We start from the raw sequence: 57,671 nt of genomic DNA, 5'->3' as shown, positions 1-57,671 counted from the left end.
TACCGTACCTCTAACCTTAGACATAGTTATACTTTTAATATCCTTGTAAACATCTATTGGTAAGACTTCATCTCCAGTAACCCCTAAAAGCATTAAGCCTAAACCATCATTCCCTTCTGGCAATTTACCATGATACTTAGGACGCTGTTTTCCTTTATAAATCTGATTAATTTTAGCTTCAACTTCTGCTTCAATGCCATTCTCTTTGATATATATTTCACACTGCTGATCTATGGCTGCATTCATGTAAAAAGCTAATAGCATGGGGGCAGGACCATTTATTGTCATGCTTACTGATGTTTTTGAGTCTGCCAAATTAAAACCAGAGTATAGCTTTTTAGCATCGTCTAAACAACAAATGCTAACACCTGCATTTCCTATCTTACCGTAAATATCTGGTCTAGAATTGGGGTCATTGCCATACAATGTTACACTATCAAAAGCGGTTGATAACCGTTTTGCTGGCATTTCATAACTCAAATAATGAAAACGTCTGTTAGTTCGTTCTGGACCACCTTCACCAGCAAACATTCTAGCAGGATCTTCACCTTCCCTTTTAAATGGATACAACCCTGAAGTAAAAGGAAACTCTCCTGGAACATTTTCTTGTAAGTTCCATCGTAAAATATCGCCCCACGCTTCATATTTTGGTAACGCTACTTTTGGAATTTTCAAATGTGATAAAGACTCTGAATGTGTTTGTATTTTAATCTCTTTACCTCGAACGTTAAAAGCATAAATAGGTTTTTTGTATCTGTTAACCTTTTCTTGCCAAGTAATGATTAGCTCCCAATGCTTTGGCGCTAAATCTATTTTTAACTTATCAAATTCTTTAAAAAGCAACTGTAGCAATTGCCATGGAGACTCTTTATTATCTTTCTCTTGGAAATTCTTAACTTGCTTCAAGATTTCATCCTGCTGTAGCCCAGACGAATTTAAATAAGAAATCTCGTTTCCTTTAGGTATATCAGCAACATTACAAATAGTTTTATAAATTCCATAAAGTTTTTGAGCAAGTTCTACCTGTTCATTTACTGTATCATCATAGTTCCTAATAGTTTCAGCTATTTCAGAAAGATAGCGCGTTCTTTGAGGAGGAATAATATAAACCTTTTTATCTTGTTCGTTTATTGCTTCAAAAGAAGATTTAAAATCTACACCAACTTTTTCAACTAAATTCTTAATTACCGCTTTGTAAAGTGTATTCATCCCAGAATCATTGAACTGAGAGGCAATGGTTCCATAAACTGGCAAGTTCTCTTGCGAAACATCCCAAAGGTTTTGGTTTCGCATATATTGTTTTCTAACATCACGTAGAGCATCAGTTGCGCCTCTCTTATCAAATTTGTTTACAGCTACCAAATCAGCAAAATCCAACATATCAATTTTTTCTAATTGCGAAGCGGCTCCAAACTCTGGAGTCATAACATACATTGAAAGATTGCTATGTTCTACAATTTCTGAACCCGATTGTCCAATTCCTGAGGTTTCTAAAATAATCAAGTCAAAATTGGCCACCTTTAAAATAGCAATGGCTTCATCAATATGTTTTGAAAGCGATAAATTAGATTGACGAGTTGCCAAACTTCTCATATATACTCTTGAGGTATTGATAGCATTCATTCTAATTCTATCTCCCAAAAGCGCACCTCCTGTTTTTCGTTTTGAAGGATCTACGGAAATAATACCAACTGTTTTGTCTGGAAAATCAGTTAAAAATCGTCTTACCAGTTCATCAACGAGAGACGACTTTCCTGCGCCTCCAGTTCCTGTAATTCCTAAAACAGGAACTCTTGATAGGGTTGCTTTCTTAGCTATCTCGTTTAATGTGTCCTTAGCTATCTCTGGAAAATTTTCAGCCGATGAAATCAATCGTGCTATGGCGCTGTGATTTTGAGATTGAATTTCTTTTACTTCATTCTTATTTAAAGCATTTCCAATGGGAAAATCAGACAGCTTAACCAAATCATTAATCATGCCTTGCAATCCCATATCCCGTCCATCATCAGGTGAGTAAATTCTGGAAATACCATAATCCATTAACGCTTTTATTTCATGTGGGAGAATAACACCACCACCGCCACCAAAAATCTTAATATGACCAGCACCTCTTTCATTAAGCAAATCATATACATATTTAAAATACTCATTATGACCACCTTGGTAAGAGGTTAAACAAATGGCATTAACATCTTCCTGAATAGCAGTATTAACAACTTCTTCAACGCTTCTATCATGGCCTAAATGAATTACTTCAACACCAGTAGCCTGAATAATCCTTCGCATAATATTGATAGAAGCATCATGACCATCAAATAACGCAGCGGCAGTAACTACTCTAATATGATGTTTTGGTTTATAAGGCTTTATTTGATTCATTTATAAAAAAATATCAATTCACTATATGCAATTTACGAAATATTCAAAAAAAACTAAGGATTATCAATTATTTTCAAAATTTAAAGATAAGATTAGCATAACTACTTTTTTAAGCTAATTTTACCACCTGAAATAAGTAAAACCCTATGAATAAGATTACTATTTTAATTAATTGTAATGATCAACCAAACATCATTGCCTCTGTAACTAATTTTATTGCCCACCAAAACGGTAATATTGTATATATAGACCAACACGTTGATAGAGAGCAAAATATTTTTTTTATGCGCTTGGAAAGCGAATTTTCATCTAAAACCTTTTCAACCGAAGCGTTTAAAGAAGCTTTTAAGGATGTACTTGCAGCAAAATTTGAGATGAAATGGCGCATTTATTCTTCGGAAAAAAAGCCAAAAATGGCCTTATTTATTTCAAAGTATGATCACTGTTTATATGATTTACTGGGACGTTATAATTCTGGAGAGCTTAATTTAGAAATCCCTTTCATTATAAGCAATCACAATAACCTAAAACCAATAGCAGATAATTTCAATATTCCATTTTACCACATCCCAGTTACCAAAGACTCTAAAAGCAAAGCAGAGGAAGAACAATTAAAACTACTTGAAGAACACAACATAGATTTTGTTGTTTTGGCTAGGTATATGCAAATAATATCCCCAAAACTAATAGATAAATACCCTAACAAAATCATAAATATACACCACTCGTTCTTACCTGCTTTTGTGGGTGCAAAACCCTATCATTCAGCATACAAACGTGGGGTGAAAATTATAGGTGCTACCAGTCATTATGTTACGGAAGAATTAGATGCCGGCCCCATTATAGAGCAGGATGTAACACGAGTAACACATGCGCATTCCATTCCTGATCTTATTGCTAAAGGACGTGATCTTGAAAAAATAGTTTTAGCCAACGCCGTAAAACTTCACGCAGATAGAAAAGTAATGGTTTATAATAATAAGACCGTAATTTTTTCTTAATCTTAAGTCATTTACCACCAGAACTTTAACGCACAATTCACAAGGATTTACACTTGTTTATACTTTTGTTCTCATTTTTTTAATATTCAGAAATGTGACTTAATTCACTTATAGTGTCTTAAAAGAAGTAATTAACTTAATTTTAATTTTATGAAAACAAATTTATTTTTATGTCTAGCTTTTATATTAGGCATAGGGTATTCTCAAGCCCAAAATTTACCTGAAAATCCAGAACCTGGAAAGTGCTATGTTAAATGTATTACAAAAGACGAGTTTAAAGATGTAACCGAAACTATAGAAGTATATCCTGCATACACTAAACTTGAAGTTGTACCTGCAACTTACAAGACTGTTGAAGAGCGTGTGTTAATTAAAGAAGCTACCAAAGAATTAATTTATGTTCCTGCTGTTTACGAAACGGTTGAGGTTTCTTATATTAAGAAAGAAAAACGAAATGATTTAACTGTAAACCCAGCTACTTTTGAGGCAGATTCTAAAACTTTCGAAGTTTATCCCAAAACTTCTGGTTGGGAATACAAAGAAACCACTTGCGGTTCTCCAAATAAAGATGATTGTGTTGTAGCATGTTTCGTTGAATATCCAGCGCAATATAAAGATGTAAGCTTTACTACTTTAGCTAATGATGCATCTACTAACAATGTTCCTGTTGCAGAAATTACTACTACTTATACAAAGCAAGTTATAAAAACACCTGCCCGTATGGAAGAAAGAGAAATACCTGCTAAATATTCAACAATTAAAAGACAAGTTGTAGATACGCCTGCATTTACTAAAAGTGCTACTGTGCCTGCTAAAACAAAAACAGTAACAAGAACTGTTTTAGCTAAAAAAGGAGGTATTACTACTTGGGAAGAAGTAGATTGTGGTTTATTAGATGCCAATGTATTACCTATATTTTACGAATTGGCTAGTGCCCGCATAACGGCTGCATCTAAGAAGATTATAGACGAAACTTTATTACCATTATTAAAAAGCAAACCAGTTAGCATAGAGTTAATGTCTCATACAGACTCTAGAGGAAATGATGATTACAATATGTCTTTATCTCAACAACGTGCAAACTCTGTTGTTAACTACTTAGTTTCTAAAGGAATATCTAGAAGTAGATTATCTGCTAAAGGCTACGGAGAAACAAGATTGGTTAATCGTTGTTCTAATGGTGTAGAATGTTCTGAAGCTGAGCATCAAAAAAACAGACGTACTGAATTCAGAGTTCTAAGTAACTAATTAATAGCTGATTCAGTATATTTAAGGCACCTCAGGGTGCCTTTTTTGTTATTATGTACTCTGGGAAACTCGCAATTTGTTTATCTACTTTTATACCATAAGTGTCACTAAGGTTAGAAACCATTAAATCAAAATACTTATAATGTATTTGCCAATCGTGTAATTCTGTGCTTGAGCTTTTATCATCTAAAACAATAGGGGTTTCCAAAATACTAGATAGCTTATAAAACATATCAGCTAAAGAAACATTATCAGCTTCAATCTCTGTGTTTCCAATAAGATATTTTTTATTATTCTCTCCCCAATCTATTTGAGATTTATCCCAAAGTGTAGCATTTCTAAAGTTTAAAAATATAACATCACCATTGCCCAAACTCTTTTCTTCTTTTAATTTTAAGGCCATTAAAATAGTATTATTCATATTTAAATAAGCATTAGAACCATACTTAAAATACATTCTATAATGCTTATTTAAATCTGAAGTAATCTTAATTTGATTTTTATAAACCTTATTAGAATAAGACAAAATATTTTGCAAGCTTCCTTTTAATTCCATAAAACCCTCAGAATGAATCACCTCTAAACTCTCAACATCCTCTTTGCTTTCTAGCTCTGCAAATTCAAAATCTTTAATTGGGCTATAAGCTTCTTCAATTTTTAATGAGTCACTATTTTCAATAACAAACATTTTGTTAAAACTAGCTCTTTTACTATTCTGTCTTAAATATTTATCAATATGATAATCTTTGATCTCTGCGGGATGTCCCTCCCAAAGCATTTTTCCACTAGCATTGTATAAAATTCCATAGGGCAAACTTCTAATATTATTCTTATGAAACGTTTCTCCATCAAAATCTATAGCAACAGCGAGTTTCATGTTATGCTTTTTTGCAAATTTCTTTACAAGTTCTGGATTCTCTTCACTTAAAGAAACTATGTAAAAATCTTTAGGGTATTTTTTCTGTAAAGTTTCTAAATATTTTGACACATGAATGCATGGTCCACACCAAGTAGCCCAAAAATCTACAAAATAAAGTTTATTATACTCTTCCTTAGCAATGCTTGACTTATTGATAAAGCTAGAAACCTTTATTTGTCCTGCCGAAATTTTAAAGCCAAATATTAATATTAAAAATATTTTAATTCTCAACGTATTCTCATTTTATACAAGTATAACAAATATTATGCTAAAAAATTATATACAGTAAAAAACCATAAAAAACTTGAAATATAGTGACTTTATTCAACACCAAGGGTCGTAACATTAAAGACTAAAACAATTTAAAGAAATCATGAGGGATTGTTTAATTTAAAACTGAAGAAAAGACATCTTTCTCTCAAGGTGTCTTTTTTATTTTCATATATTTAAAACAAAAATTATGTCCCGAAAATTATTAACCTTATTACTTATCTTCAATCTTACTGCGTGTGCAGAATTACAACAAGTTATTAATGAATTACCCCAAAGCGGCGGTATTAGCAATACTGAAGTTGCCTCTGGATTAAGACAAGCACTAAACTTTGGAATAGACAAACAGGTGAGTAAACTTACTCAAAAGGATGGTTTTTTCAAAAATGAACTAGTTAAAATTTTATTACCAGAAGAACTACAAAAAGTTGACAAAACCTTACGAGATATTGGGTTAAGTAAATTAGCCGATGAAGGCTTGAAAGTGTTAAATAGAGCAGCCGAAGATGCCGTAAAAGAAGCCACTCCTATTTTTGTTGATGCGGTTAAAGACATTACTTTTGCAGACGCTAAAAACATTTTATTAGGTGATGATAATGCTGCCACCAACTACTTAAATAATAAAACTGAAACAGCTTTATATGCTAAATTCAATCCTGTAATTAAAAGCTCATTTAGTAAAGTTGGGGCCGATGATATTTGGAAAAACTTAATTACTAAATACAACAGTTTACCTCTTACAAATGATGTAAACCCAGACTTAACGGACTATGTTACCAAAGAAGCTTTAAAAGGTGTTTATACTATGATAGCTATTGAAGAAAAAGACATTAGAACTAAACTTTCTTCTAGAACAACAGATTTATTAAAAAAGGTTTTTGCGTTACAGGACTAACAGCTATCAATTCAACAAAATATTAAAAGGACGCTTTTTATATTAAAATAAAAAATGTATATTTAATTACTTGTTATTCACAACAAATGAGCAGGTCAGATTTCATTAGGGGTCGTAAAAAGGCACTTGACAAACGTTACAAAGAACTTGTTGAGCAGGCTTATAATTTGAGGCAAACCGATTTTGCCTTAAGCGATTTTTCAGAATACAAAGCCCTAGAGGTTTTAGATGAGATTAACCGCTTAAATTATCTTTCCAGAGATATCGCTCCTTCTTCTTAAGCCTTATTAATTATTTAACGTTTTTCTTACATCCAAACCACGAAATTTTTCGTACTTTATAGTATAATAAAAACGTTATGAACAATCAATTCTGTAAAGTGGGAAAAATAAAACCCAACCTAAGTAAAGCTTTAAGTTTAAAAGACATTGAAAGAAGAATCAATAATTTTGTTGATGACCTTAGTAAGGTTGAATACTCTAAAGATTTAAAAACAAGTATCTAACCTAAAATAACTTTCATTTCTTGCTGAAGTTCTGCTGCTTTTTTAGCTGCAGCAAGGGCAAAGTTGTGCTCATTTGAAGCATAAATAATACCTCTTGAAGAATTTATAAGTAATCCAACAGAATCATTCATTCCATATTTACAAACGTCCTGAAGATTCCCTCCTTGTGCTCCAACCCCTGGAACCAATAAAAAGCTATCGGGAATTATTTGACGAATTTCAGCTAAGTATTCAGCCTTAGTAGCACCAACAACATACATCAAGTTTTCAGCATGAGCCCACGTTTTGGAAGTCTCTAGAACCTGTTTATATAACTCTTGGTTTTCAACCTTTTTTGTTTGAAAATCAAACGCCCCTTGATTAGAAGTTAAGGCCAAAAGTATCGTGTGTTTGTTTTCAAAAGCTAGAAAAGGCTCTACCGAATCTTTCCCCATATAAGGGGCCACCGTAACAGAATCGAAAGCTAAATCTTCAAAAAACGCTTTAGCGTACATGGTACTTGTATTACCAATATCTCCTCGTTTTGCATCTGCAATAGTGAAGATTTCAGGATAATTTTCATTTAAGTAATTAATAGTCTTTTCTAAAGCCTGCCAACCTTTAATACCGTAAGCTTCATAAAATGCTGTATTGGGTTTGTATGCTACGCACAAATGATGCGTTGCGTCAATAATAGCTTTATTAAATGCAAAAATAGGGTCATCTTCTTTTAAAAGATGCTCAGGAATTTTATTTAAATCTACATCCAATCCAATACATAAAAAGGATTGTTTTCTCTTGATTTCTTTAACTAATTGGTCTTGGGTCATTGGTTTTGGGTTATGGGTTTTTGGGTTATGGGTTTTTGGGTTATGGGTTATGGGTTTTGGGTTATGGGTTTTGGGGTTTTAGGTATTGACAACTTTTTTTGAATAATTAATTAAAGACTTTATTCTCTTTTGAAGCACATTAATTTCTCCAATAAGTTCTTGTGGATATGTAAGATATGATAATTCGGAACAAATTATAATATGAGTTTCTAACTCAAAAGCAGATCCTAGGCTTATTTGTAAAAACCTAACAAAGTCTTTTTGAGAGTCTTTAGCACAACCTTCAGCTATATTGGCTGGTATTGAAACAACACACCTAGAAATTTGAGATTTCAACCCAAACTTTTCAGTTTCGGGTAAATGGTCTATTAATACATAAACTTTTTTAACAAGAGCAACAGAATCTTTCCAAACATCTAACTCTCTAAAATTCCTCATTTACTATTTCTTTTTACCCTTCTACCCTTTTATCAAAACCTAACACCTACAGGTTTTCACCAGCCTTTAACTTTTCAGTATTTTCGGCAAGCATAAGTTCATCAATTATTTTTTGAATATCCCCGTTTACAATATTCTGTAAATCATAAAGTGTTAAACCAATACGGTGATCTGTTACACGCCCTTGCGGATAGTTATAGGTTCTAATTTTGGCACTTCTATCACCAGATGATACCATACTACCGCGTTTTGCAGCATCTTCTTCCATCTTTTTAGCTAATTCTAAATCGTAAAGTCTAGAACGTAAAACCCTAAACGCCTTTTCTTTGTTTTTATGCTGCGATTTTTGGTCTTGACATTGGGCTACCAATCCCGTTGGAATATGGGTTAAACGTACCGCAGAATAGGTTGTATTCACAGACTGCCCACCCGGACCCGAAGAACAAAAGTAATCTATACGAACATCTTTAGGGTCTATTTCTACATCAAACTCCTCTGCTTCTGGAAAAACCATTACGGTTGCTGCACTTGTGTGCACACGCCCTTGTGTTTCGGTTTGCGGCACGCGTTGTACACGGTGTACACCGGCTTCAAATTTTAGGGTTCCGTAAACATCTTCACCCGTTACTTCAAACTGAATTTCTTTAAACCCACCATTGGTACCCTCACTAAAATCTACTGTGCTTACATTCCAGCCTTTGCTTTCACAATATTTAGTGTACATTCTAAATAAATCGCCAGCAAAAATACTGGCTTCATCTCCACCAGTGCCTGCCCGTAACTCTACCACAGCATTTTTAGCATCCTCAGGGTCTTTAGGGATAAGTAACACCCTAATTTCCTCCTCTAGTTTTGGAATACCTTCTTTAGCTTCCTCATATTGCATTTTGGCCATGTCAACCATTTCAGGATCACTACCATCTGCAATAATCTCTTCAGCCTCGGCCAAATTATTTGTTAATTCAATGTAAGCATCGCGCTTATCCATTAAAATCCTTAAGTCTTTATATTCTCTATTAAGATCAACATAACGCTTTTGGTCTGAGATGATATCTGGTTGTATTATCAAATCACTTACCTCATCAAAACGCTGCTTTATTATTTGTAGTTTCTCTAACATCTACCTCTTTTAATTGGTGACCAAAAATACGATAAATTATGAATTTATAATAGTTGATATTATGGTATAAAAAATATAGCCTTTACGTTCTAAAAGCAACTATAAAATAAGTGTGTAAAAAAGGATACCCACTTGATTTTGTAAAAATTTTCAACTACCTTCGTTTACCAGCTGATAAACTCAATTAAAACTGATTTTATCTTTTAGATGATAGCACATTCGCCAAAGGCGAACTTTAATCTGCGCTGCTTCGCAGACAATGCATCTTAAAGCATGTGCTATCATCTGCAGGGTTAAACCAAATTACTACTAAAACCTATCCTAAAAATATCGCCTTCTGCGGGCTTCGAGCCAAAACGTGCGACATCGTCGGTTAAAAGTAATTTGATCCTGCTTCTCNTACACAAAACCGATGATAGCACATTCGCCAAAGGCGAACTTTAATCTGCGCTGCTTCGCAGACAATGCATCTTAAAGCATGTGCTATCATCTGCAGGGTTAAACCAAATTACTACTAAAACCTATCCTAAAAATATCGCCTTCTGCGGGCTTCGAGCCAAAACGTGCGACATCGTCGGTTAAAAGTAATTTGATCCTGCTTCTCGAATTCCCAAGCCAATAAATTCTACAATTTACGCTTCGCTTTCGCGAAGCTAATTGACAATCAATAATTAGAGAGTATATGGAAGTCCTTTTCTCTAATTATTGCTCAAGAATTTATTATCTTTTCATTCTCTAAGCAGAACTACGTTTAACCCTGCAGGTAAACGAAAACCGAAAATTTAATAAAAAAAGGAAGTCAAACGACTTCCTTTTTTACATTAGGTTATTGATTGCTAACCACACTTAGAAGAACCACAGTCCTTACAAGTTAAACAACCCTCTTGGTAGATTAAATTATCTGAATTACAATTGGCACAGGTTTGACCTTTAGCTTTAGTACCATCGGCCACATAACGCTTTAGCGCTCTACCTACACCATTTTTCCATGTATTAATAGACTCTGTATCTAACTGCAAACTATTAATTAAATCAACAATTTTATCAATTGGCATACCATGACGCAGGGTACTTGAAATTAGTTTTGCGTAATTCCAATATTCTGGATTGAATTTATATGATAACCCTTCAATCGTAATTTTATACCCTCGTTTGTCCTTAAACTGAAAATCGTACCTTGAGGTACCATCTTCATTTCTATTCTTAATAATCAACCCATTGTTTACCCATCTTGGAATTAAAATCCCATCTTCATCATCAATTAAACCTGTAAATATCTCATAAGGTTTATCATCTATGAGACCAATAAAAGCAATCCACTTATCCTTGTTATTTTGAAATCTAACCACATCTGCTTCCAGTATTTGAGGCCGCTTAATTGGGAACGGTGTTAACGTATTACTTGTTTCTTCTTCTTTTTTATCGTCGTTAGATATGAGCACTCCAGAGCGGGATCCATCCCTGTACACCGTTACTCCTTTACAACCCACTTCCCATGCTTTTAGATACAATTCACCAACCAATTCCTCAGACACATCATTTGGCAAATTGATAGTAACGCTTATAGAATGATCTACCCATTTTTGAATAGCGCCTTGCATACTTACTTTACTCAACCAATCAACATCATTTGAAGTTGCCTTGTAGTAAGGTGATTTTTTAACCAAATCATCTAATGCTTCTTGAGAGAAATTTTGAGTGGTATCAATACCATTCACTTCCATCCACTGCTTAAATTTATGATGAAAAACAACGTATTCTTCCCAAGAATCACCCACTTCATCAACAAAATCTACACGCACATCTTTGTCTCCCGGATTTACTTTTCTTCTGCGTTTGTAAACTGGTAAAAATACTGGCTCAATCCCAGAAGTAGTTTGCGTCATTAAGCTGGTAGTTCCTGTGGGCGCTATGGTAAGTAGGGCAATATTACGACGACCATACTCCAACATTTCATAATACAACTGGCTATCAGCCTCTTTTAATCTGTTTATAAACGGATTTTCCTTTTCTCTATCTGCATCAAAAATGGTAAACGCCCCGCGTTCTTTTGCTAAATGCACTGATGCTCTGTAAGCCTCAATTGCAATGGTTTTATGTACTTCTAATGAAAATGCATTACCTGCTTCACTACCGTATTGAATACCTAACGCTGCTAGCATGTCTCCTTCTGCAGTAATTCCAATACCTGTTCTTCTTCCTTCCTCTGCTTTTCTTTTAATATTGGCCCATAAATTACGCTCTACAGCTTTTACTTCATCTAATTCGGGGTCAGAATCTATTTTTTGAAGAATTACATCAATCTTTTCAAGTTCTAAATCAATAATATCATCCATGATTCTTTGTGCGTAAGCTACATGTTTTTTGAATAAATCAAAATTAAAATTTGCTTTTTCCGTAAACGGATTTTCAACATAAGAGAATAAATTAATGGCTAATAACCTACACGAATCATAAGGACACAACGGAATCTCTCCACATGGATTTGTGGAAACTGTTTTATAACCTAAATCAGCATAACAATCTGGCACAGACTCATTAATGATGGTATCCCAAAACAAGATTCCTGGCTCTGCAGATTTCCATGCATTATGAACAATTTTATTCCACAAATCTTTTGCTTGAATGGTTTTTAAAGTTTTTGGGTTACTGCTAAAAACAGGATATTTCTGAGTATAATCAGTTTCATTTTTAACGGCTTTCATAAACGCATCATCAATACGAACAGAAACATTGGCACCTGTAACCTTGCCTTGTTCTAACTTGGCGTTTATAAAGTCTTCGGAATCTGGATGATTAATAGAAACAGACAACATTAACGCCCCTCTTCTTCCATCTTGGGCTACTTCTCGAGTAGAGTTTGAATAACGCTCCATAAAAGGTACTATTCCTGTTGAAGTTAAGGCTGAATTTTTAACCCCAGAACCTTTAGGTCTAATATGTGATAAATCATGGCCAACACCTCCTCTTCTTTTCATGAGTTGCACCTGCTCCTGATCAATTTTCATGATACCCCCGTAAGAATCTGAATCTCCAGAATTTCCTATTACAAAACAATTTGAAAGTGATGCAATTTGGTACGGATTTCCAATACCTGCCATTGGACTTCCTTGTGGTACGATATATTTGAAATTTTTGATTAAATCAAAAACCGCCTCTTCACTCAAAGGATTCGCATATTTTTTCTCTACCCTAGCAATTTCTTTTGCTATTCTAATATGCATATCATTAGGTGTAAGCTCATAAATATGACCTTCAGAATCTTTTAAGGCATATTTATTTAACCACACACGTGCAGCTAAATCATCATTTTTAAAATACTCTAGAGAGGCATTAAAAGCTTGGTCTTGGGTGTAAGTTTTTGGTAAGGCTTTGGTTAAATTGTCTTTCATGAGGTTAGTTACAGTTTAATTCATAATGGATTAATAAATTTAAACCGTGAATATACTTAAACTAATCAACTTGTAACATGACAAAAATCATAAAGTTGACACAAAAAACAAGTTAAAAAACTGATTTACAATTAACTAAAAATTTATCAACATCAAAAAGTTAACAAATTTTCAAAAATTTATTAGAAGTTATTTTAAAAATCTACTGCAAATCCAACCCCTAAAAATTGCTTCCACTGCACTTTGGCTCCAGCTTCATCAAACTCGCCATCCACATCAGTTTCTTTCTGGGTTTTAACATCATCATCATATCTAATATGAGAACCAAATCTGGCACGAACATAGTTATTTACCTTAAAATCAAAATCGAGCCTCCAATCTAAATCTATATTACCAAAATTATTAATATAATCAGTATACAGACTTATATTATTTACCATATTGATATTTTCTGCCACCTCCATCTCATAACTGTTTGTTACCAAAATACCCAACTCCCTTCTCACACGTTTGCCAGGAATTAATATATCTCCTTGATCATCCAGTACCGCGGCATCAACACCAAAAGCTCCAGAATTAGCTAAATCTTGGTCCAAGACAAATGTGGCTTTTAATGTTACCGGTGAAAAATAGACAGACACTTTATCAATATGTCTTCCATATTCCATACCTCCTCCAAAAAACAAATAACCAGGCGCCATAAACCTTGAAATCGGGTCATCTGTATTTGGATATTTAAAACCATTAGCAAATTGTGTTCTAAAATTTAATCGTGCCGAATAAAACCAATTAGATAAACTATCTGGCCGGTAGCCCATGTTAGAATTTATTTCAATTAAATCGTCAGTCTTCCTTAACTCCTTAGACTGTTGCTTATTCAATCCATATCGCATAACCAAGTTATTGCGCCAAGTGAAATATTTATCTGAATAGTTCCTAGAAGACTCTAAGCCAACAAGCCCCGAAATGGAATTAACACCACCAGCATTCCAGTTAACAAATGCTACCTCACTGAGATCTATAGAAGCTTTGTTTTTTACTTTCCATTGAGGTCCATCGTATTTTTTTGGTTTTTCTTTTAAATAAAGTGAATCTGGTTGCGCATTAGAAAAAAGAAACGAGAAGCAAACTAGGGCCAATAGAATGTATCGCATGATATATGTTAGGTTATTTTTAAACAATCACTTATCAACAATCATACCGCTTTTGATAAGTAAAAAAAATCTAATAGCTAAACTCCCCAAACTCACTTTTTATTGTGAGTCTCTTTTGTTTAGAAGCCTCTACTTTACCAATAATTTGAGCTTCAACATTAAACGATTTTGAAATTTTAATGATATCGTTTGCAATTTCTGGGCTCACATACAGTTCCATTCTGTGTCCACAATTAAAAACTTGATACATCTCTTTCCAATCGGTTTTTGATTGTTCTTGAATTAACTTGAAAAGTGGAGGAATTGGAAATAAATTATCTTTAACTATATGACTTTCATCTATAAAATGAAGTATTTTGGTTTGTGCCCCTCCAGAACAATGCACCATACCATGAACAGTGTTGCTGTTATAAACAGATAAAATTTGTTTTATAATTGGTGCATAGGTTCGTGTTGGCGACAACACTAATTTACCCGCATTAATAGGAGCACCTTCAACAGCATCTGTTAATTTTACATTACCCGAATACACTAATTCTGAAGGAACTGCTGCATCAAAACTTTCTGGAAATTTTTTAGCCAGATAGTTATTAAACACATCATGACGTGCTGAAGTCAATCCGTTACTGCCCATGCCACCATTATATTCCTTTTCATAAGTTGCTTGACCAAAAGATGCCAAACCTACAATAACGTCGCCTGGTTTAATGTTAGCATTATCAATAACATCGCTACGTTTCATTCTAGCGGTAACCGTAGAATCTACAATAATGGTTCTCACCAAATCACCTACATCGGCTGTTTCACCACCGGTAGAGTGAATGGTAACACCGTGCGCTTTTAAATCGTCAAGAAGTTCTTCAGTTCCATTTATGATGGCTGAAATTACCTCACCTGGAATTACATTTTTATTTCTACCAATGGTAGATGACAACATAATATTATCAATTGCTCCCACACACAATAAATCATCAATATTCATGATGAGTGCATCTTGAGCAATGCCTTTCCAAACAGACACATCACCTGTTTCTTTCCAATACATATAAGCTAAAGACGACTTTGTACCAGCTCCATCGGCATGCATAATCAAACAATAATCATCATCATTTGTTAAATAATCAGGCACTATTTTACAGAATGCCTTTGGAAACAACCCTTTATCAATATTCTTAATAGCATTGTGAACATCTTCTTTTGATGCCGAAACACCACGTTGTGCATAACGTTTTGAAACTTCTTGACTCATAATATTATAATGTGCTGCAAAGGTAGTTTTTTGAATTAAAAAATCCCGCCTTTTTAAAGGCTGGATTTAACATATTATAAACATCAACGCGTAAACAATAATTCCCTATACTTTGTTAGTGGCCAAATTTCATCATCAACCAAAAGTTCAAGTTTATCACAATTATAACGTATATCACTAAACAAAGGTTTAACGTTATTACTGTAAGCTTTTGCCCGCTCCTCTATATCTTCTAATTTATTGGCTTTTCTACGCTCATCAATCATCTTGGTAACGTTAGCGTTAATACTCTCAATATGTTTTGATATTTCTTCTATCAAACTAATTTGCTCTTTTGAAACCGATTTAAAACTAGAGCCAAAAATCTCCTTTAACCCCTTCACATTTTCAACTAAAATATTTTGATATTTAACCGCTGTTGGTACAATATGATTTCGAGCTATATCTCCCAATACACGACCTTCAATTTGAATATGCTTAATATAGGCTTCTACAGCTACTTCATATCTTGCACGTGTTTCAACTTCGCCCATAACTTCCATCTCTTCAAAAAGTTTTAAACTCTGTTTAGAAATTCTTGCCTTTAATGCCTCTGGAGTAGTTTTGTTGTTACTTAAACCACGTTTTGCCGCTTCCTTTTCCCAAGTTTCATCATAACCATTGCCTTCAAATAAAATGGGTTTACAAGATTTTATGTATTCACGCAACACATTAAAAACAGCTTCGTCTTTTTTCAATCCTTTACCATCAATTAGCTTATCAACTTCTAATTTAAACTCTTTTAGTTGTCTAGCTACAATGGTATTTAAAACCGTCATAGGGTCAGCACAATTGGCTGTAGACCCTACCGCTCTAAATTCAAACTTGTTACCTGTAAATGCAAATGGAGATGTTCTGTTTCTGTCAGTATTATCTAAAAGAACATCAGGTATTTTACCTACTACATTTAGTTTAAGTTCTGTTTTTTCCTGTGGAGACAACTTACCTTTTGTTACACCTTCTAATTCTTCTAAAACTTTGGTTAACTGCTCTCCTATAAAAATTGACATAATTGCAGGAGGCGCCTCATTAGCACCCAACCTATGTTCATTACTAGCCGAAGCTACCGAAGCCCTTAATAGCGTTTCATGCGTATAAACTGCTTTAATAGTATTTATAAAAAAGGTTAAAAACTGAAGACTGCTCATTGGGGTTTTCCCAGGAGACAAGAGGTTAACACCCGTGTCTGTAGACAATGACCAATTGTTGTGCTTACCAGAACCATTCATACCAGCAAAAGGCTTTTCATGCAACAACACTTTAAAGTTGTGACGTGAAGCAACTCTCCCCATAATATCCATTAACAATGAGTTATGGTCTACCGCCAAATTAGCTTCTTCAAAAATAGGTGCTAGTTCAAACTGATTAGGTGCTACTTCATTATGTCTTGTTTTTGCAGGGATACCCAAAAGCATACATTCATTTTCCAAATCTCTCATGAAATTATATGCCCTAGTAGGAATAGAACCAAAATAATGGTCATCAAGTTGCTGCCCTTTTGCAGAAGAATGTCCTAATAAAGTTCTCCCCGTTAAGGTAATGTCTGGTCTGCTGGCAGCAAGTGTTTTATCTATTAAAAAATATTCCTGTTCCCAACCTAAGGACGATGACACTTTTTTTACATTTTTATCAAAATATTTACATACATCGGTAGCGGCAGCATCAACCGCATGAAGCGCTCTTAACAATGGTGTTTTATAATCTAAAGCCTCTCCTGTATAAGCCACAAAAATAGTAGGAATACATAAGGTAGAACCATATATAAATGCAGGAGAAGTAGGGTCCCAAGCGGTGTAACCACGTGCTTCAAAAGTATTTCTAATACCCCCACTAGGGAAGCTAGACGCGTCTGGCTCTTGCTGCACTAACTGTCCTCCATCAAATTTTTCAATGGTGAACCCTTCACTAACAGTTTCAAAAAAAGCATCGTGCTTTTCTGCAGTTGCTCCTGTTAATGGCTGAAACCAGTGTGTATAATGTGTAACACCCTTAGAAAGCGCCCAATCTTTCATAGATACGGCTACTTGATCTGCAATAGCTCTTCCTATTTTGTCCCCATGTTCTATAGCGCTTTTCACACTTACAAAGGCGTCTTTTGTTAAATACTGACGCATGGTAATTTCATTGAAGACATTTTCCCCAAAAATCTCAGATCGCTTTTTGGTTTCCTCAAAAATTATTGGTTTGTGGGCTAGCGATTCTTTTACAGCATGAAAACGTAATGTAGGCATTGACTTATTAATTTGATTTGTTAATGGTTACAAAATTAATTATAGTGATTTAACCACAAAACAACACGTTAACAATTTTTCAATAATTATATAAAAAACTATACTTTTTTTAAAATATACCCTAAAAAAATGGGGGATAAACAAAAATAACATAGCTAAATATTAAAAGACCCCTCAAAAATTTAAAGTATTTACATAAAAATATATATTTGTGCTGATTAGAAAATAAGATTTAAATTAAAATATCCATTATGGCAAAAATTAAATTAGAGTACATTTGGTTAGATGGCTACAAGCCAACTCAGAATATGAGAAGTAAAACCAAAGTAGAAGAGCACGAAAACTTTCAAGGAACTTTAGAAGAATTAGAAAACTGGTCTTTTGATGGATCGTCTACAAGACAAGCATCTGGTGGAGCTTCTGATTGTATCTTAAAGCCTGTAGCTATATACCCAGATCCAGAGCGTAAAAACGGATACTTAGTAATGAGTGAAGTTTTAAATGCAGATGGAACACCTCATGAATCTAATGGTAGAGCTACTATTGATGATGATGATAATGACTTCTGGTTTGGTTTTGAGCAAGAGTACTTCATAATGGATGCCCATACTCAATTACCGTTAGGATTTCCTATTGGTGGTTACCCAGCTCCTCAAGGGTTATATTATTGTTCTGTAGGTGGTAGAAACACTCACGGTAGAGATTTAGTTGAAGAGCATGCTGATTTATGTATTGCTGCAGGATTAAACTTTGAAGGTATTAACCAAGAAGTTGCTTGTGGACAATGGGAATTTCAGTTATTTGCTAAAGGTGCAAAAAAAGCTGGTGATGAAATTTGGGTAGCTAGATACTTACTAGACAGATTAACTGAAAAATATGGCTACTATATTGAATATCATCCAAAACCATTAGGAAAAGAAATGGATTGGAATGGTTCTGGTATGCACGCAAACTTCTCTAATACAACGTTGAGAACTTGTGGAGATAAGGCAACTTACGAAGCGATTTGTGAAGCTTTCCGTCCAGTAGTAGATGAACATATTGCTGTTTATGGAGAGTTTAACGATCAACGTTTAACAGGTCTGCACGAAACTGCTGCGATTACTGATTTCTCTTATGGAGTTTCAGACCGTGGGGCTTCAATCCGTATTCCAATTATCACGGTTGAGAAAGGCTGGAAAGGTTGGTTAGAAGATAGAAGACCAGCATCTAACGCAGACCCATACAAAGTTGCGGGTAGAATTGTAAAAACTGTTAAATCTGCTAAAATATAATTTAGCAACAGATTTTGTTCATAAAGGAAAAACGCTTACCAATGGTAAGCGTTTTTCTTTTTCTTTATTTGGTTAATTTTAACTTCGAGTAAAAATAAAGAACATCAAAACTCCATAAGCCGCAACCAAAACCATACCCTTCATTCTACTAATTTGCATACGAGTTGGCAAAAGTATAAGAGGTATTAAAATAGCAGCAAAACCCAGCATCCAAAAAATATCGTTATTTAAAATTGAGGCTTCTGTAACTGGAATTGGCTTCACAATAGCTGTTAGGCCTAAAACCGAACCAATATTAAAAATATTAGATCCAATTAAGTTTCCTAAAGAAATTGCTTTTTCTTGTTTTGCAGCTGCAATTACAGAAGCTGCTAACTCTGGCACACTGGTACCAATGGCTATCAATGATAACCCAATTACACCTTTACTTACTCCTAATGTCAAAGCCACCTCTTCGGCACCTTTTACTAACCATTCACTTCCAAAATATAGAGCCGCTGCACCTATTAGCAACCAAATTGTAATTTTAAAATTAGATACAATGGCTAGGGCATCATCAACTTCTTCAACTATTTTACTTTTTTTAGAACTCTTTATCAATATATACAGAAACAGTAGTAACCCAATAAATAAAATAGCGCCTTCTAAAGTAGATAGTTTATTGTCATTTTTTAAGAAGAAATAAAGTGCCATGGAGAAAATCATCATTACTGGCCAGTTGAGTTTGTAAAAGGTTCTGTCTACCGCTATAGCTCCAACCAAAGCTGTTACCCCTAATACCAAGCCTATGTTAGCTATATTAGAGCCTACTACATTATTAATGGCAATGGCAGGAGAACCAGATAATGCCGCATTTAAACTTACCAGTAGTTCTGGTGCAGACGTGGCAAAAGATACCACAGTCATACCTATCACCATTTTAGAAATATTGAATTTAAAAGATAATGCTACTGAAGATCGCACTAAAAACTCACCACCTATTACCAGTAAAATAAAACCTAGGATGACCCAAAGTACACTCATATAATTTTTTTTACGAAGATAAATTAAAGTGAAAAGTAATAATATGAAAAGTAAAAAAGTTTTTTAAAACTATATTTTCGTTAATCAACTTTAAAAATAGTTTTAGACTTTTAAAGGTTAAAATTTGATTACAGAAAAACTCACAAACAATGAACAAGAAATTATGCACATTCTGTGGAATCATGAAAGAGCAAACATCAAAAGACTAAGTTGAAAACTTAATTAATTTAGAAAAGGACACATTAATTTTACTGGAAATAATATTATCAAAGATACTTTTCTTAGAGTGTCTTTTTTTTTAAAGATATATTTTATAAAAAAGATAAAACTCATAAAAACCATCACTTTTTAAATAAAATCCCCCTAGGCTTTCAAAATAGACCAAAAAAAAACCCTACAATTGTTTTAAAATGAAACAAAACAAATAAAAAAAATTACTAATAAAAACTAAAACAAAGACATTAACTTAATTAATAAAACCAAATTCATTTTTTTTATTACAATTTCATATTCAATTTCATCGATTTTTATCAAAACGTTTGGAGGACACCTTTCTAAATATATATCTTAAAAAAACATTGATATAAAAAACTATTTACTAACCCTTTAAACCTTAAAAATATGATGACACTTGCCAAAATTGTAGTTGACGTAATTCTTATAATTTTATCACTGTTCTAAATGCTTAAAAAAGTAAAACTTAGTTCTAGAATAAGTTTTACTATTTTTACACTTTAAAGTAAGTACTACAAGAGATGCGAAAGCAACTATTTAAAATTTTAGCAAAAATTAATAAAGTGGTTCTACCCAGTTATACCAAAAGAGGTTTAGACATTGCTAAAGCCTCAAAACTGCAACTAGCTATTATTGGGTGGCGGTGGTATGTTACTAAAAATGCTTTGGGTTAACTAACCTTGTGAAAGCTTATCATAATCTTCTGATAAATCAATATCTACAAGTGTTTTTTCACTTTTAGAAAATACAGGCACAACATTTAGTTTCTTATTATTTAATAGAGACCTGGCTCCCTTATCTCCCTTTAATTCTAAAAGAGTCTGATAGTATTCTTTTGGAAAAATAGCAGGAACACCTTTATTATATTTGTATTGAGACGCTACAATAGTATTGGTTTTTTCAAAAAAAGTTGCAATCATTAAATCTATATATTTGGAGTCTACAAAAGGCTGATCTGCTAGCATGACCAAAACAGCATCTGGAATACTTTCTAGTGATTGAACATAATTTATTCCTGAAATAATACTAGTGCTAAGACCTTGTTTCCAGTCTGGATTATAAATAAAATCTACTTTGCTTTTACCTACATGATTTTTTATGACATCGGCATGAGCGCCTAGAACACAAAATACATTATTAGCCTTAGATGCCAAAGCATTGTGAATGGCATTCTCTAAAAGTGAGGTGTTCTTAAATGGTAACAACTGCTTAGTCTTTCCCATTCGGGAAGCATTACCTGCTGCCAATATAAGTATGGAAACTTTCACTTTAACAGTGCAATTTACCGTTAATAGCTTTTAAAGAAAAAGGTTCTCTATGTCTAGTAACCGCTAAAATTTCTGAAAGTATAGACAACGCAATTTCTTCAGGAGTAATAGCTCCAATATTTAAACCAGCAGGACTATGAATACTTTCCAACAAACTTTCATCTAAATCTTCAATGTATTCAAATAATTCATTTTGAAGTTGTTGTCGTCTTTTTACAGAACCCAATATACCTATATACGATAGTTTACAATCTTTCAACTTTAATAGATAACGCAAGTCTTGAGCGTAATTGTGTGTCATGAGTACAACTGCACATCCATTATCAATTTTATTGGTTGTAAAAGCTTCTGGTGTACTGGCAATTACCGATTTTGCGCCTGGAAAATCTTTTAATGTCTTCGGATCACTTATTGAGGTAATAACATCAACTTCCCAACCCAAAAAAGCAGCCATGTTACAGAGTTTCACCGCATCATGCTCACCTCCTATTATCAACAATTTAAAACAGGGTGGTAAAGTTTGGTTAAAGGTTTTAATATCTTGCTCTAGTTTATCAGGATGAAAACTATCTGAAAATGTATATGATTGATTATCCTTAAATGTTATTACAGAACCAAAATTCCCAACACAATCATCTTCTTTCTTAAAATATGACTCTATTTTAAAGGTATTACGGTTTTCAATATTTTCAAAAAAAGCTCCCTTCAAAACATCTGAAACAACCAATGGCTCTATTAGAATATATAAATAGCCTTCGCAACCTAGACGGTAACGTCCATCATAAACCATTACTTTAGGCTTACCTGTAGCAAAAACTGATTGTGCTCTTTTAATAATTTCTTTTTCAACACAACCTCCACTTACTGCTCCCACTGCAGAGCCACCCTCAGTCAACAACATTCTAACTCCAGGTTTTCTGTATGAAGAACCATCTAAATCTACCACAGTTATCAAAACACACTTAACCGCTTCTTTTTGATATTGAATAGCAGACTCAATGATTTGAACTAATTCGTGTGTCATTAATTTCAGTTTACAAACTAAATATAAGGATTATTTAGGTTGAATAAAGTTTCAAGGATTTTGTTTAAAAAAAAATTTAACCTTTTTTCTTTCTATAGTTAAAGGTTGAAGAAACTATAGCAATACAACATACCTATAAACAAATCATTTTATTTTCTCATTAACACCGACTAATTTTGGTTAAATACTAAATTAAAAGCAAGCTCAATGAGCTTGCTTTTAATTCAATATCGTTGCTGGTTCTTAACTAAATAAAAACGATCTGACAACCATCTTGATCTGCTCTGTTGTAAAAATCACCAACGGTTAAAATACCATCTAACTCATCAATTAAATCATCCTCTTTTAAATGGAACATTTCATAAGCTAATTTACATGCCCAAAGCTTACATCCTGAATCTGATAAAATCTCTATAAACTCACTCACAGGTGGCATATCAAGTTTTTCCATTTCTTTTTTCATCATTTTTGTAGCCAGTGCCTCCATACCTGGCAAACCCCCAATCATTGTTGGCATATGCATTGCTGGGTTACCCACTGTTGCTACGTGTAAATGATCCATCTTCTTTTTTTGAATAGCTTCCAATCCAAAAAATGTAAAGAATATTTCGGCTTCAATACCTTCCATTCTTGCCCCATTTGCCATTATAAACGCTGCGTAAGCATTATCTATGTTAGCTTTTGACAAAATGAACATCATTTTTTTTACTTTAGTTCCCATGACTTATTTTTTTAATTCTTAATTAAATACAACTTTTAGGCTTAGGTACGCCTGCTATTTTAGTTGAAACTTTTAACGGACCTCCAGGAAATAAAGCATAAAATTGCTTGATATCTATAACACCACTTTTCTTAATTCCTCTTATTGATAAAGCTACTCCTTCATTCACTTTATTTTGAATCCAGTCTACAACTTGCCAATGACTATCGGTCATTTCTATATTATGCTCGTTGGCTATTTCAGTACCAATTTCTTTAGTCCACTGAGAGAAGTCTGTTAAATACCCTTCCTCATTAACATCAATTTCCGTTTGTGCTATTACTTTTTTCATTTTTATTTAATTTTAATCTATATTTTTTCCTTTAATACTCATATTTCTTGAAACAAATGGTATTGGAATACCTTTAAGCAACATATTCCAATAAATCCATCTAAAAGCCAATTTTCCCCAATGATTAAAAACACTTTCCTTAAGTAGTCTTAGTGGCCCTATTCCTGCAAAAGGAAATGTGCCTTCAACAGGTTCTTGTTCGTAGTTAAAATCTATTAAAAGAGCCTTATTATCTCCTGTTTCAATAAAACAATTGGCATGACCATCAAACTCTTCTTTTAATGGTTTCCCTTCTACATAAAGCAGTATATTATCTGTAAGTGTTTCTGCTTGGAAATGTGCTACAGATCCTGCTTTTGAAGCTGGCACATTAGTAGCATCACCTATTACAAATATATTTTCGTGTGCAAGAGACTGTAAAGTATTATGATGGGTTGGCACAAAGTTTAAATCGTCTCCCAAACCAGAACGCTCAATAACCTCATCACCCATATTTGTTGGTACGGTAACCAATAAATCAAAATCGATTGCTTTATCTGCATAGTCAATAATTTTATTGTTATCATTATCAACACGTTCAATAGCAAAATCAATTTCTAAATTGATGTTTTTTTCTTTTAGTAAATATCCCAAAGACTTAGAACATTTCTCCTTTGTGAAAGCACCTGATAAAGGCGTTACATATGTTATTTCAACCTTATCTCTAATTCCCTTTTTCTTAAAATAAGAATCTGCTAAAAATGCAAATTCTAGAGGTGCTACAGGACATTTAATGGGCATTTCTGTAATATGTATCACTAATTTACCTCCTTCCCATTCTCTCAATTTATTTCTTAATGCTAAAGCACCTTCATAAGTATAAAAGTCGAAAATAGACTTATACCAATTATCTCCCAACATGCCTTCTACCTCATCTGGAGCAGTTTTAGACCCTGTTGCGATAATTAAAACATCATAGTCTAGAATATCATCCTCCAAATTGATTTTGTTCTCTTCTGGAAGAATTCTGTCAATCTTCTTTTGAATATAATTTACACCCTTAGGAATAAATTTCTTCCCCTCTTTTTTTACTTGCTTTTCGGTATAAATATCAAATGGTAAAAACAAGAAACCAGGTTGATAATAATGTGTTTTATATTGATCAACTATAGTTATTGTCCATTCCTTTTTTGTAAGCTTTGAAACCAAATGATTGGCCATCATAGTTCCAGCTGTTCCCGCTCCTAAAATCACTAAATTTTTCATTTCTTCTTTTGATTTTGTTATGATTAAAAATTGAAAAAAATAACTTTTTAATCTTGGGTAAAATTACGCCTAAACATCTTTACAAAAAATGACAAAAGTCATGTAAACCCTTATGTAACAAAGGTTACACAAGGATTCTATCTTTAAAAGAAAGCTCTAAATATGACAAAAATCATAAAAAAGAACACCTTCTCTGGAGTAACTTTGAGACAATATTTTTTATACTTAAACAAACATGAATCGAGACTCATATTTTACTTTAGTTCATGTCCTAAATATTTCAATTATGAAAACTAATTTTTTAAATTATCTGTTATTATTCTTTACAACAGCCGTTTTCTCTCAAGCAGGTCATATCATGCAAGGTGTTGGAGCTGTAAATATGTCTATGGGAGGCGCTTCTACGGCACAACCGCTAGACATTTCTGGCGCCATACAATGGAACCCCGCTGCTTTATCAACATTTGATAAAAAAATCATGAAGTTAGATGTTGGTTTATTCTTTTCTTCCCCTGAATTGTTTTCTACAGTCCCAACACCCAATGGACCCTTTAGCGGAAATACAAAAGATGATAGAGGTATGTCTCCTATGCCAGCTTTAGCTATGGTTTGGGGTAATGAATCTAGTAAACACACTTTTGGTGTTTCTGCTTTTGGTATTAGTGGTTTTGGGGTTACTTTTCCAGAAAGTATGTCAAATCCTATTAATATGCCACAAAACATGAGAGGCTTTGGACATATAGAGTCTGATTATATATTACTACAAGTAGGCTTATCATATGCTTACAAACTATCTAATAAATTTTCTATTGGTATACAACCAAATATCAATTATGCTACACTAGAATTAGCTCCAAATCCACTAGCTTCTCCAGATTTCCCTCCTGAAATGGGCGGTACCGGAAAAGGATATCCAACAAGTGATAAGGCTTCGGCTATTGGCTACGGAGCACAGTTTGGACTATTCTTTGATTCTGGTATGGGGTTAAAATTAGGGGCATCTTATAAAACAGCTCAAAAATTTAGCGAATTCGAATTTAGCAACACCTATTTAGATGGTTCTCAAGCTCCTGATGCTCAATTTCAAATGGATTACCCAGCTATTATGTCCATTGGCTTAGGCTACTCCGAAGGAAATATTGATTTAGCATTAGATTTCAGAAGAGTTATGTATGAAGAAACTGAAGGTTTCAAGACAAGTGGGTGGCAATTTGCAAGTAATGGCTTTCCAACTGGCTCAGTAAATGGATTTGGTTGGAAAAATATTTCAATTCTATCTGCTGGCCTTCAATACAAAGGTATTAACAAGTTACCGCTAAGGTTTGGTTACACTTATAGTTCAAATCCAATACCAAAAGAATTGGTCTTTTTTAACATACCAGCAACAGCCATTATAAAAGATGCCTATCAATTTGGATTAAGCTATGAAATAAATGATACTTGGAAACTAGACGCTGTATATCATTATGGTGATAGTGGAGATGCAACAAGTGGCAATATTTTAGATTTAGCACAAATTTCCCCAAATAATCTTCTTGGTGCTGTTCCTGGTAGCGAGGTGTCTTATGAAATGACTACCTCAATGATCCAATTTGGTATTAGCTATACATTTAATAAATAAGCAGTTTTAAATTATTATTAAAAAAGCAAGCTGAATTAGCTTGCTTTTTTTTTGGTCAACTAAGACCTCTAACCTAAACCAATTAAAGGAATAACTAATTCTTTACTTTAAATACTTTTTCTAAAATAGTTTCCATAAGGCACCATTTAGTAATTCCTGATTGCAACAGGTTAACTCCCACAAAAGCAGTAAACCACAACCAATTAATATTAACTTTTAAAGCAAGTATCACACTTATTAAAACAAATGTTCCTGCAATAACTCTTATTAATCTATTTATCATAATACTATTATTTATAATTTTTACGTTCAATTAAGTAATATACCAGCGGCACAACTAATAGCGTTAAAACCGTAGCGGTTATAGTGCCTCCCATTAACGAAATAGCCAGTCCTTGAAATATTGGGTCAAATAGTATTACAAAAGCTCCTATAACAACGGTACCTGCCGTCAATAAAATAGGTGTTGTTCTAACAGCTCCTGCTTCAATAACCGCTTGCTTTAAAGGTGCTCCTTCATTTAATCTTAGATTTACAAAATCTATTAGTAGGACTGAATTTCGCACCATAATACCCGCCAATGCAATCATTCCAATAAAAGATGTAGCAGTAAAAAAAGCGCCTAACATCCAGTGCCCAAGTATAATACCTACCATTGATAGCGGAATTGCCACCATCATAACAACAGGTGCCTTAAAGTTTTGAAACCATCCTACAATAAGCATGTAAATAATAATAATAACTCCTAAGAAAGCAACCCCTAAATCTCTAAATACCTCAAGTGTAACTTGCCATTCGCCATCCCACTTGATAGTGTAATCATCTTCAAAATCGGGTTGCTTGATATAAAGTTCATCCATTTTATAACCTTCTGGAAGATTAATTGCTTTGAGCTTATCTGACATTCCTAAAATTGCATAGGCTGGACTCTCAAGTTCACCTGCCATGTCTGCCATAACATACACTACCCGTTTTTGATTTTTACGGTAAATACTCTTTGCTCTTACTTGTTCATTAATACTAACTAAATCGCCAACACTCATCATATTGCCATGTTTAGTTTTTATTTGAAGTTGTGCTAAATCTGTTAAAGCGGACTTATCTTTCTCATCTAAAGCCAATACAATTCCTACTTGTTCTGATGCAGCTTCTTTATATAATGTTGAAACTGTATTTTCGTCCATAGCTAAGTTCATGGTGTAAACTATTTGCTCTGGAGACACCCCATACAACATAGCCTTTTCTTTATCTATCTCAAACTCATATTCGGTTTGGTCATCTTCAACCATCCAATCAATATCTACAACATCTTGGGTGTTTTTTAATATGTCTTGAACTTCATTAGCAACTTCAATTTGTTTATCATAATCTGGTCCGTAAACCTCAGCCACTATAGTTGACAAAACGGGTGGCCCTGGTGGCACTTCCACAATTTTTATATTAGCATTAAACTTTGAGGCTATCTTTTGAATCTCAGTCCGTACTAATTTGGCTATATCATGACTTTGTTCAGATCTATCATGCTTATCAATTAAATTTACTTGAATATCTGCCATATTACTACCACCTCGTAAATCGTAATGACGCACCAAACCATTGAATGTTATTGGAGCCGAGGTCCCAACATAGCTCTGATAATTTATAACCTCTGATCTTGTAGACAAATAATGTGCTATTTCTTGAGTAACAACCGCCGTACGTTCTAAAGTAGTACCTTCTGGCATATCTATAACCACTTGAAATTCATTTTTATTATCAAACGGCAGCATTTTCACAGCAACCGATTTAGTAAAAAACATAGATAACGACCCCAATAACAAAACAATGGTTACACCTAAAAAGACCCATCGCTTTGTTTTGTTTTCAATAAGCGGACGCTCAAATCTTTCATACATTTTATAAACAAAGGAATCCTCCATCTTCTTTTGGATGGCCTCTTTTCCCTTTTTATCTTTTTCTCTTAAAAATAAAACCCCTAAATACGGTGTGATGGTTAAAGCTACAAACAACGATAATAACATTGCTATAGAAGCGCCTATAGGCATTGGACTCATATAAGGTCCCATTAAACCAGATACAAATGCCATTGGCAATACCGAAGCTATTACAGTAAATGTTGCTAAAATTGTTGGGTTCCCCACTTCATTAATTGCATATAAGGCTGCCTTATCAAAAGGTAGTTTTTTCATTTTGAAATGACGATGCATATTCTCTGCTATAATAATGGAATCATCAACAACGATACCCGTAACAAATACCAAAGCGAATAAGGTTATTCGATTTAATGTATAGTCTAACATATAATAGCTTAATAAGGTTAAAGCGAATGTAATGGGCACTGATAAAAACACCACCAAACCACCACGCCAACCCATGGCTAACATAACTACAAAAGTTACCGCTATGATGGCTCCAATAAGATGCATTAAAAGTTCAGACACTTTTTGCGAAGCTGTTTCACCATAATTTCGGGTAACCTCTACGTGAACATCATCAGGAATTAAGGTTTGTTTTAAATACGCTACTTTATCTAAAATAATATCAGATATTTTCATAGCATCGGCACCTTTTCGCTTTGCTATAGATATGGTAACCGCAGGATATTCTGATTGGTAAACTCCTGATTTTTCACTTGCTTGTCCAAACCCAAGAGACACATAACTTTTAGGCAATTCTGGGCCGTTAATTATGCTAGCCACCTGTTTTAGGTAAATAGGTTGATTTTGCTGAACTCCAACCACCAAATTTTCTACATCTTCAACAGTTTCTAAAAACTTACCAGTAGTTACAAGAAATTCAGTATCAGCTCTATTGAATTTACCAGAACTTAACTGATGATTATTGGTTTGAATCATTTTGGATACCGATAAAAAATCCAATCCACTAGCTGCGAGTTTATCTTTATCAATTACTACACGTAATTGACGATCTCTACCCCCTATTTTTTGAGTAATTGAAACATCATTAATTTTTTTTATTTCATTGTTTAATTCGTTGGCTATTTGTTTCAATTGAAAATCATCATAATTCTCACTCCATAGTGTTAAGCCTAACATAGGTACATCATCAATGGCTCTAGATTTTATTAAAGGCATAGTAACACCTTTTGGCATGATATCCATATGGCGATTTATTTCATTATAAAGCTTTACAAATGACCGCTCAATATCTTCGCCAACATAAAACTGAACAATCACCATTCCCTGTTCTTTCATTGAGGTTGAGTATACATACTCTACTCCTTTAATGTTAGAAAGTAACTTTTCTAAAGGCTTAATGACTCTGCTCTCTACCTCGGTGGGACTTGCTCCTGGATATCCTACAAAAATATCTGCCATGGGCACATTTATTTGAGGCTCTTCCTCTCTAGGAATTAAAAATGAACTGTACACCCCAATGACCATAAAAACAATCATAAGAAGTACCGTAAGCTTAGAATTGATAAAGCCTTTGGCTATTTTTCCTGCTAATCCTTCTTTCATAATAATGTTATTGGATTGTTACTTTAGCGCCATTAAAAAGTTTAGTTTCAGATGATATGATATAAGTTTCATCTGCATTCAAACCAGATAGCACCTCAACTTTATCACCGTAGATTCTACCTAACCGTAACCAGCGTAATAAGGCTGTATTACTTTGACTTACCGAGTAAACACCAGACAACTCACCTTTAGTTACAAGTGCTGATATTGGAATTAAAATTGATTTGGAACTATCTGAATCGTTAATAGGAAACCGAACGGTAGCAAACATTCCTGTAAGGAGATTAAGATCTGTTTTTTCTAGCAATACCTTGACTAAATATTGTCCTCCGGTGTTTTTGGCAGAGGAGCTTACTTCAACAACCTTTCCTCGTAATAAAGTACCCAAAGATTTTACTTGAACAATAACTTCTGTTTCCTTCTTAACATTAGAAATTTCTGTTTCAGGAACCATAGCTGTAACTTTAAATTCTCCAGGAGATTCAACCTCTAACAATGGCATACCTGGATTTGCAATATCGCCTTCATTAATAAATTTATTACTTACTACACCACTAAAAGGCGCTATAATATTAGCATAGCTAAACTGAGCCTCTATCTCCTTTTTCATTTGTTTGGCCGCCTCTAAGCGCGCTTTAGCCATATTGTATTGTGCTGTAATATCATCTAACTCTTTTTGAGAGGCACTATTACTGTTAAATAAGCTAACAAACCTATTATAGTTTTTCTCGGTATTGGTGTAAGCTGCCTCAGCTTCTATAATACTTGCATGTATTTGAGCTAATTTTGCTGATAAGTCATTATTACTAATACTTAGTAACAATTGACCCTTGGCTACTTTATCACCTATCTTAACGTGAATTTTATTTACATGTCCCATTATTCTGGTACTAAGGTTAGAACTTTTTACAGCTTGAACTTTACCACTAACCGCCAGAAATTGATTATCAACATTATTAACAACCTGAGCTATTTTAACATTTATGGCTTTATCATTATTTTGTTTTTCATCTTTATCGCTACCGCAACTAGCCAACATTAAAAGGACTGCAATTAATGAAAACTGAAATATATATTTCTTCATAGTTTTTTATTCTTTTGTTAAAAATTTTAAATAGGCATGAGCATAGTTATACTCAAAAATAATTTGATAATATTCTAATTGTTTTTGGGCATATTTAGTTTCTGCCATTAACAAATCGGATGTTTTTTCTAGACCTTCTTTAAATCTGTTTGTAAAAATTCTTAAAGATTCTTCAGATTGCTTCAAAGCCAATGCTGTTAAATCTAATTTATTTTGAGCATCAGTAAGCATACGGTTTGCTTTGTTTAACTCTAAATTACTTTGTGATACATATTGAGAATATTCCAGTTTAGACTTTTCAAATTCTGCTCTACTTTTTTGTGATTTTGCAATGCGTTTAGAACCTTGAAAAATATCCCAACTTAATTGGGCTCCAAATAAATAGCCTTTAGCATCTGCTTGAAAGATTTCATCATCATACAACTCATAACTTCCAAACGCATTTAGCCTTGGAAGAAAAGCCATTTTATCTGCTTTATAATTAGCTTGATAAGCTTCTGAAACCAACCCCATAGCTTTAATATCAGATCTGTTTTCAGAAACCCGTTTGTTTATTGTTGAAACGCCAAACACCAATAAGCTATCTGTAGGTTTATAGATTGTATAAGCATCATCATTCATTAAAAATGAGAGATAATTGGATGCATTTTTAACATTACTCTTAGCAGTCTGTAATTGGTTTTTAACTTCTGTTACCCTTACCTCTATATTTAAAACATCTGCTCTTTGTAAATATCCTTGATTAAAACGATCATCGGCTAATTTTTTATTGGCCATAGCGGCTTCCAAAGCTTTTTCGAGAACTTCAACACCTCTATAAGCCAATTGTAATTGCATGTATGCTTTTTCTACTTCAAGTTCTAAATATTCGGCTGTTCTTTCTTTTTTAAAAAACATGGCTTCCATTTTAGATTTAGCAGCTTTGCGCTGATAAAACCCATCAATATTAATTAAAGGTTGTTTTATCTCTAGTCTTGTTGCAAAATTTTCAATCTGTGAGGGATCATTTAACAATGCCGGATTAAAATCGTTTTGCGTTAAAATTTCCTGATTTAATTTTGAACCGAAAGCCATTAATGGGTTTGTAGTGGCCATTCCGGTATGACTCGCCGTAATACTTGGAAGAAATACCGCATTGCTTTGTCTAAAATCTGCTTTTGCCTGATTAAAGTCTTCATTTGAAATTTTAATAGATAAATTGCTATCTGAGACTTTAGATAATACGTCTGCTTTAGTTATAAAAACTACTTCCTGAGCTATAAGCATGGAACTGCCAATGAATGACATAGTTAAAAAGATTATTATCTTTTTCATCTGTTTGTTTATTCTTTTAAAATGTTTAGAGGTCACCGTTGATAATTAAAAGAACCATATTTTTCAATAAATTATGGTTCTTTTAATTGTTTAGATTTTGTTAAACTCAAATTTATTCGTGCAAAAATAGAGTAGTCTTTTGAGTATGTTTGTAACATAGGTTACAGCTATAAAAAAGTATTAAGTACTTTTATTGATTACACTTTTCTTGAGTGTCATTAATAATGCTAGAATATTCGGTAGAACTTAAATATTGAGGAGTATATGTGTCTCCATTATTTTCTATAGCTTTTACAAAACTTCTTAAATGGTTTCTAGAGCCACATTGCAAACTTTTAAACACTGATACTATGGATGAATTAGACATCTTATCTATAAAATTTTGCAAATCAACAATATCTAAATCTTCTATGGTTGCTCCAATCTGAAGTGCTTTTGCTTTACTAGTTGCTCCATTTGTTTTAAATTCATCATATAAAGCTTGTAATTCTTGGTTATTGAATTCTCCATAAGGTAAAATAGTATACTGTATATCGTTATTTTCTAATAAATTTACGATGGCATTCATATGTGTTTGTTCACTCTGTTTTATGTTATTGAATTGATTTATAGCCCACAAATCACCTAAAAACGTATAAGTATCTCTTGCTAATTTTTCTTCTTCTAACATAAAAAGGAGAGCGTCTTTATCTTCATCACCAAAAGTTTCTTCTTGTTCAGTGATGTCCTCCTGAATAATGTCATCTTGAATAATGTCTTGTACATCCGAACTGCTACTACAACCTAAAATGGAAAGCGTTAATAATATTGTTATTAAGTTGCTTGGTATAATTAATTTTTTCATTTTATTGAGATTTTAAATTATAAATAAAGGTACAGCACCCCAAAGCAACAGGTAGTAACTATTGTTACATAAAATAAAAGATCTCTAACAAAAAAAAGCACCTATAAATAGGTGCTTTTCACTATCAACCAAAAAACCAAATATCTTTACGCTCTATACTAGCCTTTTTAGACTACATGTATAAGAAAATAGGTAAAGACAACTTACTGTTATAAACCCCTTAAGTAAAAATGCTATTAATTAGTTCAGGGGTTATATAAAACAATCAACTTCTAAATCTTTTTTCCGTTTCGCATTAGAAATCCTTTTCTTATTTCTTTATTATAATGCTCTTCAAACCATTCTGGCTGTTCTATGTCATTATCAAAAATATAATCTGAAATCTGATTTAAATCTTCTTTTGCAATTATTAGTTTTGGCATAACCCCAAACCTTCTTACTGCTCCATACATTCTTGCATTATCTTCAGTTTGGTTATCAAACCAATTCTGTATATCTTCTGCAAACTCCTCTTTGGTTGTATTGGCGGCTACATAATGTTTTTTTACAGCAATCATGGGTGGTGCTAACCTTTGCTCATGATTAGCACTAGGACTATGGCACACATAGCATTGACGCTCCATTAAAACTTTCCCTGGATGCTCCTCCTGATTATTACTTCCAACAGCATAAGATGATTTTTTTGAATCTTGACAGCCAACAAGAAATACCAATAAAAATAAAGGAATAAAAGTCTTCATAAAATAAATTACAAAAGCAAATGTAACTCCATGGGAAGCTAAAATATGTAACAAAGGTTACAAAACTAAACACAAAAAAACCCACAAACCTTAATAGTTTATGGGTTTTACTTGTGACCACGGCAGGATTCAAACCTGCAACCTCTTGAGCCGTAATCAAGTGCGCTATTCAGTTGCGCCACGTGGCCGTTTTTGTGCGTGCAAATATACTATTTATTAAAACTATACCAAACTATTTATTTCAAATTTATAAATGCTTATTTTTGAATTATGACAAAAGAAATACTTTACCAAAAATTCGGCTATATACTAGATGATAGCCTAATAAATGAAATTATAAATGTTGGGGTTTTTAAATCTTTTTCTAAAGACGATATCATAATTGATATTAATCAACCCATGCTCTACATTCCTCTTTTATTAAAAGGTCATATAAAAATTTTAAGAGAAGATAATGAAGGTAATGAACTACTTATTTATTTTTTAGAAGCTGGAGAAACCTGTACCATGTCTCTTACCTGTTGTATGGGTACATCAAAAAGTAAAATAAGAGCGGTGGCAGAGCAAGATTCTGATTTAATAATGATTCCAGTTCAAAAAATGAAAGAATGGTTTCACGGCAATGAAAGTTGGCGAAATTTTATTCTAGAAAGCTATCAAATACGTTTTGATGAAATGCTAGATGCCATTGATAGTATTGCCTTTTTAAAAATGGATGAAAGGCTCCTTAAGTATTTAGTCAATAAATCAATACTAAATGAATCAGATACCATTTTGGTAAAACATCAAGAAATTGCTGAAGATTTACACACTTCCCGTGTGGTGATTTCAAGACTATTAAAGCAACTTGAAAATGAGAAGAAAATAAAACTTGGAAGAAACAAAATTGAAGTTATTACTTCTTAGGTAACATTTGTTACATAACAGATTTATCATCATTATAATTTTACAAAAATTAAGAAAAAATGGAATTTATTTTAAACCCATGGCCTTGGTACATATCAGGGCCACTAATAGCATTTGTAATGGCTATTTTACTTTACTTTGGCAAAACTTTTGGGATGTCATCAAGCTTAAAAACTATGTGTTCTGCCCTAGGAGCCAACAAATTTTCAGATTTTTTTAGGTTTAATTGGAAAGATCAAAGATGGAATCTTACTATCGTTATAGGCGCTATTATTGGTGGGTTTATAGCAATACAGTTCCTTTCAAATCATACTAAAACAGATTTAAATCCAACCACCATAACAGAATTGCAACAAATGGGATTTGAAAATCCAGGAGCCACTTTAGTACCTAATGAAATGTTTAGTTTTGAAAGTTTAACCTCAATAAAAGCCATTATACTTCTTATTATTGGCGGTTTATTAGTAGGGTTTGGAACACGTTATGCCAGTGGCTGCACCTCTGGCCATGCCATTACAGGACTCAGTAGTTTGCAAAAGCAGTCTTTAATTGCTGTTATAGGCTTTTTTATTGGCGGATTGATTATGACTAATTTTATTTTACCATTAATCTTCAAAGCATGAAATATTTAAAATTCTTATTGGTTGGTATTTTCTTCGGAATTGTTTTAGTAAAATCAGAGGCTGTTTCATGGTTTCGGATTTATGAAATGTTTAGATTTCAATCATTTCATATGTATGGCATTATTGGTACAGCTATAGTAACTGGGTTATTATTTTTACAAATTTCAAAAAGAAAACATTTCAAAAATATAATAGGTGAACAAATAGATGCTCCAAAAAAAGAAGAGGGATTTATAAGGTTTATAGTTGGAGGCACTATATTTGGGTTGGGATGGGCACTTATTGGAGCTTGTCCAGGCCCCATGTACATCTTGTTAGGAACTGGCGTTTATAGTATGATTATTGTTATTATTGCTGCCTTATTAGGTACATTTTTATATGGAATTTTAAAAAGTAAGTTGCCCCACTAAATGGATAACACCCAAATATTAGGATATTTAGGAGCTTTAGTTGTTGGACTGGTATTAGGCCTCATTGGTGGTGGGGGGTCCATATTAACAGTACCATTATTGGTATACCTTTTAGGATACAACCCTATTGTTGCTACAGCATACTCTTTATTTGTAGTTGGTACTACCTCATTGGTAGGAACTTTTCAAAAATATAGAGAAGGGTTGGTAGATGTTAAGACGGGATTAGCTTTTTCATTCCCATCATTTGTAGCAGTTTATTTATCGAGAAGGTATTTAGTACCTGGTATTCCCGACAACTTGTTAAGTATTGGCAGTTTTGCTCTTACCAAAGAAATGGGTATTATGGTATTCTTTTCAATTATTATGTTTTTGGCCGCTGTTTCAATGATAAAAAACAAAAACAACAATAGTATTCCAAAAAATAAACAAGCATACTATAAAACATTTATTCAAGGATTGATTATTGGAACTATAACTGGAATCATTGGTGCAGGAGGCGGTTTTCTTTATGTTCCTGCCTTAGTACTTTGGGCTAATATCCCAATGAAAAAAGCTGTTGGTACATCATTAATTATAGTAACCATCAATTCCTTAATTGGATTTACCGGAGATGTACAAACCTTAGATATAGACTGGGCTTTTCTAATACTTTTCTCCTTAATATCAGTACTAGGAATATTGATTGGGGTATATCTTTCAAAATTTATTAGCGGTGAAAAATTAAAAAAAAGTTTTGGGTTTTTCACCCTCATAATGGCTATGTATATTATTTATAGAGAAACAAGCATGTAACTATGTGACAAATATCACATTACAAACCTATAAGGTTTAGTAATTTTGCAAAAAATCCAAAAAAAATTAAATATGAAAGTAGAACAAATATATACAGGGTGTTTAGCTCAAGGAGCTTACTATATTGAATCTAATGGAGAGGTAGCTATTATAGATCCGTTACGCGAAACACAACAATATGTTGATAAAGCAAACAACGAAAACGCCAAAATTAAGTATATTTTTGAGACACATTTTCATGCCGATTTTGTTTCTGGTCATTTAGATCTAGCAAAAAAAACAGGTGCTACCATCATTTTTGGCCCAGAAGCAAAAACAGATTATGAGGCTTATATTGCGAAAGACAATGAAATATTTAATTTAGGAAATATCTCAATAAAAGTATTACATACTCCAGGACATACTTTAGAATCTACTACCTATCTTTTAATAGACGAAAAAGGAAAAGATCATGCTATCTTCTCTGGAGATACCCTGTTTTTAGGAGATGTTGGTAGACCTGATTTGGCAATTAAGTCAAACTTAACAAAAGAAGATTTGGCTGGCATGCTTTATGATTCTTTACGAAACAAAATCATGCCATTAGCTGATGATGTTATTGTATACCCTGCTCACGGGGCAGGTTCTGCATGTGGAAAAAACTTGAGTAAAGAAACTATTGGTGTTTTGGGTGAACAAAAAGCTACCAATTATGCTCTTAGAGCAGATATGACCAAAGCTGAATTCACAAAGGAAGTCTTAGATGGTATTTTACCGCCACCACAGTATTTTGCTAAAAATGCTATGATGAATAAGTCTGGTTACACAGATTTTGACTCTGTTCTAAAAAAAGGAGATGTAGCTTTAACTCCTGAAGAATTTGAAAGCATTGCTAATCATGAAGGCGCTTTGGTGCTAGACGTAAGAACAGAGAAAGAGTTTGTAAAAGAACATATTCCCAACTCTATTTTTATTGGTATACATGGTGGGTTTGCTCCGTGGGTTGGTGCTTTAATTACAGATTTAAAACAACCCATTTTACTGGTCATCCCCAAAGGAAGAGAAAAAGAAACCGTTACCAGATTATCAAGAGTAGGCTATGATAATACCTTAGGCTATTTAAATGGAGGTATAGACGCTTGGAAAAGGGCTGGTAAAGACATTGAATCTATTGAATCTATTTCAGCGGAAGAATTAGCGAATAGATTAAAAAACAATAGTATTGAAATTCTTGACGTTAGAAAAGAGGGCGAGTACAAGTCAGAACACCTAGAAGGTGACAATGTACATCACTTTGCATTAGATTATATAAATGACAATATGAACAGCATAAACCAAAAACAAACTTATTATCTGCACTGTGCTGGCGGCTATAGATCGGTTATTGCTGCCTCTATTTTAAAAGCTAGAGGGTTTGATGTGATTGATATTGCAGGTGGCTATGCAGCTTTAAAGAAAACAGATTTACCAAGAACAGATTATGTTTGTCCAACAACGTTATAAAATGAAAACAACTCTAGAAATACAAAACTTAAAGTGTGGTGGATGTGCTAATACAATCAGCACTAAATTATCAGAATTAGAATTTGTTGATAATGTAGAGATTAATAACAATGACAATACAGTAACATTTTCTTATGAGAATGAAGAAACACTCAACATTGTAAAAAGCTTACTTGCAAAATTAGGTTACCCCGAAGTTGGAGACAAAAACGCTCTTTCCACAAAAGCAAAATCTTTTGTGAGTTGCGCTATAGGAAGAATGAACAAATAGCTTAGACTATCTCTGCACTTAAACCAGCGTTTAACAGCATGGTGCAACGTGGCTCTAAATCATCATATTCACCAGTTTTAACAGTACATTTTCCTTTATAATGTACTATTATTGAACATTGTTCGGCTTGTTCAGGTGTATGGTCGCAGGCATGAATAAGTGTATCTATAACATGATCAAATGTATTAACATCATCGTTATACAAAACAATTTCGTTAAGATTAGCTTCTTGCTCTAAAACACTAAAGGCTTCTTGTATTTTTTCTTTTGTATTCATCATAGCATTACTTCAAAATTATAAAAAATTGTATTACAAAGTCTTAAGTAAATGCAAATATTTAATTTAAGCATACTTTAAAGCAACCCAATTGTTGCGTTCTAAAGTGTCTTGAATTTTAAACCCATATTTAGAAACCTCTTCATCAATAGTAGGTATATCGTTATTATAAAATCCACTTAAAAACAACACACCACCTTTATTTAGACTTGTCGCATATGTTGCCATGTCCTGAAGTAAAATATTTCGGTTGATGTTAGCGATGATAACATCATACGATTTACCAATTAATAATGAGGCATCTCCTTCAAAAACATTAATATTTTGACAACTATTGCGCTCTATATTTTCTAAACTGTTTAGATAACACCAGTTGTCAATATCAATGGCATCAATGGTTTTAGCGCCTTTTAATTCAGCTAAAATAGCCAAAACTCCTGTACCACAACCCATGTCTAAAACCGACTTGCCTTTGAAATCATTTTTTAAAATATGCTGTATCATCATGTGTGTGGTTTCATGATGTCCAGTTCCAAAACTCATTTTAGGCTCTATAACAATATCATATTCTGTGTTAAAATTTTTGTGAAATGGCGCGCGTACTGCACAAATATTATCTACTACAATTGGGTTAAAATTCTTCTCCCATTCTGCATTCCAGTTAGTTTGTTCTATCTCTGAAAAAGTATAGCTTATTTCAAATTCATCCGAGTTTAACACATGAACATCGTCTAAAATTGCTTCATACCATTCCTCTTTTTGAATATAGGCAGTAACACCCATTTCGTTTTCTACAAAACTTTCAAAACCTGCATAACCTAATTCTGCTATAAGAATTTCAACCGTTGGTTGTAAAGGTTTTACACTAAATTCGTAACCTATATAAATTATATTGGACATTCTTTTGAAATTAAAAACCTCGCAAAGTTAATAATTTGCGAGGTTCTTTATGAGTTATTATGAGATGCTGCAATACCTTGACAATTACAAAGATAAAACAGCAAGACAAGTTTTTTAATTAAAATGCATTTACAATAGCAAAGAAATCATCTGCTTTAAGAGAAGCACCTCCAATTAATCCGCCATCTACATCTGGTTTTGAGAAAATCTCTTGTGCATTAGCTGGTTTTACACTTCCTCCATAAAGGATAGATACAGAATCCGCAACATCTGCACCATACTTATCGGCTAATGTTTTTCTTATAAAAGCATGCATGTCTTGAGCTTGTTCAGGACTTGCTGTTTCACCTGTTCCAATAGCCCAAACTGGTTCATATGCTAAAATGATATTTTTAAATGCAGAAGCTTCTAAATGAAATAAAGCATTTTTAATCTGACTTTCAACAACAGCTTCTTCATTACCAGATTTTCTATCTGCTAATTCTTCGCCAAAACAAAAAATTACACGCATATCATTTGCTAAAGCAGCATCTACTTTTTTAGCAAGAAGCTCATCTGTTTCGTTGAAATATTCTCTTCGCTCACTATGGCCCAAAATAACAGTCTGTACACCTACGCTTTTTAACATAGCTGCACTAACCTCACCTGTGTAGGCTCCATTCTCAGCAAAGTGCATATTTTGAGCTATTACTTTAATTCCTGTACTTTTTAATACATTAAAAGCTTGATATAAATTAGGAAATGTTGGCGCCACCATCACCTCTGCATTGGAGGTTTTTGTTTGGTTTGCTAAATCTGCTAATAACGCTTCGGTTTGTGATAAGTCGTTATTCATTTTCCAGTTTCCTGCAACGATATTCTTTCTCATAAAATGAAATATTTATGGTTTTTGATTTTTGTAAACGCTGCTAAAGTACTTATTTTTTTAGAGCCTGAATAAGTTTTTTATCATTAGCTTCAATAACTTTAAATACAACGATTTCGCTAGCTTTATTTACAACCAAATATCTAGGAATCCAATCTAAATTAAGAAAATTACCAAAAGGACCTTTCCAACCAGACTGCATATAATAGTGATCTCCTTCTACATTATACTTTTCTATACCTTTTTTCCAAGCGTCTTGTCCTCTATCTAACGATAAAAACACGTAAACAACATCCTTGTATTCATTCTGTAATTCTTTAACTTTTGGCATACCCCTTAAACAATCACCACACCATGAAGCCCATACATCAATAACTATGGTTTTACCCTTATACTTTTCTAAAATTGACTCAAATGACACTTCATTGCCGTTTAAAGTGACAAATTTATCATTTAAAGCTTCCTCACTAAACTGAGTAGGCATTTCTGTATTACAGCTAAAAACACTTATTAATAAAACTAATAGGATATTCATTTTTCTTTCCATCTTTTTATTATAACTTCACTCTTGGGTCTAACCAAGCATAGATTAAGTCGACAAAAATGTTAATCATTACAAACATGGTAGCAATAACTAAAACAGACCCCATAATTACAGGCAAATCTAAAGTGTTAAGCGAGTTAACTATTTCTTTACCTAAACCGTTCCAGCCAAAAATATATTCTACAAAAACGGCACCGGCCAACATAGAAGCAAACCAACCTGAAATTGCGGTAACCACAGGATTAATGGCATTTTTAATAGCATGATTTTTTATAATTTTAAACTCACTCAACCCTTTTGCTCTAGCTGTTCGTATATAATCTTGATTGAAAACTTCTAATAACGAATTTCTCATAAGTTGAATAACCACCGCCAAAGGGCGAATGCCTAATACAATTGCGGGCAATATTAAATTTTTCCACTTAATATGCATAGCCTCTCCAAAATCGTCCAATTCATAAAGGCTTCCGGTCATTTCAAGATTGGTATATTTATGAAGTACAAAGCCAAATAACCAAGCAAATAAAATAGCACTGAAAAATGACGGCACACTCATACCTAAAGTACTTACTACTTGAATAACCTTATCTAACCAAGTATCTTTATAAAGCGCCGATATAATTCCCAAAACCACACCTATAAAAATGGCAATTAATATAGCTGAGACTGCCAAAACAAAGGTATTGGGTAAAGTCTCTCTTAAAACTTCAGTGACTCGCTTTCCTTGTTTTGTAAACGATTCTCTTAAATAGGGATACTTTAAAACGGTAGTGATATTACTAATTGTGAACAGTTTTGCGGCGGCATATTTTCCATCTTCTAAAAAAGTATAATCACCTTTTAAATTGGAATGAAATGATAGAGGCGATAAATCATTTAGATAATAGAGATATTGTGTTGAAATAGGTTTATCAAATCCGTATTTCTGTTTTACCAAAGCTAACTGTTCCGTGTCTTCATTTTGCCCCAACATCATTTGAGCTGGGTCACCAGGAAGTACATTAAATAAAAAGAAAATAACTGTTACTACTCCAAACAAAGTGAGTAATGCGTAAGTAATTTTATTTAATAGATAGCTAAGCAATACGTTTTATTTGTTGATATATTTATTTAAATGACATCTATTTTCTGTATCTACTGTCTACAAAAACTCCAAATCATCAATATCATTCCAATGTACTTTTTGGATCACTGTACCTTTGTCTAATTCTAAAATTCCTGGATTTGAACGCACCACCGTTTTTAGTGCTTTTTCATCGCATAAATACCAATCAAAAATTAATCCGTAGGTTTTATTAATTTTTTGTTTGGTTTCATTGCCTGATGCTGTTAAACCAATTACTTTGTAACCTCTTTTTAGGGCAATTTCAGCTAGAGACTTCAACTTTTCTGCACCTCCCCTTTCTATTTTTTCCAAACTATAAGAAACTATAACAATAACCTTTTCTTCATTTAAATAATATTCTGTGAGGTCTTCTTCGTCACTCTCTATAGAAAAATCTACTACTGGTGGCGTGTATCCTTCATCTAAAACTTTGGTGTCTACACTTACAAAATCACCTTCAACCGTAGGATAAGAACCATCTGTAACTATTATCTGTTCTTCGCCATTTACATTGAATTTCCAACTGTATTCTAAAACTGGTTTTGGTGCGTCTTCAGGAATGGTCATTCCTTCTGCAATATTATTTCCTATTTTATAGGCTCTAAAATCAATAGCAGGTAAATGCATTAGTACGTGGTAAGCAAACCACAAACTAAGAACAAACCCTAATAGTGCGAATACGGTTGTTAGTAATTTTCCAAAAACGGGTTTGATATATTTTAGTCCAAAGAAAAGAACAAGAATAAAGCAAAGTAAAACTATATCTTTTGTAAAACTTTCCCAGGGTGTTAGTTTTAGAGCATCACCAAAACACCCACAGTCTTTTACCTTATCAAAATATGCTGAATAAAATGTTAAAAATGTAAAGAAAATAATCATGAGTAATAAACTCCAAACTGTAAATTTAGGTTTATAACCTATGAGTAAAAACACACCTAAAACCACTTCAAAAACCACCACAAAAATAGATATGCCCAAAGCATAAGGTTCTAAAAAGGGAACATTTAAAACATCTACACTAAAATACTCCTGCAGTTTATAAGAAAACCCAAGGGGATCGTTAAGCTTTATAAAACCCGAAATAATAAAAAGAACACCAACAAATAGTCTTGACAAACTTACAAATGCTTTCATAATTATTCTTGTTTAAGGTGAATCATAGCAAACACTGCATAGTTTATCATATCTTGGTAATTAGCATCAATGCCTTCGCTTACTAAAGTTTTACCTGCATTATCTTCAATTTGTTTTACCCTCAACAATTTCTGTAAAATCAAATCAGTTAAACTACTTACTCTCATATCACGCCATGCTTCTCCATAGTCATGATTTTTGTCTTCCATAAGTTTTTTAGTAATAGTAATGTGCTTTTCGTATAATTCTAGAGCTTCAGTGGTAGATAAATCTGGTTGTTCAACCACCCCTTTTTCAATTTGAATTAATGCCATGATGCAATAGTTTATAATACCAATAAACTCGCTTTCTTGACCTTCATCAACCTTTTGTACATCATTTTCCTGAAGTCCTCTTATACGTTGCGCTTTTATGAAAATTTGATCGGTTAAAGAAGGTAGACGTAATATTCTCCAAGCGCTTCCATAATCAGTCATTTTCTTTTTAAACAAACTTTTACAGGTATCAATAACAGCATTGTATTGTTTTGAAGTATCTTGCATGAATTAAATTGTATTTTGCGTAAATTTCGCATAAAATTGTTTAACCATCAAGGTTTCTGGTTTAAAGTTTTAAACCATGTGCAAACACCTTACAAAACGGTATAAATGACCATTAATTGCAAAGGAACACTCATTGATTTAACCTCGCCAAAAGTTATGGGAGTTTTAAATGTTACCCCAGATTCTTTTTACGATGGCGGTATGTATAATAATGAAAAAGACATATTAAAACAGGTTGATAAAATGCTTATTGAAGGTGCCTCTTTCATAGATATAGGTGCTTACAGCTCACGTCCTGGTGCTGATTTTATTAGTGAAGAATTAGAACTGCAACGTATTGTTCCTGTTGTTAAATCTATTCTAAAACACTTTCCCGAAACCTTAATTTCTGTTGATACTTTTAGAAGCAGAGTAGCTGAGTCATGTATTGATTCTGGCGCTGCTTTAATTAACGATATTTCTGCAGGCAAACTAGACCACAGTATGTTACAAACGGTTGCTAATTTGCAAGTGCCCTACATTATGATGCACATGCGGGGAAATGCGCAAACAATGCAACAACAAACAAATTATGATGATTTGGTAAAAGATATCATTTTCTACTTTTCTGAGCGTATAGCTGCGGCCCATGCCTTAGGAATTATTGATATTATTATCGACCCAGGGTTTGGATTTGCAAAAACATTGGAACAAAATTATGAGCTTTTAAGCAAGCTAGAGTTGTTTAAAATGATTGAAAAACCATTACTTGTAGGTGTTTCTAGAAAATCTATGATATACAAATTACTAGAAACTACTCCTGAAAATGCCTTAAATGGTACCACAGCCTTAAACTCTGTGGCTTTACTAAAAGGTGGTTCCATTTTAAGGGTACATGATGTAAAAGAAGCTATGGAATGTATTAAGCTAGTAGAGATGTTAAGTTGTTAAGCCGTTTAGCTAATGAAAATTATGAAAAAAATTACCTTATTATTTTTTCTTGCAATTGTTTGTTCTTGTAATAAAAAGATAGTTGAGTTACCAGAAATAAGTCACTCTGATATTACAGACATTCAAGATGTATCAGCAGCCTATCTATTTTATGACGAGACCCAACCCGATAGTATTGAGTTAAACCGAAAAAACCTGATTAGCACTACCAATTGGTTGGTTAATATTGATAAACGCCTCATTTTAAGGCAGGTGATTCCGCATATTCAATTTCTACAAGATAAAAAAGCCAATGGTGCTCATAAAAATGAACATGCCAAAAACTATTTTACCTGTCATGATACTAGTAGAAACAATTTAGGGTTTGTGGAGTTTACCGAGATTATCTATCATAGCGAAGAACCTATTAATTTTATTTCTAAAACCTCAGATATCCCAACTAAATATCAAATTATTTTAAACTTTAGCTCGAAAGAAGATATTGAAATATTACACTTCGTCAATTTGGAAAAAAGAAAAACTAATCTAGTAGGATTCAAAAACTATTTAAAAAACATATCAAATAGCTTAAATAAAGATATTGAGCTACTAGTTGGCTTTAAGGAAACTTCTTCATTTCAAGATTATATTTCCATTAAATCCAAACTTTTAAAATTAGATTTAGAAAATGTAACCATATCTAAAAACGAATTTATTTATTAACTCTATTTTCTTAAATTTACCAAAACCATTCGCCATTGGACATCTTTAACGACATTTTAAACCTACGCTTTATAGATTATCTTGATGTTGTTCTGGTGGCCTTCCTACTTTATTATATATACAAACTTGTAAAAGGTACTGTTGCTATCAATATCTTTCTTGGAATTATTATTATTTATGGTGCATGGAGGCTGACCGAATTTTTGGATATGAATCTTTTAAATGGACTATTAAGAGGTTTTATTGAAGTAGGTATCATTGCACTAATTGTAGTATTCCAACCAGAAATTAGGAAATTTTTACTCATGGTAGGGTCTACCAATTTAGGAAGACGGGTGAAGTTCTTACAACGTTTTAAGTTTTTAAAAACTGATGCTACCAACACTACCAATGTTGACGCTATAGTTGCGGCTTGCAATAAAATGTCTATGACAAAAACTGGTGCTTTAATAGTCTTTGAACGTAATAATAATCTGGACTTTTTAACTTCTTCTGGTGATGAAATGAACATTAAGGTTACACAACCTATTATTGAAAGTATTTTTTTTAAGAACAGTCCGCTACACGATGGCGCCATTATAGTTAGTAATAATATTGTGAAAGCTACTCGGGTAATCCTTCCTGTTAATAACGAGAAAACCATCCCAAAACGTTTTGGATTACGTCACAGAGCTGCTATTGGGGTTACAGAAAAGACAGATGCCTTGGCATTAGCCGTAAGTGAAGAAACCGGACATATCTCTTATTTTAAAGACGGTGAATTTATTGCTTTTGAAAACGCATCACAACTCACAGCTATGATTAAAAAAGATTTAATGTAATGAACTGTAGAAATTGTCACGCCGCTTTAAGAACAGATTATAGTTTTTGTCCAGATTGCGGAGCAAAGGTGGTAAGAAATAGAATTACTATTAAGAATTTATTATACGATTTTTTTGAACGCTATTTTAATCTAGACAATACCTTCATAAAAACTCTTAGACATATGATTATTAAACCACAAGAAGTTTGTGGTGGTTATATTGCTGGTGTGAGAAAAAAATATTTAAATCCTATTAGTATGTTAGCTATTGCATTGACATCTTCAGGTTTTATTTTATTTTTAATGAAAAAAGTTGCTTGGGGTAGTATTGATTTTTCTAAAATAAGTTATGCCCAAACAAGTTCTGGAGGAAGTGGTACTGAGAAAATTATGTCGGCCACTATGGAATACAGTTCCTTATTGTATTTTCTATATATTCCTATAATAGCATTAGCAAGTTATTTAGTTTTCAACAAAAAGAATTACAACTATGCAGAACACTTTGTTATTTCAATATATTCACTCACAAATTTCAGTATTATTTCAACAATATATGCTGCTATTCTTATAATAATTGATCCTCAATCATATATTGATACAGCATTAATGTATGTTGTATTTATGATTTTTTACTGTATTTACGTGGCGTACAAAAATTCTAAATATCACAAAATTTCCTTGTTATGGCGAGTTCCTGTATTTTGGATTGTTTTCTTTATTGGATATATGGGAGTTTCAATAATGTCTATTATTATGCTTTTTGTTACAGGTGATATTTCAATAGAGGACTTTGTTCCTAAAAACTAAACTACTTCTTCCTCCTGTAAAAACTGAACTTCGTAAAGATTTTTATAGTATCCATCTTTTTTCTTTAGAAGTTCATCATGTGTACCTTGTTCTACAATGTTTCCAGAGTCCATCACAATAATCTTATCAGCCTTTTTAACAGTAGCTAATCGGTGTGCAATTACAATAGATGTTCTTCCATTAGTAATTTTATCAGTAGCATTTTGAATAAGTTGTTCAGAATAGGAATCTACAGATGAAGTGGCTTCATCTAAAACTAAAATACTAGGGTTAGTTACATAAGCCCTTAAAAATGAAATTAACTGCCTTTGACCTGATGATAACATTACACCACGCTCCTTTACATTATAATGATAGCCATTAGGTAAACTCATAATAAACTCATGAATACCAATTTCTTTAGCTGCTTGTTGCACCTGTTCTTCTGTAATTTCAGGGTTATTTAATGTAATGTTATTTAGAATAGTATCGGCAAATAAAAACACATCCTGAAGCACTACCGCTATTTGTGTTCTTAAAGAGGAAAGGGTTACTTCTCTTATATCAATATCATCAATTAAAATGGCTCCTTCATTTATTTCATAAAATCTATTTAGAAGGTTAATGATGGTGGATTTTCCCGCTCCTGTTGCACCTACAATGGCAACGGTATCGCCTGCATTTACAATTAAGGAAATACCTTTTAAAACATCCTCATCTTCTACATAACTAAAATGTACATTATTAAATTTAATTTCTCCTTTAAAATGTTCAGCCACTAATGTTCCGTTATCATCAATCTGGGAGGTAGTATCTAACACCTTAAAAACTCTTTTAGCTGCTACCATTCCCATTTGTAAGGTATTGAACTTATCCGCCATTTGTCTTAACGGTCTAAACAGCATAGGAATATACATAATAAAAGCTATCAACGTACCTTGTATATTAACTCCCTCAATTGTTTTTATACCTCCATACCAAGCTACTAAGCCAATTACTATCGAAGAGGCTAAATCTGGTATAGGAAAGAAAAAAGAATTGTACCAAATGGTTTTTAACCACCCCTTTTTGTGTCGTGCATTGATTTCTTTAAAGTTATCGTGTTCAATTTTCTCACGCGTGAAAAGCTGAAGGATTTTCATACCCGTAATACGTTCTTGAACAAAAGAGTTTAAGTTAGATACTTCTGTTCTTACCTCTTCAAAAGCTATTTTCATATACTTTTGAAAAAGTCTTGTAGCGTACACTAAAACTGGCAACATTGCAAACACAATCATGCTTAATCTCCAATCTATGTATAACATCACCATAAAAACAACCACCATAGCCAATACGTCTCTGAAAATCATGAATAATCCTTGTCCAAAAATATCGGCAATACGTTCCATATCAGTTACAGATCTGGTAATTAAAACACCAACTGAAGAATTATCATAATACTTCATTTTAAAACGTAGTAAATGATTGAATAATTTAATCCTTACATCCTTTACAAGACTTTGTCCCAACCATGATGCGTAATAGATAAATATAAGTTGAAATACTGTCTGTAAAATCAATGCTGCCAGCATGATGACTATAAAAAACAAGAAAGTATCTGGTTTGTTTAATTCAACCCCCTTATCAATGGCATCTTTAGTAAGGTAAGGTGTGGCAGCACCTATTCCTGCTAATAATAATACCAAAAAACACAAACTTGTAAATATAAGTTTATAAGGTTTTATATATTGAAACAGACGTTTAAAGAGTACAAAATCAAATATATTTTCTTTCTTTTTAGTCATCTAGTGTTATACTGTTTGGGTATTCTATGTGTGTTAAATACAGAGCATGGGCTGGTACAGAATACCCCGCCTCACTCCTATTCTTAGATTTTATGATGGTATGCAAATCGTCAACCTCTATTTTTCCTAAACCAATGTTTACCATAGTACCAACAATAGCCCTTACCATATTGCGTAAAAACCTATCTGCCTTAACAACAAAATGTAACTCATCATCTTTAAAAAACCAATCGGCTGTCATGATGGTACAATGATACGTTTTTACATCGGTATTACTTTTTGAAAAGCATTGAAAATCTCTATAATCAAATAAAATTTTTGATGCTAATTTCATTTTATTCACATCTAAATCTTGCTTAACATATAGGACATTAGCATAATTAAACACGTTCTTTTTTGACGTAATCCTGTACAAATAAGTTCTGCTTAAAGCATCAAAACGGGCGTGTGTATTGGGTTTTACCTTAAAAATTTTATGTATAGCAATATCCTTTGGTAAAAACGAATTCATTTTATAAGTAAGTTGGGATTCATCAAAACCAACTTCTGTATCAAAATGGGCAAACATTTGTTGAGCATGTACTCCTGTATCGGTTCTTCCCGCGCCCACTATAGCAATGACTTCTTTTAGCAATGTAGACAGTGCTTTCTCAATGACTTCTTGTACGGAAATAGCAGTAGGTTGATTTTGCCAACCATGGTAAGCGCCACCATTATAAGAAAGTTCTATAAAATACCTCAAACTGTTTTAATACTTTTGCTGAAACTGCAAAGATAAACACATTTATGTCCCGAAAGCTATCGGGATTATATTTAGGATTAATATTTTTAAAAATGACCAAAATACTCCTACTTTCTGACACCCACGGATATATTGATAACGATATTCTAAAATATGTTAAGCAAGCCGATGAAGTATGGCATGCTGGCGATATTGGAACCCTAAAAATAACCGATACTATAAAGGCATTAAAACCCTTAAAAGGTGTTTACGGCAATATTGATGACGCCCAAGTAAGAGTTGAATTTCCGGAACATAACCGATTTATGTGTGAAAGCGTTGATGTATGGATAACCCACATAGGTGGATACCCGGAAGCATATAACACCAGAGTAAGAGAAACCATAAAAGAAAACCCACCTAAGCTTTTTATTTGTGGGCATTCTCATATCTTAAAAGTGATGCCGGATAAAAAACTCAACCTTATTCATATGAATCCCGGGGCGGTTGGAAAACATGGTTTTCATAAAACGCGTACCATGTTACGTTTTACTATTGATGGTAATAAAATAGACAACTTAGAAGTTATTGAATTTAACAAACGGTAACCCCTCACTAATCCTTTTCTTTTCAAAGGTAAACCAAGTATAAGTCTTAATTTATAAATAAAACGAAAGTGATGCCATAGTATCACAGATATAAAAAAGCCCAAGATCTTCACCTTGGGCTTACGCACTAATACTACTAAGATATTAGGTTTTATCGTAATCGATCTACAGATTTTACAAGGTCTTCATCCTTTTTAATGGCTTTATTGGCTAATGCCAAAAACACGATAGAAATAATAGGAATGAACAACCCAACACCTTTCTCAGAACCATAAAATTCTCCAGATGAGATTAGAGATTGATATACAAAAAATCCTAGTAAAATAAAGTTTAATATGATATTAAGTCGGCCCAACATAAATTGAGACTTCCTGTTTTTGTATCTAAATATTGCTACAACAGAGAAAAATGCCGAGGTTAAAAATGCAGCAAATACATAGCTTACATCCTTAGCCCATACCTGCGTTCCATCTTCCAAACCCCACAAATGAAAAACATAAATTAAACCACCAGAAACACCGGCTGCAAGTATAAGATATATGGTTTGTATTCTCTGTAACATGTAAGTTTTTAAAACTGGACAGCAAAAATAATAGTTTATTGCAGAAATAAGTACTAAAAATTAAAATAAAGTTGTATAATTGCACTGATAATTCACAACAACCGCTGTTACAGGTGGTTAATTCTCCAGATTAAAATCAATTTTTTCTCAGAATTACTCAAAATTTTTATTCAAAAAAATTATATTCAATAAAAACATCAATGTTTGAAATTTCGCAATTAAAAGAAAAGAAACTCTCTGATTTACAAGAGATTGCAAAAGAATTAAGTATTCCTAAGTACCGTTCTTTAAAAAAATTAGACCTAGTTTATCAAATACTAGATCATCAGGCGGCTAACCCAAAATCAGTTGTTGAAAAAAAGTCTACAGAGGCAGAAACCAAACCAAGACCTAAAAGACAAAGACAACGTATTCAGAAATCTGCCCAAGACAACCAAGAAAAACCTCCTGTTGCCTCTGAGACTCCGAAACCTGAAGCTACTGAACCAAGGAAGGAAGAACAAAAACAAGATAAGCCTAAGCAAAAACAGCATCAACATAAGAACCAACAAAAGCATCAGCATAAAAACCAAAAAAATACTGTTGACAATGGTAACAAAGATAACAGAAACCGTTACCGAGAACCAGATTATGAATTTGACGCCATCATAGAAAGTGAAGGTGTTTTGGACATTATGCAAGATGGTTATGGTTTCTTACGTTCTTCAGATTATAATTATCTATCCTCTCCAGATGATATTTATGTATCACAATCACAAATACGATTATTTGGATTGAAAAAAGGCGACACTGTTTTAGGAAATGTAAGACCTCCTAAAGAAGGTGAAAAATATTTCCCTTTAATTAAAGTGAATAGAATTAATGGTCAAAAACCCGAAGTAGTAAGAGATCGAGTATCTTTTGAACATTTAACCCCATTATTTCCAAAGGAAAAATTCAATATTGCAGAAAAACAAAGTACCATTTCAACCAGAATTATGGACTTGTTTTCCCCAATTGGTAAAGGGCAACGTGGTATGATTGTTTCACAACCAAAAACAGGTAAAACCATGTTACTGAAGGATGTTGCTAATGCCATTGCTGCTAACCATCCAGAAGTTTATTTAATGATTTTACTTATTGACGAGCGTCCTGAAGAAGTAACTGATATGCAACGTAGTGTTAGAGGCGAGGTAATTTCATCAACCTTCGACAAAGAAGCTCATGAGCACGTTAAAATTGCCGATATTGTTCTTGAAAAGGCAAAACGCTTAGTAGAATGTGGTCATGATGTAGTGATTCTTTTAGATTCTATTACACGTTTAGCAAGAGCTTATAATACCGTGCAGCCAGCTTCTGGTAAAATATTAAGTGGAGGGGTAGATGCTAATGCCTTACATAGACCAAAACGTTTCTTTGGTGCTGCCAGAAATATAGAAAACGGTGGTTCTTTAACCATAATTGCCACAGCGCTTACAGAAACCGGATCTAAAATGGATGAGGTAATCTTTGAAGAGTTTAAAGGAACTGGTAACATGGAACTTCAATTGGATAGAAAAATATCTAACCGAAGAATTTTCCCTGCTATTGATCTTACATCTTCAAGTACGAGAAGGGATGATTTATTGCTAGACGAAAACACCATTCAACGTATGTGGGTACTACGCAAATACCTTGCAGATATGAATCCTGTTGAAGCTATGGAATTTACCAATGAGCGTTTTAAGCAAACCAGAAATAACGAAGAATTTTTAATATCCATGAATGGATAATCTCTACTAACTAAACTAAATAACTGGAAAGCCTTAACATTGTTGTTAAGGCTTTTTTTATTTCCAAAATCTAACTTTTAAGGTATTTAAAAAATATTTAAAGACAATTTGTAAAACAGTAATAAATTATTATCCCAAAGGCCATAAAATTATTGTTAATCTATCCAAATTCTAAAATCTTTGGCCGCTCTCTGTCAACAATAACCTCTTGTTCACTATGAGAATTAACTTTATTTGTAAACGTGAGTTTGTATAGCTCACCATGTCTCTTATAGCATTTATATTTACATAAAACTTCCGGTTAATTCGAAAAATTATCTAATTGATACTTTTCTAAAAGAACTGTAATTTACACAAATAAAAAAACCAAGAGATTAGTACTAATCTCTTGGTTTCCCCACATTGATATAAAGAACTCTTTACAATCCTACCCTTCTAAATACTTAAAGAAAATAGGTACTGCATAAGATACTTTAACAGGTTTACCGCGTTGTTTACCAGGTTTCATTTTTGGTAACAAACTAATAATACGTTCTGCTTCTTTTTCCAAAATCTTATCTGGCCCTCTTGAACGAATTCCACTAACAACACCATTAGCGTCTACCACAAACAATACAGATACTCTACCTTGAATACCTAAATCTAGGGCAGCCTCGGGATATGTAAAATGCTTTATTACATGTTCTTGAATTTTTGTTTGGAAACAAGCCTTCGTTTTCTCTTTAGACATACCTTCACATCCTGGAAAAACGGGTACATCTTCTATAATAGCAAAAGCGACCTCTACATCTTCTTCAACCTCAACAACTTCAACGTCTTCAACATGAACAACTTCGGCAATGGCATCACTTTGGTCTGTTTCGGTACTTTCAATTATGGTTTCTTCAACATCCTCTACATCATCAACAATTTGCAGATTCTCTTGAATAACTGCTGGTGGAGGTGGTGGAGGTGGAGGCGTATTTATTTGATCTACTACGGGAATTTCCTCTTCAAGTTCACTTTGAACGTCTAACACATCAATTGACACTAACTCATTTTCATAGCTTTTAAACTCTAACATTTGCCACGAAAGAAGTAACATCAAATTAAGACCAATAGCAAAATACAAGCTGCTATTACGCCCTATTTCTACATTTGGATTCTTTTTAGGTTTCATGACTCTAGTATTTAATATACTAAAGTTAGAATTTAAATATTAGAAAAACTATGACAAAAATCATGTAAAGCCATGGTTTACAAACAACTAGACAATAAGTAATTGAAGCAATTTATTTAAATATCTAAAAGCCAATAAAGAGAGTATTTACTTTAAACATAACAGTTAGCAATACCATATTAATAAAACTAATTCGTAATTTTAACTATCTATTAAATCTACCAGAAATATTACCTTCTAAAATATCTGAAACCTCTTTAACCGTGGCCAAATTAATATCCCCCTCATAGGTATGTTTTAATGCACAGGCAGCACTTCCAAATTCCATAGCCTTATAATCATCATAATTTCGTAAACCATAGATTAAACCAGCAGCAAAGGCATCTCCAGTACCAATTCTATCTACCACATGCGTAATATCTAAATCTGCAGTTTCTCTAAATTCTTTACCATTCCACATTCTAGCCCTTATTTTATGCCAAGAAGAATTCACTGAGGTTCTAATTTTATCAAAAACTTTTTCAATAGAAGGAAAGGTTTCCATAAGCTCTTTTGAGGCAATTAAAAAATCGTCATTACTGTAAGAGTAATTAGTTCCTAAAACTTCATTAATTTCGTTAATACCACCAATAAAGACTGTTGAAAGTTTCAACAACTCAATCAATGCTTCTTTAGGGTCTTTGCCATAATTCCAGAGGTTTTGTCTATAAGTAGGATCGGCAGAAACTGTCATCCCTTTTTCTCTTGCAAGTATTAATCCTTTTTTTAAAATATCGAATGCATTTTGTGATAGTGCCGGTGTTATACCTGTCCAATGCACCCAATTAGCATCAACGAGAGCCTCATTCCAATCCACCATATGCGGCTGAATTTCAGAAAATGATGAATGTGATCTATTATAAGATATGTTACTTGGACGCATCACAGCTCCTACCTCAAAAAAGTAAACCCCTAACGGGCGTGTAGATCTACCTATAGAAGAAGTATCAACATTAAACTTGTTTATATAAGATATGGCGGCATCTCCAATAAAATCACTAGAAACTGCACTTATATGCTTTACCTTACCGCCAAAATTGGCTATAGAAATACCCACATTTAACTCGGTTCCTCCAAAAAAGAACTCCACTACATTAGATTGAATAAACTTCTTTTTACCCCTTGGTGAAATACGCATTAACACCTCTCCAAATGTTATAACTTGCCCCATTTTAATTGTTTTAATTTCTTAACTATTACAAGATAAATAATTCTATCTTCTGTGAAAAAAAATCAACTAGATTTGTTTAAGCTTTTCATATAAGCATTCTTTACAAAGCAATTGTATTGTATAATCAATAAGAAGCAATCATAAAAATTCTGTTGGTTTTTTGATTTACAAGGCAAATTTGCAATAGAACTTTTAACAATTAAACTTTAAATTACCAAACTGTAAAATGTCATAAATGCATTGAAATTATTTAAAAAAATGGACTAATAATTTGCAGAAAAATTTAGATAATTATTTTTTCATATATTAGCTAATAACACTTAAAAAAACAGCTAAACCTGTATTATAGATTTTATTTATAGTTAAATTATAATAAAATAATTATCAAGTGTTTAAATTAATATTATTCAACTTTTAATTTAATATATTAATGTTTTTAAAAAATATAAATTTCATTCTCATAACCTACACTTCTTCTCCTACTTTAGTCAGAAAAATTTAGATTATTTATAACGATCTTGTAACGTTTTAAATTAATAAGCTACTTACTTATTAACCAAACCATCATTATTGAAAAACGAATTAGAACAAAGTTTTGTAGAACTGCTTGAAAAGCATCAAAATATTATACACAAGGTTTGTCGCCTTTACACAAATAATTATGATGCCCACAATGATTTGTTTCAAGAAATCACCATTCAGCTATGGAAAGCATATCCTAAATTTCGTGGCGATTCAAAATTTAGTACTTGGATGTACAGAGTGGGTTTAAATACTGCCATTACACTATACCGAAAGTCTAAAAGAACGATTACTACACAAGATTTTGATGGTGTAGCTTTTAAAATGACATCTGAAGCTTATGATGATACAGAGGAACAACAATTAAAAATACTTTACAAAGCGGTACATCAATTAAATGATATTGAAAAAGCACTTGTTTTCTTGTATTTAGAAGATAAGGATTATAGAGAAATAAGTGAAACAATGGGAATTAGCGAAGTAAATGCCCGTGTTAAAATGAATAGGATTAAAAACAAGCTAAGAACCATTTTAAATCCGTAAAATATGGATGGATTAGATTTATTAAAGAAAAATTGGAATAAAGAGCAAGAAAGCGATAAGTTATCGGCAAAAGATATCTTACCTATGCTACATAAGAAATCGTCTTCAATTGTAAAGTTGTTATTTTATATAAGTGTAGGAGAATTGTTTTTCTGGATTATTGTAAATTCTATACCCTACTTTACATCCGATAGCTACAGAGAAAGACTAAATCAGGTTTACTCTGATAATATTATGGTAGTTTTAAGTGTATTTAGCTATGTAGTTATTATACTTTTTATCTATTTACTTTACAAATCATATAAATCTATCTCGGTTACAGATAATGCGAAACGTTTAATGAAGAGCATTATAAACACTAGAAAAATTATTAAATATTATGTACTTTACAACCTAATTATGGTTGGTATTTCCATGATTATTGGCCTTTATTACTCTTTCCATAACGACCCTAATGCAGTTATAATTCTTGAAGAAATGGACGGAAAAGGCATGATGATTTTAATTGTTGTAAGCACCGTTATTACATCTATTTTAATTGTGCTAATATGGTTGTTCTATAAGCTTATTTACGGGTTATTATTGAAACGATTAAATCGTAATTACAAGGAACTAAAAAAATTGGAGATTTAAGTATTTGGGCGTTCCCCCGCTTGGTCGCTAAGGCTCTCAAAGCTAGGTCGGGCTTTCGCTACTCGCTCCCTCCCTCGTCGGGGAGCTCAAACAGACCGCTCAATCCCTAACGCAAAAATCCGCCAACTTCAACAACATCACCAACCTGCATGTTATCGAGTAAGATATTGCCCACTCGAACACGTACCAATCTCAAGGTTGGAAACCCAACCGCTGAAGTCATTTTTCTCACCTGACGAAATTTACCCTCTTTCAGTATTACCGATATCCAACTTGTTGGTCCGTGGCGGTCATCACGTATTTTTTTTGAACGGATTGGCAATTCAGGAATATCATTTAACTTAAAGACTTTACAAGGTTTGGTTTGATACTTTCTACCATCAAAACCAATTTCAACACCAGATTTTAACTGCTCAATAGCTTCTATAGATATATCACCATCAACTTGGGCATAATACTCTTTCTCAACTTTTTGACTGTTTACATAGTCACTCACTTTTCCATCGGTAGTTAACAATAATAAGCCTTCTGACTTTTCATCTAACCGACCAATAGCCATAATACCTTCAGGAAAATCAAACAAATCCCCTAAAAAGCGCTTTTTCTGTTGTTTGGAATCGTGGCTTTTAAACTGGCTTAAATATCCATAAGGTTTATAGATTACAAAATGTCTGTGAATGCTAGATGCTTTCATTTAAAATTTTATAAACAAGTTCTTTAGTGGCTTGTTGGCCATTAATCTTTGCTTTAATTTCATCAAAAGACACTTTAAAATCACAACCTGATTTGTATTCATTACACCCGTAAGCCGTTTTACCTTTTATAATGGTTCCTTTTTTACATTTAGGACATAAAAACTCTTTAGTTTTTATACTACCAGCTAATTTCTTATGCTCCAATTTAATCTGGAAATTGTCATCAAAACGTAACAAACCCTCAACTAGCCCAGTATCTGTTTTAAAGCCTTTTAAATTAACTGTACTTCCTTTTTGAAGTAATCTAATGAACTGCTTTTCAGAAATCTTTTTACCATGAATTTTAAAAGGCAATCTAAAATAACAACCTGTTTTATACTTGCTACAGCCATAGGCTGATTTTCCTTTAATTAAATTACCTTGTTCACATTTTGGGCAAGTCTCAGCTACAATACCAGCTTTGTTTTTAGTATCAGCTTTAACCTTGTTCTTTTTAACATGTACTACATGAGAAATATTAGCGCGTTTAGTTTCACTTCGTACTTCATATACTAA

The 57,671-nt window shown here is 33.0% G+C and carries 57 protein-coding genes and 1 tRNA gene (2 of these 58 running past the window's edge); 22 read left to right on the top strand and 36 right to left on the bottom strand.

Annotation, left to right across the window (positions count from 1 at the left end):
* On the bottom strand, positions 1-2,379 hold the 5' portion of the coding sequence (locus E1J38_RS07145; protein WP_133355360.1) for a methylmalonyl-CoA mutase family protein. It extends 1,083 nt beyond the left edge of the window; the window shows 2,379 of its 3,462 coding nt (coding positions 1-2,379); the start codon lies at positions 2,377-2,379; its stop codon lies off the left edge, out of view.
* A gap of 146 nt (positions 2,380-2,525) precedes the next feature.
* Here E1J38_RS07145 and purU point away from each other — a divergent pair, with 146 nt between their 5' ends.
* Both purU and E1J38_RS07135 read left to right on the top strand, forming a co-directional pair.
* Entirely contained in the window at positions 2,526-3,380 is an 855-nt protein-coding gene (purU, locus tag E1J38_RS07140) for a formyltetrahydrofolate deformylase (protein ID WP_133355359.1), read from the top strand.
* Positions 3,381-3,530: 150 nt separating this feature from the next.
* Complete coding sequence (locus E1J38_RS07135; protein ID WP_133355358.1) at positions 3,531-4,628, top strand: OmpA family protein; 1,098 nt, start codon at positions 3,531-3,533, stop codon at positions 4,626-4,628.
* A 31-nt stretch (positions 4,629-4,659) separates the two neighbouring features.
* Here E1J38_RS07135 and E1J38_RS07130 read toward each other — a convergent pair whose 3' ends face one another.
* Positions 4,660-5,778, bottom strand: a complete 1,119-nt coding sequence (locus E1J38_RS07130) for a TlpA family protein disulfide reductase (protein WP_133355357.1) — start codon at positions 5,776-5,778, stop codon at positions 4,660-4,662.
* A gap of 229 nt (positions 5,779-6,007) precedes the next feature.
* On the opposite strand from E1J38_RS07130, the gene E1J38_RS07125 reads away from it, so the two are divergent.
* The 3 genes from E1J38_RS07125 (at position 6,008) to E1J38_RS15075 (ending at position 7,217) form a co-directional block, all read left to right on the top strand.
* Positions 6,008-6,712 (top strand): DUF4197 domain-containing protein, encoded by a 705-nt coding sequence (locus E1J38_RS07125; protein WP_133355356.1) that lies wholly within the window; start codon positions 6,008-6,010, stop codon positions 6,710-6,712.
* Positions 6,713-6,798: 86 nt separating this feature from the next.
* Entirely contained in the window at positions 6,799-6,993 is a 195-nt protein-coding gene (locus E1J38_RS07120) for a Lacal_2735 family protein (protein WP_133355355.1), read from the top strand.
* A 77-nt stretch (positions 6,994-7,070) separates the two neighbouring features.
* Positions 7,071-7,217 (top strand): hypothetical protein, encoded by a 147-nt coding sequence (locus E1J38_RS15075; RefSeq protein WP_186525831.1) that lies wholly within the window; start codon positions 7,071-7,073, stop codon positions 7,215-7,217.
* On the opposite strand, the gene pyrF is transcribed toward E1J38_RS15075, so the two are convergent.
* The 7 genes from pyrF to E1J38_RS07085 all read right to left on the bottom strand — a co-directional run bounded on the left by pyrF (position 7,214) and on the right by E1J38_RS07085 (position 17,649).
* Positions 7,214-8,026: an orotidine-5'-phosphate decarboxylase gene (pyrF, locus tag E1J38_RS07115; protein WP_133355354.1), complete on the bottom strand. Its 813-nt coding sequence runs from the start codon at positions 8,024-8,026 to the stop codon at positions 7,214-7,216. The genes E1J38_RS15075 and pyrF overlap by 4 nt on opposite strands.
* Positions 8,027-8,104: 78 nt before the next feature.
* The gene (locus E1J38_RS07110) at positions 8,105-8,464 is read right to left on the bottom strand and encodes a four helix bundle protein (protein WP_133355353.1); all 360 of its coding nucleotides are present in this window, start codon (positions 8,462-8,464) and stop codon (positions 8,105-8,107) included.
* Between the two features lie 46 nt (positions 8,465-8,510).
* Positions 8,511-9,584, bottom strand: coding sequence for a peptide chain release factor 1 (gene prfA / locus E1J38_RS07105; protein WP_133355352.1), 1,074 nt, complete (start codon positions 9,582-9,584; stop codon positions 8,511-8,513).
* 836 nt (positions 9,585-10,420) lie between these two features.
* Complete coding sequence (locus tag E1J38_RS07100; protein ID WP_133355351.1) at positions 10,421-12,976, bottom strand: adenosylcobalamin-dependent ribonucleoside-diphosphate reductase; 2,556 nt, start codon at positions 12,974-12,976, stop codon at positions 10,421-10,423.
* A gap of 194 nt (positions 12,977-13,170) precedes the next feature.
* Positions 13,171-14,130 (bottom strand): DUF3078 domain-containing protein, encoded by a 960-nt coding sequence (locus tag E1J38_RS07095; RefSeq protein ID WP_133355350.1) that lies wholly within the window; start codon positions 14,128-14,130, stop codon positions 13,171-13,173.
* A 70-nt stretch (positions 14,131-14,200) separates the two neighbouring features.
* Positions 14,201-15,379: an AIR synthase related protein gene (locus E1J38_RS07090; protein ID WP_133355349.1), complete on the bottom strand. Its 1,179-nt coding sequence runs from the start codon at positions 15,377-15,379 to the stop codon at positions 14,201-14,203.
* 83 nt (positions 15,380-15,462) lie between these two features.
* Positions 15,463-17,649 (bottom strand): glutamine synthetase III family protein, encoded by a 2,187-nt coding sequence (locus E1J38_RS07085; RefSeq protein ID WP_133355348.1) that lies wholly within the window; start codon positions 17,647-17,649, stop codon positions 15,463-15,465.
* A gap of 251 nt (positions 17,650-17,900) precedes the next feature.
* On the opposite strand from E1J38_RS07085, the gene E1J38_RS07080 reads away from it, so the two are divergent.
* Positions 17,901-18,923, top strand: a complete 1,023-nt coding sequence (locus E1J38_RS07080; protein ID WP_133355347.1) for a glutamine synthetase beta-grasp domain-containing protein — start codon at positions 17,901-17,903, stop codon at positions 18,921-18,923.
* A gap of 78 nt (positions 18,924-19,001) precedes the next feature.
* On the opposite strand, the gene E1J38_RS07075 is transcribed toward E1J38_RS07080, so the two are convergent.
* Entirely contained in the window at positions 19,002-19,946 is a 945-nt protein-coding gene (locus tag E1J38_RS07075; protein WP_133355346.1) for a calcium/sodium antiporter, read from the bottom strand.
* A 755-nt stretch (positions 19,947-20,701) separates the two neighbouring features.
* Between E1J38_RS07075 and E1J38_RS07070 the strand changes: the two genes are divergently transcribed.
* On the top strand, positions 20,702-20,854 hold the full coding sequence (locus E1J38_RS07070; protein ID WP_116524365.1) for an SsrA-binding protein: 153 nt from the start codon (positions 20,702-20,704) through the stop codon (positions 20,852-20,854).
* On the opposite strand, the gene E1J38_RS07065 is transcribed toward E1J38_RS07070, so the two are convergent.
* The 5 genes from E1J38_RS07065 to sqr all read right to left on the bottom strand — a co-directional run bounded on the left by E1J38_RS07065 (position 20,855) and on the right by sqr (position 24,769).
* Positions 20,855-21,448, bottom strand: coding sequence for a nucleotidyltransferase family protein (locus tag E1J38_RS07065; RefSeq protein WP_133355345.1), 594 nt, complete (start codon positions 21,446-21,448; stop codon positions 20,855-20,857).
* Position 21,449: 1 nt separating this feature from the next.
* Positions 21,450-22,472: an XdhC family protein gene (locus E1J38_RS07060; protein ID WP_133355344.1), complete on the bottom strand. Its 1,023-nt coding sequence runs from the start codon at positions 22,470-22,472 to the stop codon at positions 21,450-21,452.
* A gap of 247 nt (positions 22,473-22,719) precedes the next feature.
* Entirely contained in the window at positions 22,720-23,193 is a 474-nt protein-coding gene (locus tag E1J38_RS07055) for a DsrE/DsrF/DrsH-like family protein (protein ID WP_133355343.1), read from the bottom strand.
* 22 nt (positions 23,194-23,215) lie between these two features.
* Positions 23,216-23,524 carry a TusE/DsrC/DsvC family sulfur relay protein gene (locus tag E1J38_RS07050; protein ID WP_133355342.1) on the bottom strand — a complete coding sequence of 103 codons (309 nt, stop codon included), beginning with the start codon at positions 23,522-23,524 and terminating at the stop codon, positions 23,216-23,218.
* A gap of 12 nt (positions 23,525-23,536) precedes the next feature.
* Positions 23,537-24,769: a type III sulfide quinone reductase, selenoprotein subtype gene (gene sqr, locus E1J38_RS07045; protein WP_133355341.1), complete on the bottom strand. Its 1,233-nt coding sequence runs from the start codon at positions 24,767-24,769 to the stop codon at positions 23,537-23,539.
* 286 nt (positions 24,770-25,055) lie between these two features.
* On the opposite strand from sqr, the gene E1J38_RS07040 reads away from it, so the two are divergent.
* Positions 25,056-26,390, top strand: a complete 1,335-nt coding sequence (locus E1J38_RS07040) for an OmpP1/FadL family transporter (RefSeq protein ID WP_133355340.1) — start codon at positions 25,056-25,058, stop codon at positions 26,388-26,390.
* A gap of 94 nt (positions 26,391-26,484) precedes the next feature.
* Here the strand turns inward: E1J38_RS07040 and E1J38_RS07035 are convergent, their stop codons facing one another.
* The 7 genes from E1J38_RS07035 to E1J38_RS07000 form a co-directional block, all read right to left on the bottom strand.
* Positions 26,485-26,673, bottom strand: a complete 189-nt coding sequence (locus E1J38_RS07035) for a YgaP family membrane protein (protein ID WP_186525830.1) — start codon at positions 26,671-26,673, stop codon at positions 26,485-26,487.
* 7 nt (positions 26,674-26,680) lie between these two features.
* The gene (locus E1J38_RS07030; protein WP_133355339.1) at positions 26,681-29,872 is read right to left on the bottom strand and encodes an efflux RND transporter permease subunit; all 3,192 of its coding nucleotides are present in this window, start codon (positions 29,870-29,872) and stop codon (positions 26,681-26,683) included.
* 7 nt (positions 29,873-29,879) lie between these two features.
* A complete protein-coding gene (locus E1J38_RS07025; RefSeq protein WP_133355338.1) occupies positions 29,880-30,956 on the bottom strand; it encodes an efflux RND transporter periplasmic adaptor subunit in 1,077 nt (358 codons plus the stop codon).
* Positions 30,957-30,962: 6 nt separating this feature from the next.
* On the bottom strand, positions 30,963-32,270 hold the full coding sequence (locus E1J38_RS07020) for a TolC family protein (RefSeq protein ID WP_133355337.1): 1,308 nt from the start codon (positions 32,268-32,270) through the stop codon (positions 30,963-30,965).
* Positions 32,271-32,460: 190 nt separating this feature from the next.
* Positions 32,461-33,114: a DUF2202 domain-containing protein gene (locus tag E1J38_RS07015; RefSeq protein WP_133355336.1), complete on the bottom strand. Its 654-nt coding sequence runs from the start codon at positions 33,112-33,114 to the stop codon at positions 32,461-32,463.
* Between the two features lie 272 nt (positions 33,115-33,386).
* The gene (locus tag E1J38_RS07010; protein WP_133355335.1) at positions 33,387-33,854 is read right to left on the bottom strand and encodes a hypothetical protein; all 468 of its coding nucleotides are present in this window, start codon (positions 33,852-33,854) and stop codon (positions 33,387-33,389) included.
* A gap of 114 nt (positions 33,855-33,968) precedes the next feature.
* Positions 33,969-34,042 (bottom strand) — tRNA-Arg (locus E1J38_RS07000).
* Positions 34,043-34,124: 82 nt separating this feature from the next.
* Here E1J38_RS07000 and E1J38_RS06995 point away from each other — a divergent pair.
* From E1J38_RS06995 to E1J38_RS06970, 6 genes are all read left to right on the top strand, one after another.
* Positions 34,125-34,760 carry a Crp/Fnr family transcriptional regulator gene (locus E1J38_RS06995; RefSeq protein WP_133355334.1) on the top strand — a complete coding sequence of 212 codons (636 nt, stop codon included), beginning with the start codon at positions 34,125-34,127 and terminating at the stop codon, positions 34,758-34,760.
* Between the two features lie 59 nt (positions 34,761-34,819).
* Entirely contained in the window at positions 34,820-35,383 is a 564-nt protein-coding gene (locus E1J38_RS06990; RefSeq protein WP_133355333.1) for a YeeE/YedE family protein, read from the top strand.
* The gene (locus tag E1J38_RS06985; protein ID WP_133355332.1) at positions 35,380-35,793 is read left to right on the top strand and encodes a DUF6691 family protein; all 414 of its coding nucleotides are present in this window, start codon (positions 35,380-35,382) and stop codon (positions 35,791-35,793) included. Before E1J38_RS06990 ends, E1J38_RS06985 begins: the two co-directional genes overlap by 4 nt.
* A complete protein-coding gene (locus E1J38_RS06980) occupies positions 35,794-36,588 on the top strand; it encodes a sulfite exporter TauE/SafE family protein (protein WP_133355331.1) in 795 nt (264 codons plus the stop codon).
* Positions 36,589-36,660: 72 nt separating this feature from the next.
* The gene (locus tag E1J38_RS06975) at positions 36,661-38,070 is read left to right on the top strand and encodes an MBL fold metallo-hydrolase (protein WP_133355330.1); all 1,410 of its coding nucleotides are present in this window, start codon (positions 36,661-36,663) and stop codon (positions 38,068-38,070) included.
* A gap of 1 nt (position 38,071) precedes the next feature.
* Positions 38,072-38,341 carry a heavy-metal-associated domain-containing protein gene (locus E1J38_RS06970; RefSeq protein ID WP_133355329.1) on the top strand — a complete coding sequence of 90 codons (270 nt, stop codon included), beginning with the start codon at positions 38,072-38,074 and terminating at the stop codon, positions 38,339-38,341.
* 1 nt (position 38,342) lies between these two features.
* On the opposite strand, the gene E1J38_RS06965 is transcribed toward E1J38_RS06970, so the two are convergent.
* The 7 genes from E1J38_RS06965 to E1J38_RS06935 all read right to left on the bottom strand — a co-directional run bounded on the left by E1J38_RS06965 (position 38,343) and on the right by E1J38_RS06935 (position 43,708).
* Positions 38,343-38,618, bottom strand: coding sequence for an ATP-dependent Clp protease adaptor ClpS (locus tag E1J38_RS06965; protein WP_133355599.1), 276 nt, complete (start codon positions 38,616-38,618; stop codon positions 38,343-38,345).
* Between the two features lie 66 nt (positions 38,619-38,684).
* Positions 38,685-39,518, bottom strand: coding sequence for a 50S ribosomal protein L11 methyltransferase (gene prmA / locus E1J38_RS06960; RefSeq protein WP_133355328.1), 834 nt, complete (start codon positions 39,516-39,518; stop codon positions 38,685-38,687).
* A gap of 118 nt (positions 39,519-39,636) precedes the next feature.
* Entirely contained in the window at positions 39,637-40,386 is a 750-nt protein-coding gene (gene tpiA / locus E1J38_RS06955) for a triose-phosphate isomerase (protein WP_133355327.1), read from the bottom strand.
* 49 nt (positions 40,387-40,435) lie between these two features.
* Positions 40,436-40,918, bottom strand: coding sequence for a TlpA family protein disulfide reductase (locus E1J38_RS06950; protein ID WP_133355326.1), 483 nt, complete (start codon positions 40,916-40,918; stop codon positions 40,436-40,438).
* 19 nt (positions 40,919-40,937) lie between these two features.
* Entirely contained in the window at positions 40,938-42,011 is a 1,074-nt protein-coding gene (locus E1J38_RS06945; RefSeq protein WP_133355325.1) for an ABC transporter permease, read from the bottom strand.
* Positions 42,012-42,068: 57 nt separating this feature from the next.
* On the bottom strand, positions 42,069-43,166 hold the full coding sequence (locus E1J38_RS06940; protein WP_133355324.1) for a BT_3928 family protein: 1,098 nt from the start codon (positions 43,164-43,166) through the stop codon (positions 42,069-42,071).
* 2 nt (positions 43,167-43,168) lie between these two features.
* Positions 43,169-43,708 carry a DUF1599 domain-containing protein gene (locus tag E1J38_RS06935; protein ID WP_133355323.1) on the bottom strand — a complete coding sequence of 180 codons (540 nt, stop codon included), beginning with the start codon at positions 43,706-43,708 and terminating at the stop codon, positions 43,169-43,171.
* 105 nt (positions 43,709-43,813) lie between these two features.
* On the opposite strand from E1J38_RS06935, the gene folP reads away from it, so the two are divergent.
* The 4 genes from folP to E1J38_RS06915 are packed head-to-tail and all read left to right on the top strand — an operon-like array spanning position 43,814 to position 46,949.
* On the top strand, positions 43,814-44,638 hold the full coding sequence (folP, locus tag E1J38_RS06930; RefSeq protein WP_133355322.1) for a dihydropteroate synthase: 825 nt from the start codon (positions 43,814-43,816) through the stop codon (positions 44,636-44,638).
* Positions 44,639-44,659: 21 nt separating this feature from the next.
* The gene (locus E1J38_RS06925; protein WP_133355321.1) at positions 44,660-45,340 is read left to right on the top strand and encodes a hypothetical protein; all 681 of its coding nucleotides are present in this window, start codon (positions 44,660-44,662) and stop codon (positions 45,338-45,340) included.
* A 35-nt stretch (positions 45,341-45,375) separates the two neighbouring features.
* On the top strand, positions 45,376-46,161 hold the full coding sequence (locus tag E1J38_RS06920) for a diadenylate cyclase (protein WP_133355320.1): 786 nt from the start codon (positions 45,376-45,378) through the stop codon (positions 46,159-46,161).
* Positions 46,161-46,949, top strand: a complete 789-nt coding sequence (locus E1J38_RS06915) for a DUF3667 domain-containing protein (RefSeq protein ID WP_133355319.1) — start codon at positions 46,161-46,163, stop codon at positions 46,947-46,949. Before E1J38_RS06920 ends, E1J38_RS06915 begins: the two co-directional genes overlap by 1 nt.
* Here E1J38_RS06915 and E1J38_RS06910 read toward each other — a convergent pair.
* Both E1J38_RS06910 and truA read right to left on the bottom strand, forming a co-directional pair.
* The gene (locus tag E1J38_RS06910; RefSeq protein WP_133355318.1) at positions 46,946-48,712 is read right to left on the bottom strand and encodes an ABC transporter ATP-binding protein; all 1,767 of its coding nucleotides are present in this window, start codon (positions 48,710-48,712) and stop codon (positions 46,946-46,948) included. The genes E1J38_RS06915 and E1J38_RS06910 overlap by 4 nt on opposite strands.
* Positions 48,705-49,454, bottom strand: coding sequence for a tRNA pseudouridine(38-40) synthase TruA (truA, locus tag E1J38_RS06905; protein ID WP_133355317.1), 750 nt, complete (start codon positions 49,452-49,454; stop codon positions 48,705-48,707). The genes E1J38_RS06910 and truA overlap by 8 nt, the downstream gene beginning before the upstream one ends.
* 92 nt (positions 49,455-49,546) lie before the next feature.
* On the opposite strand from truA, the gene E1J38_RS06900 reads away from it, so the two are divergent.
* Positions 49,547-50,041, top strand: coding sequence for a metallophosphoesterase family protein (locus E1J38_RS06900; protein ID WP_133355316.1), 495 nt, complete (start codon positions 49,547-49,549; stop codon positions 50,039-50,041).
* A gap of 151 nt (positions 50,042-50,192) precedes the next feature.
* Here E1J38_RS06900 and E1J38_RS06895 read toward each other — a convergent pair whose 3' ends face one another.
* Positions 50,193-50,603: a DUF4293 domain-containing protein gene (locus E1J38_RS06895; RefSeq protein WP_133355315.1), complete on the bottom strand. Its 411-nt coding sequence runs from the start codon at positions 50,601-50,603 to the stop codon at positions 50,193-50,195.
* A gap of 200 nt (positions 50,604-50,803) precedes the next feature.
* On the opposite strand from E1J38_RS06895, the gene rho reads away from it, so the two are divergent.
* Complete coding sequence (gene rho, locus E1J38_RS06890) at positions 50,804-52,354, top strand: transcription termination factor Rho (RefSeq protein WP_133355314.1); 1,551 nt, start codon at positions 50,804-50,806, stop codon at positions 52,352-52,354.
* 427 nt (positions 52,355-52,781) lie between these two features.
* On the opposite strand, the gene E1J38_RS06880 is transcribed toward rho, so the two are convergent.
* A complete protein-coding gene (locus tag E1J38_RS06880; protein ID WP_133355313.1) occupies positions 52,782-53,513 on the bottom strand; it encodes an energy transducer TonB in 732 nt (243 codons plus the stop codon).
* 205 nt (positions 53,514-53,718) lie between these two features.
* A complete protein-coding gene (locus tag E1J38_RS06875) occupies positions 53,719-54,723 on the bottom strand; it encodes a sugar kinase (protein ID WP_133355312.1) in 1,005 nt (334 codons plus the stop codon).
* Between the two features lie 570 nt (positions 54,724-55,293).
* Here E1J38_RS06875 and E1J38_RS06870 point away from each other — a divergent pair.
* Both E1J38_RS06870 and E1J38_RS06865 read left to right on the top strand, forming a co-directional pair.
* The gene (locus tag E1J38_RS06870) at positions 55,294-55,788 is read left to right on the top strand and encodes an RNA polymerase sigma factor (protein ID WP_133355311.1); all 495 of its coding nucleotides are present in this window, start codon (positions 55,294-55,296) and stop codon (positions 55,786-55,788) included.
* Between the two features lie 3 nt (positions 55,789-55,791).
* Positions 55,792-56,421, top strand: coding sequence for a DUF8845 family protein (locus E1J38_RS06865; protein ID WP_133355310.1), 630 nt, complete (start codon positions 55,792-55,794; stop codon positions 56,419-56,421).
* A 106-nt stretch (positions 56,422-56,527) separates the two neighbouring features.
* Here the strand turns inward: E1J38_RS06865 and E1J38_RS06860 are convergent, their stop codons facing one another.
* Together E1J38_RS06860 and E1J38_RS06855 are read right to left on the bottom strand one after the other, a co-directional pair.
* On the bottom strand, positions 56,528-57,115 hold the full coding sequence (locus E1J38_RS06860) for a pseudouridine synthase (protein ID WP_133355309.1): 588 nt from the start codon (positions 57,113-57,115) through the stop codon (positions 56,528-56,530).
* A protein-coding gene (locus E1J38_RS06855) for a type IA DNA topoisomerase (RefSeq protein WP_133355308.1) crosses the window boundary here: on the bottom strand, positions 57,102-57,671 show its 3' end. It continues 1,722 nt past the right edge of the window; only the last 570 of its 2,292 coding nucleotides appear in the window; the start codon falls outside the window, past its right edge — the gene reads right to left on this strand; it ends in the stop codon at positions 57,102-57,104. Before E1J38_RS06855 ends, E1J38_RS06860 begins: the two co-directional genes overlap by 14 nt.

Source organism: Seonamhaeicola sediminis (genome assembly GCF_004358095.2).
Classification (GTDB): Bacteria; Bacteroidota; Bacteroidia; order Flavobacteriales; family Flavobacteriaceae; genus Seonamhaeicola; species Seonamhaeicola sediminis.
The sequence above is the reverse complement of the archived record's forward strand: the minus strand, read 5'-3'. Positions and strand labels throughout refer to the sequence as shown.

Excerpts from the sequence above, each read along its gene's own strand:
- purU (WP_133355359.1), top strand. The coding sequence starts at position 2,526 with ATGAATAAGATTACTATTTTAATTAATTGTAATGATCAACCAAACATC.
- E1J38_RS07135 (WP_133355358.1), top strand. The coding sequence starts at position 3,531 with ATGAAAACAAATTTATTTTTATGTCTAGCTTTTATATTAGGCATAGGG.
- E1J38_RS07125 (WP_133355356.1), top strand. The coding sequence starts at position 6,008 with ATGTCCCGAAAATTATTAACCTTATTACTTATCTTCAATCTTACTGCG.
- E1J38_RS07120 (WP_133355355.1), top strand. The coding sequence starts at position 6,799 with ATGAGCAGGTCAGATTTCATTAGGGGTCGTAAAAAGGCACTTGACAAA.
- E1J38_RS15075 (WP_186525831.1), top strand. The coding sequence starts at position 7,071 with ATGAACAATCAATTCTGTAAAGTGGGAAAAATAAAACCCAACCTAAGT.
- pyrF (WP_133355354.1), bottom strand. The coding sequence starts at position 8,026 with ATGACCCAAGACCAATTAGTTAAAGAAATCAAGAGAAAACAATCCTTT.
- E1J38_RS07110 (WP_133355353.1), bottom strand. The coding sequence starts at position 8,464 with ATGAGGAATTTTAGAGAGTTAGATGTTTGGAAAGATTCTGTTGCTCTT.
- prfA (WP_133355352.1), bottom strand. The coding sequence starts at position 9,584 with ATGTTAGAGAAACTACAAATAATAAAGCAGCGTTTTGATGAGGTAAGT.
- E1J38_RS07100 (WP_133355351.1), bottom strand. The coding sequence starts at position 12,976 with ATGAAAGACAATTTAACCAAAGCCTTACCAAAAACTTACACCCAAGAC.
- E1J38_RS07095 (WP_133355350.1), bottom strand. The coding sequence starts at position 14,130 with ATGCGATACATTCTATTGGCCCTAGTTTGCTTCTCGTTTCTTTTTTCT.
- E1J38_RS07090 (WP_133355349.1), bottom strand. The coding sequence starts at position 15,379 with ATGAGTCAAGAAGTTTCAAAACGTTATGCACAACGTGGTGTTTCGGCA.
- E1J38_RS07085 (WP_133355348.1), bottom strand. The coding sequence starts at position 17,649 with ATGCCTACATTACGTTTTCATGCTGTAAAAGAATCGCTAGCCCACAAA.
- E1J38_RS07080 (WP_133355347.1), top strand. The coding sequence starts at position 17,901 with ATGGCAAAAATTAAATTAGAGTACATTTGGTTAGATGGCTACAAGCCA.
- E1J38_RS07075 (WP_133355346.1), bottom strand. The coding sequence starts at position 19,946 with ATGAGTGTACTTTGGGTCATCCTAGGTTTTATTTTACTGGTAATAGGT.
- E1J38_RS07070 (WP_116524365.1), top strand. The coding sequence starts at position 20,702 with ATGCGAAAGCAACTATTTAAAATTTTAGCAAAAATTAATAAAGTGGTT.
- E1J38_RS07060 (WP_133355344.1), bottom strand. The coding sequence starts at position 22,472 with ATGACACACGAATTAGTTCAAATCATTGAGTCTGCTATTCAATATCAA.
- E1J38_RS07055 (WP_133355343.1), bottom strand. The coding sequence starts at position 23,193 with ATGGGAACTAAAGTAAAAAAAATGATGTTCATTTTGTCAAAAGCTAAC.
- E1J38_RS07050 (WP_133355342.1), bottom strand. The coding sequence starts at position 23,524 with ATGAAAAAAGTAATAGCACAAACGGAAATTGATGTTAATGAGGAAGGG.
- sqr (WP_133355341.1), bottom strand. The coding sequence starts at position 24,769 with ATGAAAAATTTAGTGATTTTAGGAGCGGGAACAGCTGGAACTATGATG.
- E1J38_RS07040 (WP_133355340.1), top strand. The coding sequence starts at position 25,056 with ATGAAAACTAATTTTTTAAATTATCTGTTATTATTCTTTACAACAGCC.
- E1J38_RS07035 (WP_186525830.1), bottom strand. The coding sequence starts at position 26,673 with ATGATAAATAGATTAATAAGAGTTATTGCAGGAACATTTGTTTTAATA.
- E1J38_RS07030 (WP_133355339.1), bottom strand. The coding sequence starts at position 29,872 with ATGAAAGAAGGATTAGCAGGAAAAATAGCCAAAGGCTTTATCAATTCT.
- E1J38_RS07025 (WP_133355338.1), bottom strand. The coding sequence starts at position 30,956 with ATGAAGAAATATATATTTCAGTTTTCATTAATTGCAGTCCTTTTAATG.
- E1J38_RS07020 (WP_133355337.1), bottom strand. The coding sequence starts at position 32,270 with ATGAAAAAGATAATAATCTTTTTAACTATGTCATTCATTGGCAGTTCC.
- E1J38_RS07015 (WP_133355336.1), bottom strand. The coding sequence starts at position 33,114 with ATGAAAAAATTAATTATACCAAGCAACTTAATAACAATATTATTAACG.
- E1J38_RS07010 (WP_133355335.1), bottom strand. The coding sequence starts at position 33,854 with ATGAAGACTTTTATTCCTTTATTTTTATTGGTATTTCTTGTTGGCTGT.
- E1J38_RS06995 (WP_133355334.1), top strand. The coding sequence starts at position 34,125 with ATGACAAAAGAAATACTTTACCAAAAATTCGGCTATATACTAGATGAT.
- E1J38_RS06990 (WP_133355333.1), top strand. The coding sequence starts at position 34,820 with ATGGAATTTATTTTAAACCCATGGCCTTGGTACATATCAGGGCCACTA.
- E1J38_RS06985 (WP_133355332.1), top strand. The coding sequence starts at position 35,380 with ATGAAATATTTAAAATTCTTATTGGTTGGTATTTTCTTCGGAATTGTT.
- E1J38_RS06980 (WP_133355331.1), top strand. The coding sequence starts at position 35,794 with ATGGATAACACCCAAATATTAGGATATTTAGGAGCTTTAGTTGTTGGA.
- E1J38_RS06975 (WP_133355330.1), top strand. The coding sequence starts at position 36,661 with ATGAAAGTAGAACAAATATATACAGGGTGTTTAGCTCAAGGAGCTTAC.
- E1J38_RS06970 (WP_133355329.1), top strand. The coding sequence starts at position 38,072 with ATGAAAACAACTCTAGAAATACAAAACTTAAAGTGTGGTGGATGTGCT.
- E1J38_RS06965 (WP_133355599.1), bottom strand. The coding sequence starts at position 38,618 with ATGAATACAAAAGAAAAAATACAAGAAGCCTTTAGTGTTTTAGAGCAA.
- prmA (WP_133355328.1), bottom strand. The coding sequence starts at position 39,518 with ATGTCCAATATAATTTATATAGGTTACGAATTTAGTGTAAAACCTTTA.
- tpiA (WP_133355327.1), bottom strand. The coding sequence starts at position 40,386 with ATGAGAAAGAATATCGTTGCAGGAAACTGGAAAATGAATAACGACTTA.
- E1J38_RS06950 (WP_133355326.1), bottom strand. The coding sequence starts at position 40,918 with ATGAATATCCTATTAGTTTTATTAATAAGTGTTTTTAGCTGTAATACA.
- E1J38_RS06940 (WP_133355324.1), bottom strand. The coding sequence starts at position 43,166 with ATGAAAGCATTTGTAAGTTTGTCAAGACTATTTGTTGGTGTTCTTTTT.
- E1J38_RS06935 (WP_133355323.1), bottom strand. The coding sequence starts at position 43,708 with ATGCAAGATACTTCAAAACAATACAATGCTGTTATTGATACCTGTAAA.
- folP (WP_133355322.1), top strand. The coding sequence starts at position 43,814 with ATGACCATTAATTGCAAAGGAACACTCATTGATTTAACCTCGCCAAAA.
- E1J38_RS06925 (WP_133355321.1), top strand. The coding sequence starts at position 44,660 with ATGAAAAAAATTACCTTATTATTTTTTCTTGCAATTGTTTGTTCTTGT.
- E1J38_RS06915 (WP_133355319.1), top strand. The coding sequence starts at position 46,161 with ATGAACTGTAGAAATTGTCACGCCGCTTTAAGAACAGATTATAGTTTT.
- E1J38_RS06910 (WP_133355318.1), bottom strand. The coding sequence starts at position 48,712 with ATGACTAAAAAGAAAGAAAATATATTTGATTTTGTACTCTTTAAACGT.
- E1J38_RS06900 (WP_133355316.1), top strand. The coding sequence starts at position 49,547 with ATGACCAAAATACTCCTACTTTCTGACACCCACGGATATATTGATAAC.
- E1J38_RS06895 (WP_133355315.1), bottom strand. The coding sequence starts at position 50,603 with ATGTTACAGAGAATACAAACCATATATCTTATACTTGCAGCCGGTGTT.
- rho (WP_133355314.1), top strand. The coding sequence starts at position 50,804 with ATGTTTGAAATTTCGCAATTAAAAGAAAAGAAACTCTCTGATTTACAA.
- E1J38_RS06880 (WP_133355313.1), bottom strand. The coding sequence starts at position 53,513 with ATGAAACCTAAAAAGAATCCAAATGTAGAAATAGGGCGTAATAGCAGC.
- E1J38_RS06875 (WP_133355312.1), bottom strand. The coding sequence starts at position 54,723 with ATGGGGCAAGTTATAACATTTGGAGAGGTGTTAATGCGTATTTCACCA.
- E1J38_RS06865 (WP_133355310.1), top strand. The coding sequence starts at position 55,792 with ATGGATGGATTAGATTTATTAAAGAAAAATTGGAATAAAGAGCAAGAA.
- E1J38_RS06860 (WP_133355309.1), bottom strand. The coding sequence starts at position 57,115 with ATGAAAGCATCTAGCATTCACAGACATTTTGTAATCTATAAACCTTAT.